Consider the following 56,828-nt stretch of genomic DNA (forward strand, 5'->3'; position numbering starts at 1 on the left):
GATCCACCCATGGCCAGCATCAAGGCAAAGACTGCTCAAGAAATCCTGATGAATGATTTTCAGACTCTGGTCAGCGACACCGAACGGTTGCTGGAACACACGGCAACATTGGCCGGCGATCAGGCTGATGAGCTGCGTGAGCAAATCCACGACAGTCTGCTGCGTGCGCGCGAAACCTTGAAATTGACCGAAGACTCCATGCGCGAACGCGGCAAGGCCGCTGTTACCGCCACTGAAGACTATGTCCAGGCCAACCCATGGCAATCGGTCGGGATCGCGGCCGGGGTTGGTTTCCTGATTGGCTTGCTGGCCACTCGGCGCTGATATGGCTATCGGCGAATCCGGCTCGTCCGCAACGGGCCCAAGCTCCTCACCGCGGCGCCTGGGTGCTGCGTTTCTTGGACTGCTGCACAGTCATGTCGAACTGTTCGGCATTGAATTGCAGGAACAAAAAGCCCGCACGGTAAGCCTGTTGCTGTTCGCAGGCCTGGCGCTGGTTTTTGCCTTGCTGTTGCTGGTGGGCTTGTCGACGCTGGTGTTGATCCTGTTTTGGGACACCTATCGCCTGGCGGCCATCATCGGGCTTTGCGTTTTCTATACCCTCGCGGCGATTTTCTGTGCGATGCGCTTGAGAGCGGCGATTTTCGATGAATCCTCGCCCTTCCACGGCACCCTGGAAGAATTGGCCAACGATCGGGAGCGTCTGCTGCCATGAGCCTGCCTGAACTGCCTCACAACAGCTCGCGCACTGAAATGCGCAAGGCACTGATCCGCCTGCGCATGGAAATGCATCGTCAGGAAATCCGTCACGAATCCGCGCAACTGTTGCAACCCTTGCAGCGTGTGCGCGGAATGACGCAAAACCTGCAGGACGGCTTCGGCATCAAGCACGCGCCACTCTGGGGCGTGGCAGCCGTCACCTTGCTGGGCTTTCTGACGGGCAAGGGCGCCAAGGGCGGTGGCGTCAGCAGCCTCACTCGGCTGGTTCGGCTGGGCGCCACGCTGGGTCCGTTGATCAAGCTGGTCATGCAAGGCTCTTCGCGTCACCACTAAGGCCATATCTGGCCGCGTTCTTGTAACACCGGGACTGAACCTCTTTATCGAGGGGTTCAGTCCTGCGCGCCTCGCCGGCAAGCCGTGCGCCTACAGATGTGTGGGTGTTTTTCGCTTGCAGGTCCGCACGCGAACCCGGAAGCTTAAGCAACCGAACACCTGACGGAGAGAACCCGCCTTGGATTGGCAAACCCTGCTTACTCGCGAACGCCTCGGAAAGCCTCTGCACAGCCCGGAAGAACTCGGCCGCAGCCCGTTCCACAAAGACCACGACCGGATCATTTTCTCGGGCGCGTTTCGCCGCCTCGGCCGCAAGACCCAGGTCCATCCGGTCAGCAGCAACGATCATATCCACACGCGCCTGACCCACTCGCTGGAAGTCAGCTGCGTCGGTCGTTCGCTGGGCATGCGCGTCGGCGAAACCATCCGCAGCGCCCTGCCCGACTGGTGCGAGCCCAGCGACCTGGGCATGGTGGTGCAATCGGCTTGCCTGGCCCATGACATCGGCAATCCACCCTTCGGCCACTCCGGCGAAGACGCAATTCGCCACTGGTTCCAGCAAGCCGCCGGCCGTGGCTGGCTGGATGCGATGAGCGAAGTCGAACGCAATGACTTCCTCAATTTCGAAGGCAATGCCCAAGGCTTCCGGGTACTCACCCAACTGGAATATCACCAGTTCGACGGCGGCACCCGGCTGACCTACGCCACGCTGGGTACTTATCTGAAGTATCCATGGACGGCAAAACACGCAGATTCACTGGGTTACAAGAAACACAAGTTCGGCTGCTATCAGAGCGAACTTCCACTTCTGGAACAAATCGCCCATAAACTCGGCCTGCCGCAACTCGAGGAACAACGTTGGGCGCGCCATCCGCTCGTGTATCTGATGGAAGCTGCCGATGACATCTGTTACGCGCTGATCGATCTGGAAGACGGTCTGGAAATGGAGCTGCTGGAATACGCCGAAGTCGAGTCCCTGTTGCTGGACCTTGTAGGTGACGATCTGCCGGAAACCTATCGCCAGCTGGGCCCACTGGATTCGCGTCGACGCAAACTGGCGATCCTACGAGGCAAAGCCATTGAACACCTGACCAATGCCGCTGCGCGGGCTTTTGTCGAGCAACAGGGCGCGTTACTGGCCGGCACGCTGCCCGGTGATCTGGTGGAGCACATGCACGGGCCTGCCAAGCGTTGCGTGCTGAATGCGAAGGACATGGCGCGGAAAAAAATCTTCCAGGACAAGCGCAAGACCCTGCATGAAATCGGCGCCTACACCACGCTGGAAATCCTGCTCAACGCCTTCTGCGGCGCGGCACTGGAACAGCATAACGGTCGAACCCCGTCCTTCAAGAGTCGCCGGGTCCTCGATCTGTTGGGAAACAATGCGCCCGATCCTCACGGCCCCTTGCACGCCTCGTTTCTACGGATGATTGATTTCATCGCCGGCATGACCGACAGCTATGCCAGCGAAATGGCGCTGGAGATGACCGGTCGTTCAAGCCACTGATAAAACCGGGGGGGGGCGGCCATTACACCGCGTGCAATGGTTGATTTGCCCCCCTCCCCCCCCAAGTGCACTCAACGTTCGCCGAATCCCCCTACAACATGTGCTGAGCTAACTGATCGATTATTCGGTAACTTCGCGAAATAATCTCGCTTCCTTCAGTTCAACAGAAGAAGCGTGAATACTCCTATGTTCAAAGACGATCTGCGCATCTTGCTGGTGGAAGATCATCCCTTCCAACTCCGGGCGACTCAATACCTGCTTGAGAGTTACGGTTTCACCCAACTGACCACCACTGACAGCGCCGATGGCGCCTTGCATCAAATGCTCAAGGCGGTGCAACCGTTTGATATTCTTCTGTGCGATCAATGTCTGCCCGGTCTTTGCGGACTTGATCTGGTCGAATTTGCCAGCCAGCGGGGGATGATCAGACAGGCAATACTATTAAGCAGCCTGACATCCGATGAACTGGATGAACTTGAAAAAAAGGCCAACGAACACGGACTGCCATTATTGGGATACTTGATCAAACCTCTGAAACAATCCGAATTTAGAAACTTGTTGACCTTGGCATCATTCTAAAAAAACACATACCAACCACACTAACCCCCCGCCAAAACACAATTTGAAACTTACCTTAAACAACTCCAACACTTCGACCAACTACCAACAACCTTCACCTTTCCTCATAAGAAACCTAGTTGATACGTAGTCCTATTCTTCTTCAGTCGTAGGACTATTCCTATATTGCGACTACAGGTCCGTCAGTTCATGCGTCACCTCAACTATCTGAGCTAAGGTGCGCGCTTTATTAGAGCTCGTATGGGATTTGATTATGAACTCCGTTTTTATTGTCGACGATCACCCGGTCATCCGCCTTGCCGTCAGAATGTTGCTTGAACATGAAGGTTACAAAGTCGTCGGCGAAACCGATAATGGGGTCGACGCCATGCAGATGGTTCGCGAATGCATGCCTGACCTCGTCATACTCGACATCAGCATTCCCAAACTGGACGGGCTGGAAGTTCTCGCCCGTTTCAACGCAATGAGTACCCGCCTGAAAACATTGGTATTAACAGCACAGAGCCCAACACTTTTCGGTATTCGCTGCATGCAATCCGGCGCATCGGGATATGTGTGCAAACAGGAAGACCTGAGTGAGCTGGTCAGTGCTATAAAAGCCGTATTGTCAGGTTACAACTACTTTCCCAGCCAGGCCTTGAATCCTGTTCGCTGTGATGATGCTCGTTTTTCCGACCTGGAATTGTTCAAGTCAGTCAATGATCGGGAACTGATGGTCTTGCAACTATTTGCCCAAGGACGCACCAACAAGGAAATTGCCAAAGGCATGTTTCTGAGCAACAAGACTGTTAGTACTTATAAAAAACGCCTCATGCAGAAACTCGAAGCCAAATCTCTGGTTGAACTCATCGATATGGCAAAACGTAACGCGTTAGTGTGAGAGACAGGATGCCCAGTCGTATAAAGGATTATCTGAGACTCATGGCCGCAGGTTTATGTCTGCACACCTCAGTGGCCGCTGCGCAGACCGTCAGCGAGAACTACAACCTGATGAGTCGCTCGATGGCTGGACACCAGGAAGTCCAACTGGATAAATCACAACGACAATGGATTGAGCATAAACGGGAACTGATCCTGGGCACGTCAGCCCCGGACTACCCCCCTTTCGACCTGACCATCAGTGGTCACGACTACGAAGGCTTTACCGCCGATTACGCAGGTATCCTTGGCAAAACAACCGGTCTGCCCATCAAGGTGCTGCGCTTTGCGTCCCGGGAGGCCGCGATCGAGGCGCTCGAAAGTGGCAAGATCGACTTGCTGGGGACCGCCAATGGTTTCGAAGCCCGCAACGTTGACATCGTACTTTCCGCACCCTACGCCGCAGACCAGCCGGTTCTGGTGACCCGCGAAGGTGAAACCCGATCCTTGACCGATGGCCTGTCCGGGCTACGGCTGAGCATGGTGTATCACTATTTGCCGCTGGAAGAGGTCAAGGCCATGTATCCGGGGGCGATCATCACGTCCTTTCCGTCCTACCAGAATGCGATTAATGCCGTTGCCTTCGATCAGGCTGACGTGTTTCTGGGTGACACGATTTCCACCCATTACATGATCAACAAGGGTTATCTGAACAACATCCGCATGGCCAACTTCGGCAAACACGAAGCCCACGGTTTCAGCTTTGCCGTGCATAAGGACAACCCGCAACTGCTCGGCATCATCAACGCAATGCTGTTAGCCATCCCCACCAGCGAACGAGACAACATTGCCAAGCGCTGGAGTGCCGGCAGTGACATGCTGCTCACCGATCAGAAACTGCAACTCACCCACAAAGAGGAACGCTGGCTGGCACAAAACCCGGTAGTGCGAGTGGTGGTCAATGAGGCTTTTGCGCCGCTGACGTTTTTCGACAGTGATGGCAACTTTCGTGGGGTTACTGCGGACTTGCTGGAGCTGATCAGATTGCGCACCGGCTTGCGCTTCGATGTCCGTCGCAGCCGCAGCGATGAAGAGATGATCCAACAGATCAGCGACAACCAGGCCGACGTGATCGCCGCACTTCTTCCCAGTGCCCAACGTGAAACGACGTTGAACTTCACCCGCCCCTATTTGCAAAACTCCTTTGTCCTGCTGACTCGCAAAGCCGCCGACAGCCCGGCAAGCCTTGCGCAGTTGGAGGACAAACGCCTGGCAATCGCCCAAGGCAATCCCCTGGTGGATTACCTGCGCAGCGAGTTCCCGCGGATCAAGCTGATTGAAACCCCGGATACCTTCAGCGCCGTGGAGTTGCTGGCCGAGGGCAAGGCAGAAGGTGCGGTGAATTCACTGGTGATTGCCAACTACTTCATCTCTTCGCAGCTCTTCGAGCACACCCTTCAAATCAGTACCACCATCGGCACCCGGCAAGCTGCGTTTTCACTGGCAACAAGCCGGGACGCCAAAGAACTGAACACCATTCTCGACAAGGCGCTGCTGAGCATTGCACCGGAAGAACTGGGCATCATCAACAGCCGCTGGCGCGGCTATTCGGCGTCCTCGCAAAGTACCTGGCGCAACTATCACCGTCTGTTCTACCAAGTCGTCATCGGTGCCGGGGTGCTGCTGCTGATTTCCGTTGCCTGGAACGCTTACATGCGGCGCCAGATAAAGCAGCGCCAGGCAGCCGAGCGTGCGTTGAACGATCAACTCGAATTCATGCGATCACTGGTCAACGGGACGCCTCATCCGATCTACGTCCGCGATCGCCAGGGACTGCTGCAAAGCTGCAACGACAGTTACCTGGAAGCCTTCTGCGCAAGACGTGAAGACGTCATCGGCAAAAGCGTCATGCAAGCCAGCCTGAGCAATGCGTTCGAAGCCCGGGAATTTCAGGCCGATTACCAGCGCGTCGTGGCCGAGGGCAATCCGCTGATTCTCGATCGCGCGCTGCACATCGGCGAGCGCAGGCTGACGATTTACCACTGGATTCTTCCCTACCGTGATTCGAGCGGTGAAGTCCAAGGCATCATTGGCGGCTGGATCGACATCAGCGAACGGCGGCAACTGTTCGATGACCTGCGCGAGGCCAAAGAGCGCGCCGATGAAGCCAACCGTGCCAAAACCACCTTTCTGGCGACCATGAGCCATGAGATCCGCACTCCGATGAATGCGGTCATCGGCATGCTCGAACTCACGCTCAAACGCATCGATCACAAGCACCCGGATCGCCCGGCAATCGACGTGGCGTACAACTCGGCGAAAGACCTGTTGGAGCTGATCGGAGACATTCTCGACATTGCACGGATTGAATCCGGACGCCTGAGCCTGAGTCCTGAACGGGTCAATCCCAGTGAAATCGTGGCCTCGGTGGTGCGGGTCTTCGATGGACTGGCGCGTCAGAAAAATCTGCAGCTGCTGCTGGAATTTCGCCCTGCCAATCCAGGGTTTGATGTCCTGCTGGACCCGATGCGCTTCAAACAGGTGCTGTCCAACCTGGTGAGCAACGCCATCAAGTTTACGGAGCACGGCCAAATCAGGATCATCGTCGACCTGCAGCTGACCGCCGAGCCTGAGCGGGTCCGGATGTTGTTGCAGGTTCATGACAGCGGCATAGGGATCAGCGAACAGGATCAGCAGCGGTTGTTCGAACCCTTTGCTCAGGCCGATCACGCCGTGCAGTCAGCCAGAGGCGGTGCGGGGCTTGGGCTGATGATCAGCCGCAGCCTGTGCGAAATGATGGGCGGCAGCCTGCAATTGAGCAGCCAGCCGGGTGCCGGCACGCACGTCGAGGTGTCGTTGCACCTGGCAACATTGCCATTGGTACAGATGCCAGAAACTGCTGAAGCGAAAATCCGCACCACTGCGACTCCCTTAAACGTTCTGGTGGTCGACGATCACCCCGCCAATCGCTTGCTCATGTGCCAGCAACTGGAGTTTCTGGGCCATCGATTCAGCGTCGCGCCGGATGGACAGGCGGGGCTTCAGGCATGGGAAGCCGAGCCGTTCGATCTGGTGATTGCCGATTGCAACATGCCGGTCATGAACGGATACGAACTGGCCCGCGCCATTCGCCAACATGAACAAAAAACGCACCGCCCGGCCTGTACCGTGCTGGGTTTTACCGCCAACGCACAACCGGAAGAAATACAACGCTGCAAACAAGCCGGGATGGACGATTGCCTGTTCAAGCCACTTACCCTCACAGCCTTGAGTCAGTGGTTTGAAGGTATCAGGCCAACCGTGCGCGATCCTGCCTTCAGTCTGCAAGGATTGCGTCTTTTGACCGGCGGAGATCCGGTATTGGACCAGCGACTGTTGACCGAACTGTTGAACAGCAACCGTCTGGACCGACAAGAACTGCTGGCCCTGTCCCCCTCCAAAGAGCCTCAGTCATTTCTCGACGTCGCCCACAAAATCAAAGGCGCCGCCCGAATCGTCCAGGCGTCCAGGGTGATCGACAGCTGCGAGGCGATGGAAAAGGCCTGCCATGAAGTGTTCCATCAGGATCAAGTGGCCGATTGCAGCAAGGCTATAGAGCGCGCCATGCTCGAATTGGAGCAGGCATTGCAGCAACAGATCGGCCAAAACGACAAAGGCAGAATGACAGAGCCTTAACTATGCTTGGACGCTGAGCAGTGTGTTAACCATCATGGAGAGACCTGCAATGCCCAGCCCACTGCGCCCGGATCAACGTCGGTTTCCCCTGCACGTCCATATCAGTGTGATGTTCACATTCCTGCTGTTGCTGACCGGCGTGGTGCTGGGCCTTTTCAACTACCAGCAAACCACGCAGATCATCCTTTCCAGCAGTGAGAAACTCTTCAACCGCATCGAGCAGGATGTCCGTCTCGACCTGCACGCCACTTATGAACCGATTCGCCATCTGCTGTCCCTGCTGGCGCAATACCCGGCGACCCAGGCACCTGACCTTGCGCAACGCCTGGCGCTGCTCAAACCCTTCAGCCAGTCGCTCAAGGACAACCCCGACCTGGCCTCGTTGTACCTTGGCTATGGCAATGGCGATTTCTTCATGGTTCGGCCCTTGCGAACCCCCGAGTTGAAAACGCTCCTCAAGGCACCGGACACGGCGGCTTATCAGGTGTGGAGCATTGAGCGAACAGGCAACAGCGGCCAGGTCCGCTCCCAATCATTGTTTTTCGATCAGGATCTGGCCCTCATCAGCCGCCAGGACAACCCCGACGAATCCTACGATCCGCGAACCCGTGCCTGGTATGCCAATGCCCGTAGCGACAGCAATCAGATCACCACCGAACCCTATCTCTTTTTCTCCACCCGCAATGTCGGCACTACCCTGGCCCGGCGCAGTGGCGAACAGGCGGTCATGGGTGCCGACCTGACCCTGGCGGCACTCTCCGCAACCCTGGCCAAACATGTCGTGACCCCCAGTACCGAAATCGTGCTGTTCGATGCTGAAGGAAATGCCATCGCGTATCCCGACAACAGCAAACTGATCATCGACGATCAGACTGCCCGCCTGATCAAAGCCGCCGACCTGAGCCCCAGCCTCGGTGCATTGCTCAACAATCCCTCCGCAGGTAATCGCCTGGATGTCGCCGGTCGTCAATGGATCGTTGCCCGCAGCCGCATGCAGGAGGGCGGCCCTCAGGGGCTGCAACTGGCGCTGCTGGTGCCGGAAGATGAATTGCTGGTCGATGCCTACCGCATGCGCTGGCAAGGCGCGCTGATTACCCTGGCCACGCTGTTGCTGTGCCTGCCGCTGGGCTGGCTGACCTCACGAATCCTGGTCAAACCCTTGCGCGCGCTGGTGCAGGAGGCCGATGCGGTGCGCAGTTTCGACTTCAACTTTCCGGCCTCCCGTCGCTCTCCCGTGCTCGAAGTCGACCAACTGAGCGTGTCGATGACGCGCATGAAAGACACCCTGGCGAGTTTTTTCCGGATCACCGACAGCCTGATCGCCGAGACTCGCTTCACCCCCTTGCTGGAACGGGTGTTGTTTGAAACCGTGAAAATCGGCCAGGCCCAGGCCGGCCTGATCTACCTGCGCGAAAGTGATGGCGATCGAATGGAGCCCCATGGCCTGGTCCTCAACGGTTCCTCACGGGCATTGCCGCCATTTCATCTTCGAGCACACGACTCCCAGGCGCCGCAAAGCCCGGCATGGCTACAACAGCTGTCGAAGGCCGACAACATCGTCACCACGCTTGGTTTCGAACAGGCCGGGGATTTGCAAAAGGTGTTGCATGAGCTGGAGTGTCCCCGCGTCCACCTGATCGGCATTCGACTGCACAATCGTCATAACGAAACCGTGGGCCTGCTGGTCCTGCTATTGGCCGATAGCGGCAACCAGAGCGATCTGGAGAAACTTCGTCCGGACCGCATCGCGTTCCTCCAGGCTGTGTCAGGCGCGGCCGCCGTCAGTATTGAAAGTCAGCGTCTGCAAGCCAAACAAAAACAACTACTGGATTCCTTCATTCAACTGCTGGCAGGGGCGATTGACGCCAAAAGCCCCTATACCGGCGGTCACTGCCAGCGAGTACCGGCGCTGACCCTGATGCTCGCCCAAGCCGCCGCTGCCAGCCAGGCCCCCGCCTTCAGTGGCTATCAACCCAACGAAGATGAATGGGAAGCGCTGCACATCGCCGCCTGGCTGCACGACTGCGGCAAGGTCACCACCCCGGAATATGTGGTCGATAAAGCCACGAAGCTGGAAACCCTCAACGACCGTATTCACGAAATCCGCACCCGTTTCGAAGTGCTCAAGCGCGATGCCTGGATCAGCTATTGGCAAGCCATGGCCCTGGGCGGTAACGAGCAGCACCTGGCCGAACTGCGCAACGCCACGCTGGCGGGGCTGGACGATGATTTCGCGTTCGTTGCCCGCTGCAACCTGGGCAGCGAGGCAATGGCCGAGTCCGACCAGCAACGCCTGCGCAGCATTGCCCAACGCAGCTGGACCCGAACCCTGGATGACCGGCTGGGCGTTTCCTGGGAAGAGAATCGACGTCAGGCACGGACCCCGGCACCGGCACTGCCGGTCAGCGAGCCATTGCTGGCGGACAAACCCGAGCACCTGTTCGAACGCCCCGAAGCCGAGTTGATTCCAGAGGACAATCCCTGGGGGTTCAAGCTCGATGTGCCGCGCTACAAGTACAACCGGGGCGAGCTCTACAACCTGAGCGTTGCCCGAGGCACCCTGACCCGCGAGGAGCGTTACATCATCAATCACCACATGGTGCAGACGATTCTGATGCTCAGCCACCTGCCCTTCCCCGGCCACCTCACCAATGTCGCGGAGATCGCCGGCGGCCACCACGAGAAAATGGACGGCACGGGGTATCCCAAACAGTTGAAGCGCGAAGAAATGAGCCTGCCGGCGCGGATGATGGCGATTGCCGATATTTTCGAAGCCCTGACCGCCGCCGATCGCCCCTACAAGAAAGCCAAGTCCCTGAGCGAAGCGCTGGGCATCATGGCCACCATGTGCCGGGATGCTCACATCGATCCCGAGTTGTTCGAGCTGTTCATCAACGCGCAAATCTACTTGGAGTACGCCGATCGTTTCCTCGATCCCCAACAGATCGATGCGGTTGATCCGGCAAGCCTGCTGGTCAAAGCAGGCCTGGCATGATCAGCAGTCGGTCAGGCGCAGGAAAATCGCCGCCAATTGCTCGATACCAGCCTGATCTTCAACGGTAAAACGCGCCAGTTTCGGGCTATCGAGGTCCAGCACGCCAATCAATCGACCGTCCTTGACCAGTGGCACCACCAGCTCGCTGTTCGACGCACTGTCGCAAGCGATGTGCCCGGGAAACGCATGCACATCCTCGACCAATTGGGTCTGCAAGGTAGCCGCTGCCGCTCCGCACACGCCACGGCCGAACGGAATCCGCACGCAGGCGATCTGTCCCTGAAACGGGCCAAGCACCAGCTCTTCGTTGCGATTGAGGTAGAACCCGGCCCAGTTCAGGTCATCGAGCTGGTTGAACAGGAACGCCGAGAACTGCGCGGCGTTGGCGATGAAATCCCGTTCGTCCGCCAGCAATGACTCCAATTGCGCCCACAGCATGCCGTAGCCTTCGAGGCCCTGGCCGCTCTTTTGTAAATCGATCATGCCTTGTGCTCCAACAGCTTCAGCCCGACCCAATAGCGGGCAAATTGATACGCGCAACGTCCGTTGCGATTACCGCGGCCCGTGGCCCAACGTACCGCGAGGATGTCCAGTTCTTCGTCCCGCTGCCACTTGAGGCCCGCCTTGTCGGCCAGTTGACCGATCCAGTGTTCGACGACGTTGAGGAAGTGCTCCTGGGTAAACGGATAGAACGACAGCCACAATCCGAAACGATCCGACAGCGCAATCTTGTCTTCCACCGCCTCACTGGGATGGAGTTCGCCGTCAACGCGTTTCCAGTTTTCGTTATCGCTTTCCTTTTCCGGCACCAGATGGCGACGGTTGGACGTGGCGTACAGCAAAACGTTATCCGGCGCCTGTTCGAGAGAGCCGTCGAGCACGCTTTTGAGCACGCGGTAATCGCCCTCGCCCGACTCGAACGACAGATCATCGCAGAACAGCACGAAACGCTGGGGCAACTTGGCGATCTGTTCGACAATACGCGGCAAGTCCGCCAGGTGATCGCGCTCGATTTCGATCAAGCGCAAACCGGCTTCGGCGTGTTCGGCCAGCAAGGCGCGAACCAGCGACGATTTACCGGTTCCACGCGAACCCCAGAGCAGCGCGTGGTTGGCCGGCATGCCGTCGAGGAACTGTAGGGTATTACGCCCCAGTTGCTCCACTTGACGGTCGACACCGACCAGGTCGGTCAAACGTGTGTCGAGGCTGACTTGCAGCGGCAACAGAAAACCGCTGCGGCCCTCACGTTGCCAGCGCGCGGCCAGGCAGTGAGTCCAGTCGATGGTTTGCCGAGGTGCTGGCAGCAGCGGTTCGATACGGGCCAGAACGGCATCGGCGCGTTCAAGAAAAGCATTTAATCGGGAATCCACGTCTTCTCCTCGGGCACGTTCACAGTAATGATGGTGATACAGCGACGAAACACAACATCCGGTGTCCGGTTCATCCCTCTGCACAAGGGCTCACGAGAACATCGGTATCCATGCATGATCGACTATGCTTGAGCAGCGAAGGGAAACGGAAGTGGTTCAACACCCCATGGATATCAAGTTCACCAACCGGCTGTCCTACAAGCAAGCCAGGCTGACTGTGCTGGTCGGTTTCATTCTGGGCACGCTGCTCAGCCTGCTGCAAATAGGCATCGATTATGCCAGTGAAGACGCCTCCATCAACCGCGAAATCCTGTCGTTGCTGGAAATCAGCCATAACCCCGCGTCCCGCATTGCCTACAACATCGACGCCGAACTCGCTCAGGAACTGACCCTGGGCCTGTTGCGCTCGCCGGCGATCATCGGCGCGCAATTGATCGACAACAACAGTACCGTGCTGGCCAACGTCAAACGCCCGGGGGTGCAAAGCGGCTATCGGGTGATCAGCGACTTCCTGTTCGGCGCCAATCGGCAGTTCGAAGACCGTCTCTACCTGGATCACTTGCCGACCGAATCCCTCGGCATCCTGCGACTGGACGTCGACACCTATTCATTCGGCAACCGCTTTCTGCGTCGGGCCGAGGTGACTCTGCTCAATGGCTTCGCGCGCAGCCTGCTGCTGACTGGCATCCTGCTGGCGCTGTTCTACGTGATGCTGACCAAGCCGTTGGTGCGAGTCATCCGTGAACTCAGCAGTCGCGACCCGCGCAGCGCGGAGTCAACGTCGCTGGAGTGTCCGACGGACCATGAAAACGATGAAATCGGTGTACTGGTCAAGGTGGCCAATCAACAATTCGAAAACATCGCCACCGAAATCCAGCAGCGACGCAACGCGGAAAACCGCCTGACCGACTACCTCGGGCAACTGGAGAACATCGTCTCGGCCCGCACTGCGGAACTCAAGGCGATCAACTCGCGGCTCAGCCAATCCAACGAGGAACTGGAAGTCGCCCGCAGCACCGCCCTGGACATGGCCGAAGCGCGCTCGGTGTTCCTGGCCAACATGAGCCACGAGATCCGCACGCCGCTCAATGGCCTGTTGGGGATGATCGCGCTTTCCCTGGACGGACCGCTCAATGCCGAGCAACAGCAACAGCTGTCCATCGCCCATGACTCAGGCAAAGTGCTGGTGGAACTGCTCAACGATATTCTCGATCTGTCGAAGTTCGATGCCGGCCAACTGGAGCTCGAACATATTCCGTTCGATCTTGGCTCGCTGATCGAAGACACCGCCAACCTGCTATCGCAAAACGCCGCGCCGAGTGTCGAGCTGAGCTGCCTGATCGACCCGCAGTTCCCGGCCCTGGTCCTGGGGGATCCGACGCGAGTCCGACAGATCGTCAGCAACCTGTTGTCCAACGCCCTCAAATTCACCCGTTTCGGTCGGGTCGATGTGCGCCTGTCGACATTCGAGGACGGCGTCAGAATCGAAGTCTGCGACACCGGCATCGGTATCGCCCAGGATGCCCAGGTCAAGATCTTCCAGCCCTTTACGCAAGCGGGTGCCGGCATTACCCGGCAATTCGGCGGGACCGGGCTGGGTCTGGCGCTGACCTACAACCTCTGCGAAGCCATGCAAGGGCGCCTCACCATCAGCTCGGAAGCAGGCTTCGGCAGTCAGTTCTGTGCCGATCTGCCGCTACCCAGCCACACCCGCGCCCTTCCCCCGGCCTCTTTACGGGGCAAGGTCATCGCAATCACCGCCGCCAGCAGCGGTCTGGCCGAACTGTTGAACAGTGTTTTGCCTGGCTGGGGGCTCGACTATGAGCAGCGTTCCATCGATGACTCGTTGCTGGGTGTGAACCCGGATGTGCTGATTACCGATTGCCCCGAATGTCTGTTTGGCCTGCGTCCTTCGTGTACAGCCCCCATTCTGCTGGTCACCGCGTACGGCAGTTTCCTGCCCAGCGAAGAAGCCCTCGCCCTCGCCCCCTTACAGCAACAGGCGCGACCTCTGGCACGCAACGCGCTGTACCAGACGCTAAGGCGAACCCTGCAGCCGGAACTCAGCACGATCAACGGTGCCCGGCTCGACGTCCTCTCCCCACAACGACGCGGGCGCGTGCTGTTGGTGGAGGACAATCCGGTCAACCAACTGGTGGCCAAGGGGATGCTCGGAAAACTCGGTTGCGAGGTGATTGTCGCCGGTCACGGTGGTGAGGCGCTGGATCAGCTGGAGCAGAGCGAATTCGATCTGGTGCTGATGGACTGCAACATGCCGGTGATGGACGGCTACGAGGCCAGTCGGCAAATCCGTCGCAGCGGACGCTGGCCACAGCTGCCCATCGTCGCCCTGACCGCCAACGCCATGTCCGAGGAGCGCGAACGCTGCCGTGCGGCTGGCATGAGCGATTACCTGGCAAAACCCTTCCGCCGGGAAGAGCTGGCTGCCCTGCTGGATTTATGGATTCCGACTACGACAGTACTTTGATTTGCCTCAACAGGTGATCAAGGCCGTCGCGCAGATCATTCAAGCGATCCAGATCGACACCGCTGTCGCATAACAGACGGGCCTTGAGCGGCCCGACCTGATCGCGCAAAGCCTTGCCGGTTGGCGACAGGCTCAAGTGCACTTCCCGCTCGTCCCGCACCGAGCGCTGCCGCTGAACCAGTTGCAGTTGCTCAAGACGCTTGAGCAACGGCGTCAGCGTGCCGGAATCCAGTGCCAGGCGTTCGCCCAACGCCTTGACCGTCGGCTGCTCTGGCGCTGCGTCCTGCCATTCCCACAACACCAGCATCGCCAGGTATTGCGGGTAGGTCAGGCCGAGCTGATCGAGCATCGGCTTGTAGGCGCGGATCACCGCCCGGGAAGCGGCGTACAGCTTGAAGCACAGTTGACTGTCAAGCTTCAGGGAATCGACTGACAAGGTGTTCATTTGAGCAGGGCTTCGATCTCGCGGCTCAGGTCCTGCGGCTTGGTCGCGGGGGCGAAGCGCTTGACCAGTTGACCATCCTTGCCAATCAGAAACTTGGTGAAGTTCCACTTGATGCCTTGGGAACCCAGCACACCCGGCGCGCGCTTTTTCAGTTGAACGAACAGCGGATGGGCACCGGCGCCATTGACTTCAATCTTTTTGAACAGCGGGAAACTGACGCCGAAGTTCAACTCGCAGAACTCGGAAATCGCCCCTTCGTTGCCCGGCTCTTGCTTGCCGAACTGGTTACACGGAAAACCCAGCACCACCAGACCTTGATCCTTGTAGGTCTGCCACAACTCTTCAAGACCTTTGTACTGGGGGGTGAAACCGCATTTGCTCGCGGTGTTGACCACCAGCACGGCCTTGCCGGCGAAATCGGCCAGGGTCTTTTGCTCACCCTTGATGGTGGTGCAAGGGATGCTCAGAAGGTTGTCGCTCATGGTTCGGACTCTGAATGAGGGAAGATGAGACAAACATAGCGAGCAATTGAATTGTGTGCAATTTAATAAATCAATTGCCGATTGACTGTAGGAGCACGGCTTGCCTGCGATGGCGTCCTTTTGATCGCCATCGCGAGCAAGCTCGGCTCCCACAGGGCTCGCATTACGCGCGCGGTGCCAGGTCCAGGCACACTGAGTTGATGCAATAACGCAGGCCGGTCGGCGGCGGGCCGTCCGGGAACACGTGCCCCAGGTGCGCATCGCATTTGGCGCAGACCACTTCGGTGCGGATCATGCCGTGGCTGACGTCACGGATCTCGACCATGGCGCTGTCGCCGATCGGTGCATAAAAGCTCGGCCAGCCGCAGCCGGAATCAAATTTGGTCTTGGAATCGAACAGCGGCTCGTTGCAGCAGATGCAGTGGTAGACACCGTCAGTTTTGGTGTCGTTGTACTTGCCGGAGAACGGCCGCTCGGTGCCCTTGAGGCGGCAAACGTTGTACTGCTCCGGATCGAGCATCGCCCGCCATTCTTCCTGGGTTTTTTCCAACTTTTCCATCATCACACCTCAGCAGCTGAAAAAGCCCGATCTGAACCTTTTCCACGGATCGGGCGGCACGTATGATTGCGCCTCGTCAAACGCCAGTCTGGCAGCCAGACCACGCGCATTCAAACGGATTTATGGATGCTGCCTCTCAAGGCGTCAGGCCTGTGTGAATACGCAGGATTCCCAGCACGGTCGTTCATACACCGCCTGGATCGTTCATTTTCGGGAACACATCGCCATGCAGGTCAGCAAATCGAACAAGCTCGCCAACGTCTGCTACGACATTCGCGGCCCAGTGCTCAAGCACGCCAAACGCCTGGAAGAGGAAGGCCATCGCATCCTCAAGCTGAACATTGGCAACCCGGCGCCTTTTGGTTTCGAAGCGCCGGATGAAATCCTCCAGGACGTCATCCGCAACCTGCCGACTGCTCAAGGCTACAGCGACTCCAAAGGTCTGTTCAGCGCCCGCAAGGCCGTGATGCAGTACTACCAGCAAAAGCAGGTAGAAGGCGTCGGCATTGAAGACATCTATTTGGGCAACGGCGTTTCCGAGCTGATCGTGATGTCGCTGCAGGCCCTGCTCAACAACGGCGATGAAGTGCTGGTGCCGGCCCCGGACTACCCGCTGTGGACTGCCGCGGTGAGCCTGTCGGGCGGCAACCCGGTGCATTACCTGTGCGACGAGCAGGCCAACTGGTGGCCGGACCTGGCCGACATCAAGGCCAAGATCACCCCGAACACCAAGGCACTGGTGATCATCAATCCGAACAACCCGACCGGCGCGGTGTATTCGAAAGAAGTCCTGTTGGGCATGCTGGAACTGGCCCGTCAGCACAACCTGGTAGTTTTTTCCGACGAGATCTACGACAAGATTCTGTACGACGATGCCGTGCACATCTGCACGGCGTCCCTGGCGCCAGACTTGCTGTGCCTGACGTTCAACGGTCTGTCCAAGTCCTATCGCGTCGCGGGTTTCCGTTCCGGCTGGATCGCCATTTCCGGCCCGAAACACCATGCCCAGAGCTACATCGAAGGTATCGACATGCTGGCCAACATGCGCCTGTGTGCCAACGTACCGAGCCAGCACGCGATCCAGACCGCCCTCGGCGGCTACCAGAGCATCAATGATCTGGTATTACCCAACGGACGATTGTTGGAACAGCGCAATCGCACTTGGGAGCTGCTCAACGATATTCCCGGCGTGAGCTGCGTCAAGCCAATGGGCGCGCTGTATGCGTTCCCAAGGATCGACCCGAAAGTCTGCCCGATCCATAACGACGAGAAATTCGTGCTCGACCTGCTGCTGTCGGAGAAGCTGCTGGTGGTACAAGGCACGGCCTTCAACTGGCCTTGGCCGGACCACTTCCGTGTGGTGACCCTGCCGCGCGTGGACGAGCTGGACATGGCCATCGGACGTATCGGCAACTTCCTCAAGTCCTATCGCCAGTAACCTGCCTGTCACCGTGCGACGCTTGCGCATGTCGCACGGTGATTGATTCAGCAACATTTCTTTGCGCCCTGCCGAACATCGCTTCTTCAATCGCTGACCGATGCCTCGTTGCGTGCTCGCGCCTAACAACGGCGGGGCTTACGACGTTAATTGGCTGACAAACACTTCCTGCATCGATGTCGGAAATGCCCTTCAAACAGCTAGACTGTTGCCGTAGGACACAGTTTGAAATAGTCACCCGGTTGAATAGCCCGGGTCAGCACCTTATATACCCCGCAGTACGCTACATCTTTAGCATGAGGAGATTTCTACAACCATGATGCGCATCCTGCTGTTTTTGGCCACTAACCTGGCGGTCGTGCTGATTGCCAGCATCACCCTGAGCCTTTTCGGCTTCAACGGGTTCATGGCGGCCAACGGGGTTGATCTCAACCTCAATCAGCTGCTGATTTTCTGTGCGGTCTTTGGTTTCGCCGGTTCGCTGTTTTCGCTGTTCATCTCCAAGTGGATGGCGAAGATGAGCACCAGCACCCAAATCATCAGCCAGCCGCGCACACGTCACGAGCAATGGCTGCTGCAAACCGTCGAGCAATTGTCCCGGGAAGCCGGGATCAAGATGCCCGAAGTCGGTATTTTCCCGGCCTACGAGGCGAACGCCTTTGCCACCGGCTGGAACAAGAACGATGCGTTGGTCGCGGTCAGCCAAGGGCTGCTCGAACGCTTCTCGCCTGATGAAGTGAAGGCCGTTCTGGCCCACGAAATCGGCCACGTAGCCAATGGCGACATGGTCACCCTGGCATTGGTCCAGGGCGTGGTGAACACCTTCGTGATGTTCTTCGCACGGATCATCGGCAACTTTGTCGACAAGGTGATCTTCAAGAACGAAGAAGGCCAAGGCATCGCCTATTACGTGGCGACCATCTTCGCCGAGCTGGTCCTGGGCATTCTGGCCAGCGCCATCGTCATGTGGTTCTCGCGTAAACGCGAATTCCGTGCAGACGAAGCCGGTGCACGCCTGGCCGGCACCGCCGCAATGATCGGCGCCCTGCAACGCCTGCGGGCCGAACAGGGGCTGCCGGTGCACATGCCGGACACCCTGACGGCTTTCGGCATCAACGGTGGCCTCAAACAAGGCTTCGCCCGCATGTTCATGAGCCACCCGCCGCTGGAAGAGCGTATTGACGCGTTGCGTCGTCGGGGCTGAGAGGCTTCGCACTAACAAAAAAAGGCCCGCATTGAATGCGGGCCTTTTTTTGTCTGCTGATTTTTGCAGTGTTCATTCGGGCCCCATCGCGAGCAGGCTCACTCCCACATTAGACCGCGTCTATCTAGACAGCTCGGTCAACTGTGGGAGCGAGCCTGCTCGCGATGAGGCCGGTACAAACAACACCAATCTATCGGCTGGAAACCCGATAAACCCGCTCTTCAAGCCGCGTAACACCCTTTTCCAGGAACTTCCAGCTTTCGCCCAGAACGTCCTGATCTTCCAGAATCTTTAACTCCCACGACGCACCGAACAACCGCTGCACTTCGTCATCCAGCACGGCAAAGGGCGGTCCCTCCATTTGTGCCTGGTCGTAATCCAGGGTAATCAGCAGCCCCAGCGAATCCTTCGGCATAATCCGCTTCAGATGCTCGGCATATTGCTCGCGCATCTTCGGTGGCAAGGCGATCAACGCAGCGCGGTCGTACAGCGCGCTGCAATCGGCAACGTCGCCGGCCGTCAACGCGAAGAAATCACCACACCAGATCTCGATCGAGCCCGCCCGATAGACCGTGAAGGGGCCTTGATCGCTGACGTCCGGATCAAATTGATGCTCGTGGAAAAAGTCTTCCACCGCTTTTTCCGACAATTCGATGCCCAGCACCTCATGCCCGCATTTCGCCAGCCACAGCAGATCCAGGCTTTTCCCACATAACGGCACCAGTACGCGCGCGCCCTCTTCCAGGCCCAGCTGCGGCCAGTACCGTTGCAGATATGGATTCACTTCCGGCAGGTGAAAGCCGATCTGATTCGACGTCCACCGCTTGTGCCAAAACTCCGGCTGCATAATTAATCCCGAAAATTCGATCAAAAGACTCTAAAACTTATATTAGATTTAGATCAATGATCTGACTGAAGATGATGCCATCTTACCCCTCAGGAGCGCATTCATGTTCCCCAGCCTTTACATATCCCATGGCTCGCCCATGTTGGCACTGGAACCGGGCGCCAGCGGGCCCGCTCTTGCTCGCCTGGCGGCAGAACTGCCGAAACCCGAGGCCATCGTCATTGTTTCTGCGCATTGGGAAAGCAATGAGTTGCTCGTCAGCGGCAATCCCCAGCCTGAAACCTGGCATGACTTCGGCGGTTTTCCGCAGGCGTTGTTCAACGTGCAATACCCGGCACCCGGCAATCCACAATTGGCCGCAGAGGTTGTCGAACTGCTGAAAAGCAATGGCCTGCCCGCACGCATCGACGCCGAACGGCCGTTCGACCATGGTGTCTGGGTGCCCTTGTCATTGATGTATCCACAAGCCGACATCCCCGTGGTGCAAGTTTCGCTACCCACCCGCGGCGGCCCGGCCCTGCAGACCCGTGTCGGTCATGCCCTGGCCAGCCTGCGCGAACATGGCGTGTTGCTGATTGGTTCCGGGAGCATCACCCACAACCTGCGCGAACTGGACTGGCACGCCGGCCCGGAAAGCGTCGAACCCTGGGCCCAGGCATTTCGTGACTGGATGATCGAAAAACTCGCTGCCAACGACGAACCCGCGTTGCACGATTACCGTCAGCAAGCACCGAATGCCGTGCGCAACCACCCCAGTGATGAACATCTGTTGCCGTTGTACTTTGCGCGCGGTGCGGGAGGTACATTCAGCGTGAGCCACAAGGGATTCACCATGGGCGCCCTGGGCATGGACATTTACCGATTCGGGTAATGACAGAACCGAGGCCTGTGGCGGCCAGGCTCAGACCACATCAACCCCGACATGAATCGCATCGTGCCGCCAAAACTCCAGATCACAATCGATCAACCGTTCATGCTGATCGTAATTGACCCGAGCGATGCGCAACCCCGGGCTCCCCACCGACACCCGTAAAGCCGCCGCCGCATCCACCGACAACGCCGTCGGCACAATCTCGAAACGCACCCGCCCATAGTGCAAGTCGTAATGCCGGGCATACAGCTCGGTAATCGACTGATTCAGATCGAAATCCAGAATCCCCGGAAAAAACTGCGGATTCAAATAGTGCTCCACATACAACACCAGCCGCCCATCTATCCGCCGCGCCCGGCAAATCTGAATCACGCTGGACAACGCCGGCAGCTGCAACCAGGCACAGACCGCCGCCGACGCCGGTTGCAACCGCGCGGAAATCACCTCGGTGGACGGCACCCGCCCCTGTGCACTGACCATTGCGTGAAAGTGACTGCGCTGCATCAGGTTATAGGCCAGGCGCGGTGGCGATACGAACCAGCCACGGCGCTCCTCCCGATAAATCTGCCCCTGGGCTTCCAGTTGCAACAACGCTTCACGCACGGTGATCCGCGTGGTTGCGAACAACTCACTGAGCTTGCGCTCGGCCGGCAGTTTGCTCCCGGGCGCCAACAGGCCATGGTCGAGCTGTTCTTGCAGAACCTGCCCGATGGCTGTCACCGCTTTGGTTGTCTCGATGCGCATCAACGTTACCTATCTGGACTAGACCAGCACTGTTCCGGGGCGGAACCGCGATTCAAATCGGTTCCCTCAATTCCCGACAAGCCTAGGCACTGCTCATGACTGACAGATGACAAAGCCGCCGAACGGTTGCTCCAAACGCCTGCAATTTCACGGCCAAGTCCTTTTATATCAGCCTATTAGCCATGGTCTACGCTTACTCCGAAGCCTGAGCTTTGCAACTTGAAAAATATAGGCCGACCGGTCGTCGACATCAAAATGTCATCCGAGGCGCCTAAATTGGCTCAGGTATTGCTGACCTAGACCAACACAACCGCAATCGCAGCGTTGAAAACGCCCAAAGGAGCTTCGGATGAAACAGCTTTTCCTGGCCTCACTGTTAGGCTCGACCATTGCCATGTGTACCGCCGCGATGGCGGCTGATAGCGATTTGAAAACCCTCGAAGCCGCGGCGAAAGCGGAAGGTGAGGTCAACAGCGTCGGCATGCCCGACAACTGGGCCAACTGGAAAGGCACCTGGGATGACCTGGCCAAGAACTACGGCCTGAAACACATCGACACCGATATGAGCTCGGCCCAGGAAATCGCCAAGTTCGCCGCTGAAAAAGACAATGCCACTGCCGATATCGGTGATGTCGGTGCCGCGTTCGGTCCGATCGCGGTGAAGCAAGGCGTTGTGCAACCTTACAAGCCAAGCACCTGGGATCAGATCCCGAGCTGGGCCAAGGATAAGGACGGCAACTGGGCGCTCGCCTACACCGGCACCATCGCGTTCATCGTCAACAAAAAGCTGCTGCACGGTTCCGACGCTCCGACCAAATGGGCTGACCTCAAGGACGGCAAATACAAGGTTTCCATCGGTGATGTGAGCACCGCGGCCCAAGCCGCCAACGGTGTTCTGGCTGCCGCGCTCGCCAATGGTGGCAATGAGAAAAACCTCCAGCCGGCGCTGGATCTGTTTTCCGATATCGCCAAGCAAGGCCGCCTGTCGATGGCCAACCCGACAATTGCCACCATGGAAAAGGGTGAAATCGAAGTCGGCGTGGTCTGGGACTTCAACGGTCTGAGCTACAAGGCCAAAATGGCCAACCCGGATGACTACACCGTGCTGATTCCCTCCGATGGCTCGGTGATCTCTGGTTACACCACCATCATCAACAAGTACGCCAAGCACCCGAATGCCGCCAAGCTGACCCGCGAATACATTTTCAGCGACGCCGGCCAGATCAATCTGGCGCGCGGCAACGCCCGTCCGATCCGCGCCGAGCATCTGACTCTGCCGCCCGAGGTTCAGGCCCAGTTGCTGCCTAACGAGCAGTACAAAAAGGTCACGCCGATCAAAGACGCCGATGCATGGGAAAAGACCTCCAAAGCCCTTCCGCAGAAGTGGCAGGAAGAAGTCATCATCAACATGCCGTAACACGGTAGATCCCCATTCGGGGATCTGATGGAGATCCAATGTGGGAGCGAGCCTGCTCGCGATGAGGGACTGTCAGCCAACATCAATGTTGAATGTCAGACCGCTATCGCGAGCAGGCTCGCTCCCACAAAGGATTGGTTGCGTATTTGAATCATCTGTTTTGCGGAGTTCCAGCCCCTATGAAGCACAACGTCATCCTTGTCGTGCTCGACGGCCTCAATTACGAGGTCGCCCGTCACGCCATGGGGCACCTGCAGGCTTATGTCGGCGCAGGACGCGCGGCACTCTACAAACTGGAGTGCGAATTGCCGGCGCTGTCCCGACCGCTTTACGAGTGCATCCTGACCGGTGTCACCCCGATCGACAGTGGCATCGTTCACAACAACGTCTCGCGCCTGTCGAACCAGCGCAGCATCTATCACTACGCCAGCGATGCCGGCCTTGTCACCGCCGCCGCGGCCTATCACTGGGTCAGTGAGCTGTATAACCGTTCGCCGTTCGTGGCCGCGCGGGATCGTCACACCGACGACCTGGACCTGCCGATCCAGCACGGTCATTTCTACTGGAACGATCACTACCCGGACTCGCACCTGTTCGCCGACGCCGAAAACCTGCGCCTGCGTCATGCGCCGAATTTTTTACTGATCCATCCCATGAACATTGACGACGCCGGGCACAAGCACGGTCTCGACACCCCGCAGTACCGCAACAGCGCCCGTTCGGCCGACATAATTCTGGCCGATTACCTGCAAACCTGGCTCGACGCCGGGTATCAGGTGCTGGTGACCGCCGACCATGGCATGAACAACGATCGTTCCCACAACGGCCTGCTGCAGGAAGAACGCGAAGTACCGCTGTTCGTCCTCGGCGATGCTTTCAGCTTCAATGCCAACGCCGCACCGAAACAGACTGAAATCTGCGGCACTGTCTGTGAACTGCTGGGCGTGCCCCATGACAAACCTGTGTGCCGGGAGCTGCTCAAGTGAACACCATGACCCGCGGAAAATGGCTGGCAGCCTTGTGTCTGGTGCCTTTCGCATTGTTCTTTATCGTATTCCAGATCGCCCCGCTGACCTGGGTGATGATCAACAGCCTGCAATCGGAAGAGTTCGGCTGGGGCATTGCTAACTTCACCAGGATCTTCAATTCGAAGTTCTATCTGCAGGCGATCCAGTTCAGCCTCGAGATCAGTTTCTGGTCCAGCGTGTTCGGGATCATCATCGCGGTGCTCGGCGCCTATTCCCTGCGCCGGGTCGACTCGAAACTGCGCAACTTCGTCAACGCCTTCGCCAACATGACCAGCAACTTTGCCGGCGTGCCTTTGGCCTTCGCGTTCATCATCCTGCTGGGCTTCAACGGCAGCTTCACCATCATGCTCAAGCAGGCCGGGATCATTCAGGACTTCAACCTGTATTCGAAAACCGGGCTGATCATTCTCTACACCTACTTCCAGATTCCGCTCGGCGTGCTGCTGCTCTACCCGGCCTTTGATGCCCTGCGCGAAGACTGGCGCGAATCCGCCGAGTTGCTCGGCGCCAATGGCTGGCAGTTCTGGCGGCACATCGGATTGCCCGTGCTGACCCCGGCGCTGCTCGGTACGTTTGTGATCCTGCTGGCCAACGCCCTGGGCGCCTACGCGACGGTGTACGCACTGACCACCGGCAACTTCAACGTGCTGCCGATCCGCATCGCGGCGATGGTTTCCGGCGACATTTCCCTGGACCCGAACCTGGCCAGTGCTCTGGCCGTGGTACTGGTGGCGTTGATGACCTTGGTGACCATCGTGCATCAGTTGCTGTTGAAGAGGAGCTACCATGTCTCGCGCTGAACAGGGCCCCGTCGGGATCTATCACCGGGTGGTGGTGTATTTGCTATTTGCCATCCTGCTGCTGCCGTTACTCGGGACGCTGATTTACTCGATCTCCAGCAGTTGGTCGGCGACCATTCTGCCCAGTGGCTTTACCGTTAAATGGTACTTGGAGCTGTGGAGCGATCCGCGCTTTCTCCATTCGTTCGGCCAATCGCTGCTGGTCTGCGTCGGCTCGCTGATTCTGTCCGTGGTGCTGATTCTGCCGCTGCTGTTTGTGGTGCATTACCACTTCCCGAAACTCGATGCCCTGATGAACATCCTGATCCTGCTGCCCTTCGCGGTGCCGCCGGTGGTGTCATCGGTGGGTCTACTGCAGCTCTACGGTTCCGGGCCATTCGCGATGGTCGGGACGCCGTGGATTCTGATCGGCTGCTACTTCACCGTGGCGCTGCCGTTCATGTACCGGGCAATCACCAATAACCTGCAGGCGATCAACTTGCGCGACCTGATGGATTCCGCTCAGTTGCTCGGTGCCAGCACCTGGCAAGCGGCGTTCCTGGTGGTGCTGCCAAACTTGCGCAAAGGTTTGATGGTGGCGTTGCTGCTGTCGTTCTCGTTCCTGTTCGGTGAGTTCGTGTTCGCCAACATCCTCGTCGGGACCCGCTTCGAAACCCTGCAGGTCTACCTCAACAACATGCGCAACAGCAGCGGCCACTTCACCAGTGCGCTGGTGATTTCCTATTTCTTCTTTGTGCTGGTTCTGACCTGGGCGGCCAATATTTTGAACAAGGACAAAAGCCAATGAGCTTCGTCAGCGTCCAACACCTACTGAAAAGCTACGCGGGCACCACGGTGTTCAGCGACATCAACTGTGAAATCCAGAAGGGTGAGTTCGTCACCCTCCTCGGCCCGTCCGGTTGCGGCAAGTCCACACTGCTACGCTGCATCGCCGGGCTGACCTCGGTGGATGGCGGCAAAATCCTGCTCGATGGCCAGGACCTCGTGCCGTTGAGCCCGCAAAAACGCGGGATCGGCATGGTGTTCCAGAGCTACGCGCTGTTTCCGAACATGACCGTTGAGCAGAACGTCGCCTTTGGTTTACGCATGCAGAAGGTCAACGCCGACGACAGCCATAGGCGTGTTGCCGAAGTACTGAAACTGGTGGAACTCAATGACTTCGCCGCGCGTTATCCGCATCAACTGTCCGGCGGTCAATGCCAGCGAGTCGCCCTCGCCCGCTCGTTGGTGACCCGGCCTCGCCTGTTGTTGCTGGATGAACCGCTGTCGGCCCTGGATGCACGGATTCGCAAGCACTTGCGCGAACAGATCCGTCAGATCCAGCGCGAACTCGGCTTGACCACGATCTTCGTCACTCACGATCAGGAAGAAGCCCTGACCATGTCCGACCGGATTTTCTTGATGAATCAGGGAAAGATCGTACAAAGCGGCGACGCCCAGACCCTTTACACCGCCCCCATCGATCTCTTTGCCGCAGGTTTCATCGGCAACTACAACCTGCTGGACGCCGACAGCGCCACAAAACTGCTGCAGCGACCGATTACCCACCGCATCGCGATACGCCCGGAAGCCATCGAACTGAGCCTGAACGGCGAACTCGACGCACAAATCCGCAGCCACAGCCTGTTGGGAAACGTGATTCGCTACCGGGTCGAAGCTCGGGGCGTGGAATTGGTGGTGGATGTGCTGAACCGCTCGGCGGCCGATCTGCATCCCGATGGTCAGCGTCTGGCGCTTTCCATCGATCCGACGGCCCTGTGTGAGGTAGCCTGATGACTTTGCTGATGTTGAAGAGAGAACCGCACTGATGGCCCTGGCAATTTTTGATTTGGACGAAACCCTGATCCACGGCGACTGCGCCACCCTCTGGAGCGAACAAATGGGTCGCCTGGGCTGGGTCGATCCCGAGTCGTTCATGCGTCAGAACAATGAACTGATGGACGCCTACAGCCACGGCAAACTACGGATGGAGGAGTACATGACCTTCAGCCTGGAGCCGATGATCGGGCGCACCCCCGAAGAGGTCGACCATTTGGTAGGGCCTTGGGTGGAAGACTTCATCGAGCCGATCATTTTCAGTGACGCCACCAAAGCCATTGCCGCCCATCGCAAGGCCGGCGACCGGATTTTGGTGATTTCGGCGTCGGGCACGCACCTGGTCAGGCCGATTGCCGATCGTTTGGGCATTGACGAGATTCTCGGCATTGAACTGGAAGTGGCACATGGGGTGTATAGCGGCAACACCGTTGGCACGCTGACCTACCGCGAAGGCAAAATCACGCGATTGCTGGAGTGGCTGGATGCGCAAGAGGAAAACCTCAAGGGCGCGAGCTTCTACTCCGACTCACGCAATGATTTGCCGTTGCTGCTGAAGGTGGATTTCCCACACGTGGTAAATCCCGATCCGGTGCTGCTTGAGCACGCAGAAAAAGCCGGCTGGCCAATTCATACCTGGAAGTAACCTCCTCGCCTGATCGTTCCCACGCTCTGCGTGGGAACGATCAATCAAACCAGGCTTTCGTCGATCACCAACACCAACTTTCCCGACACCTTGTTAGTCGCCAACTCCGCAAACGCCGCTTCGGCGTCCTTGATCGGGAAGGTCTTGGCCAATTGCGGGCTCAAACGCCCTTCGGCAAACAGCGGCCAGACATGTTGGCCGAGATCGCTGAACAGATCCGCCTTGAACTGTTCGTCACGACTGCGCAAGGTCGAACCCAGCAGTTGCACGCGCTTGGCCAGTACCTGTGCCAGATCCAGCTGCGCCTCACGACCGCCCATCAGGCCGATCAGCACCCAACGACCATCGAGCGCCACCAGTTTCAGATTCAACGCGGCGTAGCTGCCGCCCACCGGGTCGAGAATCACATCGAACGGCCCCAGGTCGCTCAAGCTATCCAGATCGCCGTTGCGCACGACCCCACCTTGGGCACCCAGCGCTTCGCAGTAAGCCAAACGCTCGGCGGAACCGACGCTGACCCAGCACGGGTTACCAAACGCCTTGCACAGCTGAATGGCAGCTGAACCGATTCCACTTGCGCCGGCGTGCAGGAGAACTTTCTCACCTGGCTTGAGCGCAGCCAGTTGAAACAAATTCAGCCAAACGGTCGCATACACTTCGGGCAGCGCTGCCGCCTCAGCCAGGGACAAACCTTCGGGAACCGGCAACACATGCCGTCCGTCGACAACTACCTCCTCGGCCATCCCGCCCCCGGCCAGCAAGGCGCAAACCCGATCCCCGACCTGCCAGGACGAGCCCGGCCCCACCTCGCTGATCACCCCCGAACACTCAAGACCCAGTACCTGACTGGCTCCCGGCGGTGGCGGATAAAGGCCCGCTTTCTGTAACAAATCGGCGCGATTGAGACCCGCTGCCGCCACTCGAATCCGAACTTGTCCTACATCGCATGTAGGACTGGGCTCTTCAAGCCACTCCACTCGACCTTCAACGCCTTGCAATGCTTTCACAGTGCCTCCATAGTGAGTCTGGACTGAGCCCGTAGCTGTAGCGCCGGGCTTTCTTGCATTATGCGACCGGCCCTGGGGTCTGTACGAAAGCTAACAGGCAGTTTCCATACAGAGACTAGTGGTACCGGCGACTTCAAAGACGGCCTAATATGCGTGATCAATTGTCCCCGCGTCGAATCAGCATGAAGCATTTTTTCCCCAGCACCGCCCTAGCCCTGTTCATTGGTATCGGTCTGCTGCCGATGTCGACCCATTCGTTTGCAGCCAACAGCTGGGACAAGCTTCAGCCTGATCGTGACGAAGTGATCGCCAGCCTGAACGTCGTCGAGTTGCTAAAGCGCCATCACTACAGCAAGCCGCCGCTCGATGACGCGCGTTCCGTGATCATCTATGACAGCTATATCAAACTGCTGGATCCGTCGCGCAGCTACTTCATGGCCAGCGATATTGCCGAATTCGACAGGTGGAAAACCCAGTTTGACGATTTCCTCAAAAGCGGCGACCTGAACGCCGGGTTCACCATCTACAAGCGCTACCTGGACCGCGTCAAGGCGCGTCTGGACTTCGCCCTTGCCGAGTTGAACAAAGGCGTCGACAAGATCGACTTCAACGCCAAGGAAACCTTGCAGGTCGATCGCAAGGACGCCCCATGGCTCAAGAACACCGCAGAACTCGACGACCTGTGGCGCAAACGCGTCAAGGACGAAGTCTTGCGGCAGAAGATCGCGGGCAAGGATTCCAAGCAGATTCAGGAAACCCTGACCAAGCGCTACAAGAATCAATTGGCGCGCCTGGACCAGACCCGTGCGGAAGATATCTTCCAGGCGTACATCAATACCTTCGCCATGTCCTACGACCCGCACACCAACTATCTGTCACCGGATAACGCGGAAAACTTCGACATCAACATGAGCCTGTCCCTCGAGGGCATTGGCGCCGTGTTGCAGAGTGACAACGACCAGGTGAAAGTCGTGCGTCTGGTGCCTGCCGGCCCGGCCGACAAGACCAAACAGGTCGCACCGGCCGACAAGATCATCGGCGTTGCCCAGGGCAACAAGGAAATGGTCGACGTGGTCGGCTGGCGCCTGGACGAAGTGGTCAAGTTGATCCGTGGGCCAAAAGGCACCGTGGTGCGCCTGGAAGTGATCCCCGCCAGCAATGCGCCGAACGACCAGACCAGCAAGATCGTCCCGATTACCCGCGAAGCGGTGAAGCTTGAAGACCAGGCCGTGAAGAAGTCGGTTCTCAACCTGAAACAGGACGGCAAGGACTACAAGCTCGGCGTCATTGAGATCCCGGCCTTCTACCTGGACTTCAAGGCCTTCCGTGCTGGCGATCCGGATTACAAGAGCACCACTCGCGACGTCAAGAAACTGCTGACCGAGTTGCAGAAAGACAAGGTCGACGGCGTGGTCATCGATCTGCGCAACAACGGCGGCGGTTCCTTGCAGGAAGCCACCGAGCTTACCAGTCTGTTCATCGACAAAGGCCCGACCGTTCTCGTGCGTAATGCCGATGGCCGGGTCGATGTGCTGGAAGATGAAAACCCGGGAGCCTTCTACAAAGGGCCGATGGCGTTGCTGGTCAACCGCTTGTCTGCGTCGGCTTCGGAAATTTTTGCCGGCGCCATGCAGGACTACCACCGCGCCTTGATCATCGGCGGCCAGACCTTCGGTAAAGGCACCGTGCAAACCATTCAGCCGCTGAACCATGGCGAACTGAAACTGACGCTGGCCAAGTTCTACCGGGTTTCCGGCCAGAGCACCCAGCATCAGGGCGTACTGCCGGACATCGATTACCCGTCGATCATCGACACCAAGGAAATCGGTGAAAGCGCACTGCCTGAAGCCATGCCGTGGGACACCATCCGCGCGGCCATCAAGCCTGCGGTCGACCCGTTCAAGCCGTACATTTCGCAGCTCAAGTCCGAGCATGACGTACGCTCGGCCAAGGACGCGGAGTTCGTATTCATCCGCGACAAACTGGCCCTGGCGCAAAAACTGATGACGGAAAAAACCGTCAGCCTCAATGAAGCTGATCGTCGCGCACAGCACGCCGATATCGAAGCCAAGCAACTTGCCATGGAAAATATCCGTCGCAAGGCCAAGGGTGAAGAGCCGCTCAAAGAGCTGAAGAAAGAAGACGAAGACGCGATTGCGGCCGAGACAGACAAGACCAAACCAGAAGACGATGCCTACCTGAGCGAGACCGGGCGGATTCTGTTGGACTATTTGAAACTCAATACCGCAGTAGCCAAGCACTAAATGGTTACACGCAAGATGATGGCAATTTAATGCTGACGCTCCCCGGAGCGTCATCAAACAGTCATCATTCTGTCGTGAAATAAAGGACTGGGAGCCCCTCTTCATCGAAGAGAGTGCTCCCGGTCCTTTTTTTATCGCCAGAGAAAGCCATGACCACCACAGAACAGCTGAGTGCCTTGAGTTTCATACTGACTCAAAGCGGTTTGCACAGCTTGTTCCAGCCGATCATTTCCCTCTCCGAGCGACGTATTGTCGGTTACGAAGCCCTCAGTCGCGGCCCCTCCAACAGTCCGCTGCACTCTCCCCTCGCGCTGTTCGCCGTTGCCCGTCAGGCAGGCCGGTTGAGCGAGCTGGAAATCGCTTGCCGTCAAAGCGCCTGCCGACATTTCAATGAGCAGCAACTACCCGGCAAACTGTTCCTCAACGTTTCCCCTGAATCCCTGCTCGAAGCCGCCCACCAACCCGGGCGCACCCTGCAACTGCTGCAGGATTTCGGTATACCGCCAAGTCAGGTGGTAATCGAACTGACCGAACAGACCCCGACCGATGATTTCGAGCTGTTGCAAACCGCTCTGCATCACTATCGAGCGATGGGTTTTTCCATAGCACTGGATGATCTGGGCGCAGGCTATTCGAGTTTGCGACTGTGGTCTGAATTGCGTCCGGACTACGTGAAGATTGATCGACATTTCATCGACGGCATTCACCAGGATGCCTTAAAGCGCGAATTTGTCGGCTCAATCCTGCAAATTGCCAAGGCCTCGCGGGCACAAGTGATCGCTGAAGGTATCGAGCTGCCGGAAGAACTCGCGGTGTTGACCGAGATGGGCGTGGATCTGGTTCAGGGTTATCTGCTCTGCCGCCCCCAGGAACATCCGCCTCGTGATGCCCGAGCCCTGATGCCCAAGCGGGAAAGCACTGCGGTGGCGTTGAATGATGAAGTCAGTGACCTTAGCGCTTTGCTTAACGACCAACCCGCAGTGGGTCGCGATACCCCGACCGCGACAGTGCTGGAAGCCTTTCGCCGCCAGGCCAACCTGAACTCCCTGGCGGTGCTCGACGAGCAAGGCCAGCCCTGTGGCATCGTCCACCGGCATTCGCTCTCCGATGCACTGCTCAAGCCTTTTGCCACCGACCTGTTCGCCCGCAAGCCGATCAGCCGCTTAATGAGTGATGACTTCCTCGCCGTTGAGATGAGTCAGTCGTTGCAACAAGTGAGTCGCCTGATCACCAGCCGCGCGCGACAGCGCATCGAAGAAGACTTCATCATCACCCTCAACGGTGGTTACCTGGGACTGGGCCGGGTGATCGACGTACTCAAGCTGATTACCGAACTGAAGATCCAGCAAGCCCGTTACGCCAACCCGCTGACCCTGCTGCCGGGCAACGTGCCGATCCAGCAATGCCTGTCGCGACTGCTGCAACAGCAACGGGAGTCGGTGATTTGCTACGTCGACATCGACAGTTTCAAACCCTTCAACGACATCTACGGCTACGGCCGTGGGGATGAAGTCCTGCTGTGCCTGGCGCAATGCCTGAATGATCGCGTCGACCCTTCCCGCGACTTTGTCGGCCATATCGGCGGCGATGACTTCCTGCTGGTACTCGGCCCGGAAGACTGGCGCAAACGCTTGAACCAGTTACTGGACGACTTCCAGAGCCAATGCCGACGCTTTTATCGCAGTGAACACCTGGAAGCCGGCTGCTTCATCGCGCCAAACCGTCAGGGTGTGCGCCAGGAGTTTGCGTTGTTGTCACTGTCGATTGGCGTGGTGCATTTACATCCACAGGCCTGTGGACAACTCGATGCAAGCCAGTTGGCGGAGATGGCATCGCAGGCCAAGCATCACGCGAAGAATATGCCGGGGTATAGCGTGCATGTGATCGATAGTCTGGGGGTGCCAGCAGCCGAAGAAGAATTGCTCGTCGGGCAGCGGTGATTGATCTGCCAACTCAGATCGAGGGCGGTGCCTCGGAACCGCGAGCCGCCAACTCTTTCAGTTTAAGTTCGGCCAACGGATGCCCTGCTTTGGCGGCGATCTCCCAAAACCGCGCAGCTTCAACCGCATCCGGTGCCTTGCTCGGCGTTCCCGCCAGGCTGATCACACCCACCTGATACGCTGCTTTGCCATCCCCCGCCAACGCCGCCAGGCGCAGCAATCGAACACCTTCCTCACGAGCCCCAAGGCCCACGCCGCGAAAGGTCAGAATGTGGCCATAGAAGCTCTGGGCGCCAACATCACCCAGGTTCGCCATGCGTGCGAACTGGCCTTCGAGCCAGCTCCAGCCACGCGGCTGACGCACAAACCATGACCAGTGAAACAAGCGGCAAGCCAGCCAGTAGCTGGCCCGCGCCTTGAGTTTTAAAAACACTCAGGCCTCCGCCGATTCCGGGTACTCGTATTCGAACACCCGCACCACTTCCGAGGCATGCCAGGACGCTGCGGCCACCCCGTCGGACGGCCCGGAGAAACGCCCCAGACGCTCGACACATTCAAAGAATCCGGTGCGCGGCAGGCGGCTGGCGCCCTGGCTGATCACCAGCGAACTGCGCAATGGCTGCTCGGCCTTGGCGTCCAGCGCGGCCAGATGCTCAAGGGCGGCGGTCAAGGTTTGCATGGCCGGTGTGGGTAATTGCAAACGTTCAAGCAACGCCCGGTATGTCAGAAGATGACGCTGGCGCCGTGCCTGATCCAGTTCGCCTAGCAACCCGTCCCAATGTTGACGACTGATGCGTACGCTCACGATTCATCCCTCCACCCTGGCACCGTCAATTCCCAGGCCAGGCTGCGGCGAATCGCAGCGTCGGGTAGACGCTCGCCACTTTCGATCAAGGCCAGATAAGACGGGCTGATGCCTACCGTGCGGGCCAACGCCTCGATGGCGATGCCCTTCCCTTCGCGCAAACTGCGTAATTGATCCAGCCCCGGAAGAATCTGGTCTGGTGTTGCCGCCGGACGCTCGGGGGCGACCCGAGGCGGTTGTTCATTGATGCCTGCTGCTTTCAGTAGAGCCTGATACTGAGCCCATGGAAGAACCGCATACTCGGGCTCTCCTTCGCGTGTAATTATCTGAATATCCATGACTACCCCGTAGGACAACAACACTTAGCGAGTCGGCACTTTTCCCTAGAAGTGTAATCCTAACAGCGGCCAAGGTCGCGGGGGTATCAATGGATGAGTCTGAATCAGTTCAGTTTTTTTTCGGACCCTGAAGTTGAAGTTGTTCGGGTGTATCGGGCAGGCGTTCGACCACCGCAAGCTTTTCCGGCAACTGACGCTTGCGCCAGGCGCGGAAGGCGTTGAGTTCATCGTCGAGAACCTTCATCAGCCAAGCCAGCACGGCAATGTCATCGAGCATGCCGAACACTGGAATGAAGTCCGGCAAGGCATCCAGCGGACTGAGGAAATACATCAGGCCTGCCACCACCGATATCAGCGCTTTCGGGCTGATGGACCGATACTCGCCGCGCCAGTAAGCCAGGCAGAGTGCCTGCAACAGGCGTAGATCATCCTTGATCTTGCCCAGCCGATTACCTTGGCTGGCACCTTTGCTGGCTACGGCGAAGAGCAAGGTCGGCAAACGTCCGCGCGCGAGCAGGCGTCCAGCCAAAGGCAGGAAACGAGCGAAATTCCAGGGCGTTTTCATCATTTCTCCCGCTGAAATGTTATCCACACAAATTGTGGATAACCTTGTGAACAGAGCTGCATTTCATGGCTGAAAGCCCCGATTCATAAGGGCCTGACTCAGATCGGGCGTTTTTTACTCACATAAAAAAACCCAAGATTTCATTGACTTGGCGCTTTGGCGCGGCTAGCGCGGGCGCCCTCAATGGCTAAGACTCCAGCCTATAGCATCCGTTCGCTTTGTTTACCTTCGCCGAACGCCAGATGCAACAACGCCCCGCATAAGCGAGGCGTTGTTTTTAAAGCAGACGCTGTTACTTGGCAGGAGCGTCTTGTTTTGCCGGATCCTTGATTGCCAGCAGTTCCAGGTCGAATACCAGCACCGAATTGGCTGGAATCGCCGGGCTTGGGCTTTGGGCGCCGTAAGCCAGTTCGCTAGGGATGTACAGTTTGTACTTCTCGCCAACGTGCATCAGTTGCAGGCCTTCGACCCAACCCGGAATCACACCGCTGACCGGCAGATCGATCGGGCTGCCACGCTCGACGGAACTGTCGAAAACGGTGCCATTGGTCAGGGTGCCGGTGTAGTGAACGGTCACTACGTCAGTCGGCTTAGGCTGTGCGCCATCGGCTTTCTTGACCACTTCATACTGCAGGCCCGAAGCGGTGGTGGTTACACCGGCTTTCTTGGCGTTGTCTTCGAGGAATTTCTTGCCGGCAGCTGCCGACTCTTCGCTCATTTTGGCCATACGCTCTTCAGCACGCTTTTGCAGCGCAGCGAAGGCTTCGACCAGTTCGTCATCCTTCAGCTTCTGTTCTTTCTTGCCGACGGCATCTTCAATGCCCTGGGCTACGGCTTTGGAGTCCAGATCATCCATGCCTTCCTGAGCCAGGCTCTTGCCCATGTTCAGGCCAATCCCGTAGGAAGCTTTTTGCGCCGGGGTTTTCAGCTCTACGCTGGTCTGCGAATCACAACCCGCAAGTACCAGGCCAACCAGGGCCACCGCCGCCGCCAACCGATGCTGTTTCATGCTATTTCCTTGTTCATGCGCCTAAAGGGCAATCGAGTAAAGCCGCGAGCTTATCAGGCCGCCACGACCAATGGCTACCGGCATGAGAGCAGGAAACTTCTGATAAGTTCAGGTGTTTTAACGCATTTGGGGAATGGGCGGATGAAGGTTCTGTCATCTTGCGCTCGCAAGAACCGATAGCAGAACCCCCGCATCTGGCGTAATGGCCTCTTGCCGCACTTCAGTTGCTGAGGCATAAGGGAGCTTCAAATCAACAAGGATGTTCATCTTGCGCCTCTTCTTTCGCTTGCTGGTTCTGTTCGCAGTCCTGCTGGGGCTGGGCCTCGCTGTGGTTCTGTACTACGTCGCCAACCCGAAACTGCCGGCCTGGTCCCCCGCGCAGCAAGTGCATTATCTGGAGCAATGGAGCGCCAGCGATCGCGAGACTTATTACTTCACGCCCCAGGGCACTCAGGTCAAAGGCTTGCGCTATGACTGGTTCAAGGCCCTCGAATTACCGTTCTCGCAACAGCGATTCGCCGCCCCCGAATACCTCGCCCGCTTTGGCTTCCTGATCGACCCCAGCCAGAAACCCACATTGAACAACCCTGGCAATCTGCCCGTGGGTTTTGCCCGGCATCAGAACCCTGGAAGCCAGGACGAGTTTCTGGACATTACCTGCGCTGCCTGCCACACCGGGGAACTGCGCTTTAACGGCCAGGCCGTGCGCATCGATGGCGGTTCGGCACAGCACGTTCTGCCCTCCAGCGTTCCTACATTGCGCGGCGGTAGTTTCGGACAAGCGCTGGTAGCGAGCCTGACGTCGACTTATTACAACCCATGGAAATTCGAGCGTTTCGCTCGCAACGTATTGGGCCAGGACTACGATGCCCGGCATCAACAACTGCGCAAAGACTTCAAAGTCTCTCTCGACACCTTCTTGAAAGTGGCCTGGAACGACACCCATCGCGGGCTCTATCCCACCGAAGAAGGCCCCGGTCGCACCGACGCTTTCGGGCGCATTGCCAACGCCAGTTTCGGCGATGCGATTTCCCCCGCCAACTACCGTGTGGCCAACGCTCCGGTCGACTATCCGCAACTGTGGGACATGTGGACCTTCGACTGGGTGCAGTGGAACGGTTCGGCGCAGCAACCGATGGCCCGTAACATCGGCGAGGCCCTGGGAGTGGGCGCCACGCTGAGTTTCTTCGACGCTGACGGCCAGCCGCTTAAAGGAGACGACCGTTATCCGTCCAGTGTCCGCTTGCGCGATCTGCACCTGATCGAACAAACCCTGCAACGGCTCAAACCACCGGCCTGGCCGGAAGCACTGCTGGGCGCCATCGACAAAACCCAGGCCGCAAAGGGTCGTGAGTTATTCACCGAGAACTGCGCCGGCTGCCATGTACCTCGAACGGTCCAAAGTGACGGGCGCTGGGTGCAACATTTGAAAATGCTGCCCGTGGAGTTCATCGGCACCGACCCGGGCGCGGCCAACAACATTGCCGACCATCGCTTCGACCTCAGCGCCTTGCAATGGGACCCGGCAGAGTTGGCGCAACTGGATGTGCAATTGCAGCCGACGCCCACTGAATCGCTGGATTTGAGCAAGCTCTCATCGGCTAAGGGGTTGGCCTACGTCACCGCTTTCGTCGGAAACCGGGCCTACCGTGACGCAAACATTCCTGCGGCCGAACGACCGGACATGGATGGTTTCGGCCTGCCGATTGGCGTGCGCGAATTGCGCGCCTACAAGGCGCGACCATTGGCGGGAGTCTGGGCAACCGCACCGTTTCTGCATAACGGTTCGGTGCCGAGCCTTTATCAGTTGCTCTCACCCCAGGATGAACGCGCAACCACCTTCTACAAAGGCACTTTCGAGTACGACCCCCGGCACCTCGGCTATCGCACCGAGGCCTTCACCAATGGCTTCATGTTCGACACACGCATCACCGGCAATCACAACAGTGGCCACGAATTCCGCGCAGGCAAGCGTGGTAACGGCGTCATCGGTCGCCTGCTGCAACCAGAAGAGCGCTGGGCGCTGCTGGAGTATCTGAAAGTGTTGGGCGGCCCATTAGAGGCACAATTGCCATGAGCAGACTCTGGATGCGTTTTGGCACCTTTCTCGGCAAAACCCTGCTGTGGTTGCTGGGCTTGGGATTGCTCGCCTGGGCACTTGCCGCCGCGTGGTTCGCCTGGCAGCACCGCGGCCCGGTTTCGGCTGAAGAACTGATTCCCGATGGTGAATCAGCGATGACCCGAGACATCATCCAGACGGCCGTACGCATCGTCGATCAGCATCGTGAAAACACCCGCTACCTGCGCGACGCCCATGCCAAGGCCCATGGCTGCGTGAAGGCCGAGGTTCAGGTGCTGCCGGATCTGGCGGGCGAACTGCGTCAGGGGGTATTCAACGAACCCGGCAAAACCTGGCAAGCGACGATACGGCTGTCCAACGGCAATGCGTATCCGCAATTCGACAGCATCCGCGATGCCCGGGGCATGGCAATCAAATTGCTCGATGTGCCTGGCAAACAGTTGCTGAGCGATCGCCAAGGGCACAGTGAACAGGACTTCGTGATGTTCAACCATCCGAACTTCTTTGTCAGCGATGTCGCTGAGTATCGTCAGAATGTGGCGGCTCAGGCTGATGGCAAAAAGGCGATGGCGTTCTTCCCGGGTTGGGACCCGCGCACGTGGCAAGTCCGCCATCTGTTTATTGCGTTGGCGACGCTCTCCCCTGCCCCGGCAAGCCCGACGCAGACCACTTACTTTTCGGTTTCGCCGTACAAGTTCGGTGAAGCCAACGCTAAATTCCGCGTGGCGCCGGATCCTGATAGCTGCCCGGTCTACACGCTACCCACGCAAAATCAAAACCTGCCGAACTTCCTGCGCACTGCGCTGAACCAGCAGCTGTCGACCGACCGGGTGCCAGCCTGTTTCGTACTGCAGATACAGCGCCAGGATCCGACCAAATACATGCCGATCGAAGACACCAGTATTGAGTGGCAGCAACGCGATGCTCCGTTCGAGACCGTGGCGCGGATCAAAGTACCCGCCCAGGACTTCGATACACCTGCGCTGAACATGCAATGCGATAACCAGTCGTTCAACCCGTGGTTTGGCCTTGAGGCTCATCGCCCCATTGGCGGCATCAACCGGTTACGCAAAGCCGTGTATGAAGCAGTCAGCGACTACCGCCACAGCCGTAATAGTGAGTAATCATTGCGGCGCCTCCGGGTCGACGGAGACGACGGTCGTGGAGACAGTAACCTTACCGGCTTGCGGCCAGACTTTACTCGTATAAAGGACACCCAAGGCCCCGGCAGCCGCCACCAAATCAACGTACGCCCTCGGACGCAGCGCTCCCGTCGTTATGCTCTGCTCAATGTCTTGTTGTCCATTGGTATACAGGTCCAGCTTCGCCATCAGTTCTATCACTTTCTCGGACTCAGGCTTGGCAAAACGCAGTACCGCCCCATCGGGCGTGCACAAAAACAAGCGATGATGAGGTGCCATGACAACCCGGTTCAGGCCGACCCGCAGGTCCGCGGGAGAGAAGAAGTTTTTATAAAGCTCGACGTCTGTGGGGGGCAGTCGATTTGTCGGGAGAGGGTTCACCGAGTGGTAGAAACCGTGAACCCGAAATGTTTCCGGGAGGATTGGATTACCGTGGCGATCCTTTGGGAAGAGAGCTTCCCGATTGAACGAGGCGTAATCACATGCAATAGGGAGGGTGACGACAAAAACTTCCTGCGTTTTATGCTTGAGTACGATGCCCACCTGCTGCTGCGTGGACGATAACGTTTGCATTTTCGTATGAAGATACCGGGCAACTTCCCTGGCATCCTTAAGGATTGGCCCACAAACCGGCATCCGCCTGATCGGCGGATTTTGCTGCAGCATGTCTTTCCGCCAACTGGCTTTCAGCTCGCCCCTTTTCCTCCAAAGACTGCCTGGTACCACTGTGACCACCTCCCCGGCGGCTACAGCCAACAAAACCAGAATGCTGCCTGGCACTTCACCTCGTTCATACAAGCTCTCGAAGGATTGAAGCCTGCCATCGGGCTTTCTTCCAAGCTGGCGTGACAACTCCTGCTCGAACTCTGTGTCTTTTGAGGTGTAAGAAAGCAGACCGCCACTTCCAGATACGTAACATCTGGAAAATTTTCGACGCCGGGTCATTACTTCGAAAAGATCGGAAACTGAAAAGAACAGCTTTCGCTGGATCCACTCTACGTTGCTTTCCTCCAGACCTCTGACCATGTCGACATGGGAAAGCAAGCGCGCCTGGAGGGTGTATCCGGCCGGAACCTCCAGCGCACCATTTGCACTTACGGATACGACTAACGGAAATTTGGGTTCTTTTTGTGTATCAGCACTTTCTTCGCCGTGCATCACCTCGGTGGCGCAAAGAAAGTGACCTTCCTCGTTTTTGAGCATGAATCCTGAGAACTCGACGCCTTGTTGACCTTTCAACGACTCGTGCAAAAAAGCAGCGGCGTCATCGCAGGTTACGAAAACCGGATTCGGAAGGAACGAGTCGGGAGTGGAGGACGAAACAACAACTTCAGGAGGGGTGGACTTCATGATTACAGCCTCTCGGTAGGCAATGAACTTGCTCCATGACAGGTATTGGTCATGGAGAACGCTGTCCATTGTCCGAAAGCTGCGTGCCTTGCAGGCACTACATAGTTATATCCACGGCACGCTGTGAAGGACTTCACCAAACCCCAGACAGCAAAAAGCCCGCATTAAGCGGGCTTTCTGTGGTGACCTGGCGTTCAGCGTTCCAGGTGACTGAATATGGCGCAGCGGACGGGACTCGAACCCGCGACCCCCGGCGTGACAGGCCGGTATTCTAACCGACTGAACTACCGCTGCGCGTAGCGTTGAAAGTAAGTGGTGGGTGATGACGGGATCGAACCGCCGACATTCTGCTTGTAAGGCAGACGCTCTCCCAGCTGAGCTAATCACCCTTTACCTTCGTTGCGGGGCGCATTGTGCCACAGATTTTCATAAAGTGTTGATTTAATTGAATATTTTTCAAAAAAATCTGAAAACCCATAAAACGACGCGACCAGCAGGAACAACTTGCAAACTTTTGACAGAAAAAAACCCGCGTTAAGCGGGCTTTTCCGTGGTGACCTGGCGTTCAGCGTTCCAGATAACCGAATATGGCGCAGCGGACGGGACTCGAACCCGCGACCCCCGGCGTGACAGGCCGGTATTCTAACCGACTGAACTACCGCTGCGCGTAACACTGGAAGCGAATGGTGGGTGATGACGGGATCGAACCGCCGACATTCTGCTTGTAAGGCAGACGCTCTCCCAGCTGAGCTAATCACCCTTCACTTTCGGTGTGGCGCGCATTCTACGGAGCGACCACATCTCTGGCAAGCACTTTTTAAATTAATTTTTTCAGGCCTTCCAAAGGCTTAGAGAAGGGTTGGCCTATGGCGCTGCGAAGAGAATAATGCCCCCCTTTGTATAAAGGAGAGACTCGCCCCATGTGGTTCAAAAACCTGCTTATCTATCGCCTGACCCAAGATCTGCCTTTTGATGCCGAGGCGTTGGAAACTGCACTGGCCACCAAACTGGCGCGTCCATGTGCAAGCCAGGAGTTGACCACCTACGGTTTCGTCGCGCCCTTCGGCAAGGGCGAAGATGCTCCGCTGGTGCACATCAGCGGCGACTTCCTGCTGATCGCTGCCCGTAAAGAAGAACGCATTCTGCCGGGCAGCGTCGTGCGCGACGCGGTAAAGGAAAAGGTCGAAGAGATCGAAGCCGAACAAATGCGCAAGGTCTACAAAAAAGAACGCGATCAGATCAAGGATGAAATCATCCAGGCCTTCCTGCCGCGGGCTTTTATTCGTCGTTCGTCGACTTTCGCTGCCATCGCGCCGAAGCAGGGCCTGATCCTGGTCAACTCGGCCAGCCCGAAACGTGCCGAAGACCTGTTGTCCACCCTGCGTGAAGTCATCGGCACACTGCCGGTACGTCCGCTGACCGTGAAGATGTCTCCTACCGCGACCATGACTGAATGGGTCACCACCCAGAAAGCCGCGAACGATTTCTTCGTGCTGGACGAGTGCGAGCTGCGTGATACCCATGAAGATGGCGGCATCGTGCGTTGCAAGCGCCAGGACCTGACCAGCGAAGAAATCCAACTGCATCTGAGCACCGGCAAAGTGGTCACTCAGCTGTCGCTGGCCTGGCAGGACAAGCTGTCTTTCGTTCTTGACGACAAGATGGTGGTCAAGCGCCTGAAGTTCGAAGACCTGCTGCAAGACCAGGCGGAACAGGACGGTGGCGAAGAAGCCCTCGGCCAACTGGACGCCAGCTTCACCCTGATGATGCTGACCTTCGGCGACTTCCTGCCATCGATGGTTGAAGCGCTGGGTGGTGAAGAGACTCCGCAGGGAATCTAAAAGGTAAAAGGTCATCCCTGTGGGAGCGAGCCTGCTCGCGATGGCGTCATCACGATCAACATGTATGTTGACTGTGAAACCGCTATCGCGAGCAGGCTCGCTCCCACATTTTTATGGGTTACTCAAAGAACAAGGATCAGGCCATGCGCGCACTGGCTGCATTGAGTCGTTTTGTCGGCAACACCTTCGCTTACTGGGTATTGATTTTCGCCGTCGTGGCGTTCCTGCAACCGTCCTGGTTCATCGGCCTGAAGGGCGCAATCGTGCCGCTGTTGGGCCTGGTGATGTTCGGCATGGGCCTGACCCTCAAGCTCGAAGACTTCGCCGAAGTCGCTCGCCATCCATGGCGCGTGGCCTTGGGCGTGGTTGCGCATTTTGTGATCATGCCCGGTGTGGCGTGGTTGCTTTGCCAGGCTTTCCACTTGCCGCCGGAGATCGCTGTCGGCGTCATCCTGGTTGGCTGCTGCCCTAGCGGCACTTCGTCGAACGTGATGACCTGGCTGGCCCGCGGCGATCTGGCGCTGTCGGTGGCCATTGCCGCTGTCACCACCCTCCTCGCCCCGCTTTTGACCCCGGCTCTGATCTGGCTGCTGGCCTCAGCCTGGTTGCCGGTGTCGTTCATGGAGCTGTTCTGGTCGATCCTGCAAGTGGTGCTGCTGCCGATCGTGCTTGGCGTGGTTGCCCAGCGCCTGCTGGGTGATTGGGTTCGCCACGCGGTAGACGTGTTGCCACTGGTGTCGGTGGTGAGCATCGTAATCATCGTCACAGCCGTGGTGGCCGCCAGCCAGACGAAGATTGCCGAATCCGGCCTGCTGATCATGGCCGTGGTGATGCTGCACAACAGCTTTGGCTATCTGCTGGGTTACTTCACCGCAAGGTTGTTCAAATTGCCACTGGCCCAGCGTAAATCCCTGGCACTGGAAGTCGGCATGCAGAACTCCGGGTTGGGTGCAGCGCTGGCCAGTGCACACTTTTCACCGCTGGCGGCGGTGCCGAGTGCGTTGTTCAGCGTCTGGCACAATATCTCCGGGGCGCTGCTCTCGACATATTTCCGCCGGATGAGCGAGAAAGAAGATCGGGAAACAGCGGCGCAGCAGGCTATCGACTGATCCGAAAACTTGATCCCCGGGTTAATGATGGGCACTCTATTGCAAAACGCGAGGACGACCTCGCGGCTCGATCGAGTCATTAATCTGGGGACGACCCCGTCAATCGATGGAGGTCTCTCATGTCCTGGATCATTCTGTTTTTCGCCGGTCTGTTCGAAGTTGGCTGGGCCGTCGGCCTGAAATACACCGATGGCTTCAGCCGCCCTCTCCCCACCGCATTGACCGTTGCCGCCATGGCGATCAGCCTTGGCTTGCTGGGCCTTGCCATGAAGGAATTGCCGCTGGGCACGGCCTATGCGATCTGGACGGGTGTCGGTGCGGTCGGGACGGTCATTGCCGGGATCATCCTGTTCGGTGAATCCATGGCGTTGTTCAGGCTCGCCAGTGTCGCGTTGATCATTTCCGGGCTGGTTGGACTGAAGATCAGCGCCTGACTGTTGTTGACTGCCAATACAAAAAAGCCCGCCTCCCCCTAGACAGGGGGAGCGGGCTTTTTCAAGGGTGTGAATCGGCCGATCAGCTCTCGGCCAGTTCCATGCGCTCACGCGCGACAGGTGCCTTTTGCGCATGCTCAAGCTGCATGCAGCGCTCCAGGAACAGGAACATGTAGTCGTAGCTCTTGCACACGGCCTGACGCAATTCCACTTGCAGGGATTTACTAGGGTTCATACCTGCCAAGGTGCAGATGATTTCCAGGGCTTCCCACGGATGGGCATCGTCGTACTGGGCATGCATCTTCAACCACTTCATGGCCCGCTTGCGATCTTCCTCCGGGAAAGAGGCCGCGTAGATACCATTGGAACAGACCAGCGCCGACCATTCCCCGGTCGCGCCTTCAATGGCGTAGTTGGTGGCGGCAATGGCAACAATCAGTGAATCCGCTGAACTGGTGTGCCAGCACCAATGGCTCAAGGCGTGAAGTTCAGGGGCAACTTTTTGCGCTTGCAGATCTTCCAGGCTGACACCGTGAGCACGGCTCCAGTGCACCCAGTAATCGGCATGGTTCAATTCGACGCGTATGTTACGCATCAACCAGCGACGAGCCATGTCTTCACCTGGATGGCGGGCGAAGCGTGTCTTGGTCAGGTTTTGTGCCATATATAACGCGAACTGTTCAACTACCGGCCAGCCACCAATCAGGTACTGGCGCATGGTCTTTGCACTGAGTTTGTTATCACGCAGTCGCTGATACAGTTCGTGTTCGACAACCCGGCGTTTGCTCTCGCTGCAATCCTGGATCAGGCGTTGAGCCCAGACGGGATAACTTGCAGCGTCCATGAGTGGTCCGGTTCGGTTGAATGTGTCGATCACTGTCGAGCTCCTTTTGATTGTGATTATAAGGATCAGCAAGAGATTTCAACGGAACGTGCCAGGCGCCTTGAACAACAAAGGCTGTGGCCTGGCGGGACGACTTTGTAAACTGTCGCAGGTAAACAAATGCGGGCGTTCAATAACATACCCTTGAGCGTAATCCACCCCGATCTCCAACAGTGCCTGCTCGATCTGGGGTGTTTCAACAAACTCGGCAATCGTACGCTTACCCATAACATGACCGATGTGATTGATCACTTCGACCATGGCGCGGTTAATCGGGTCGTCCAACATATCCTTTACGAAACTCCCGTCGATCTTCAAGAAGTCTACAGGTAAATGTTTCAAGTATGCGAATGAGGACATTCCGGCGCAAAAGTCATCCAGTGAAAAGTGGCAACCTAAGCCTTTGAGTTCATTAATAAATCTGATTGCACTTCCAAGATTTGAAATAGCACTGGTTTCAGTGATTTCAAAACAAATCATTTCAGGCGGTATGGAGTAAGTAACAAACTGTTCACGCAGGAAGTGCAGAAACGCCTCATCTCCGATAGTTGTGCCTGACAGATTAATCGCACACATGGCCAATGGGCCTTTGTGCTGTTCGGCTATGCATTGGGCAATAATTTTGAATACGTTCTGTACCACCCAGCGATCAAGGGATGTCATCAGACCATATCGCTCAGCAGCCGGAATAAAACTGTCGGGCAATATCATGCGTCCGGCTTCGTCATGCAGGCGCAACAGAATTTCGATATGTCCACCGCCCTTCTCGACATGACCAAGTGGCGCGATTTCCTGGGCATACAAACAGAAACGGTCTTCTTCCAGTGCGATGTGCAAGCGCTGTACCCAAGCCATCTCGCCGAAGCGCAGGGACAGTTCCGAATCATCGGCGTGATAGACCTGAACCCGATTGCGCCCCTTTTCCTTGGCCATGTAGCAGGCCATGTCGGCAGCGCGCAGCGAGGCCTCGAGGGTGGTCGGATTCTGAGCGACGTGAACCAGCCCGATGCTCACAGTGGTTACAAAGGGTCGGCCTTTCCAGACGAAGTGCAGGTTCTGCACAGTCTGACGCAGGCCCTCGGCGATTTTCTCGGCGGCTTCCGGGGCGCAGTTCTCCAGCAGGATGCCAAACTCGTCGCCACCCAGGCGGGCCAGGGTATCGCCTTCGCGCAAACCAGACTGCAACAGTGCGCAGATATGCCGGAGCAATTCATCACCCGCTGCATGGCCACAGGTATCGTTGACCAGTTTGAACTGATCCAGATCGAGGAACATCAGCGCATGGCGCCCCGTCTGACGTGTCAGGTTGTGCAGCGCCTGCTCCAGGCGATATTCGAACTCGCGGCGGTTGGCGAGCCCGGTCAAGGCGTCGTGGGTCGCCTGCCAGGACAGATTGGCAATGTATTGCCGTTCCTGGGTCATGTCGTGCAGCACCAACACCGTGCCGCTGACCTTGCCGGCGTTGCGGATCGGCGCACCGACCAAGGTCACCGAAACGGTGCTGCCATCCAGGCGCTGGATCAGTTTTGAGTGTTCGCTGCCACCGCTCAGCTGTCCGCTCAAAATGTGCTCGATCAACGTGAAACCATCGGCCTGAGCGTTCTCGTCCAACAGATTGAACAGCGCCGCCAGCGGCAAACCCGTCGCCTGTTCGGCTTTCCAGTGCGTCAACGCCTCGGCGGCCGGGTTCATGTAGGCAATCGCTCCGTCGACATTCGTGGTGATCACGCCATCGCCGATCGATTGCAAAGTGATTTGTGCCCGGTCTTTCTCCAACTGCAAAGCGTCGGCGAAGGCATGGCGCTGCTTGAGCAATTTGTGCGTGCGCATCAAGGCCAGGAGGATCAATCCCAGAGCCGTGGCGAGGTTGGTCACCAGCAACACCCGCAGGATCCTCCGCGAGCCTTCACCCAAGGCATCGCTGAAGGCCTTCGCCGCCGGTGTCACACTTTCGTTGATGAGGAATATCTGTTCCTTCCAGCGCTTGATATCGGCAGCGCTGGCCTTGCGGGTGGTGACGCGCTGATGCATTTCCCGCGCAATGGCATCGAGTTGCACTAGATACGCATCCCCCACCCTCCAGAGGTCAATGGCTTTCTCGTGGTAACTGAAGTGCCGGAAATTCAGGTACAGCCAGATCACACTATCGATGTCATCCGGGTGGTTGCCGCCTTTGAGGATCGCCGCGCGCGCGGCTTCGATATTCGGCGGCTGATGATCCAGCGCCACACGCAACTCGTGGCCCCCTTGGGGCACGGCAATGGCGTTCTGGTATTTGAGGAAAATCGCCTCGTCGCGACTGTCGGCGTAGAGATTGAGGTAATAAATGGCGTCTTTCTGGCCTTTGGACCACAGGCTTTCACCGGCAACGTAGCCGCGAACCGCCGACAGAACGTACAGGCTCACGCCGCCCAACAGGGCCTGAAATAGCACAACGGCGATAAATGGCCAGACAATGCCCAACAACCGTGGCGTTCCGAGAGTCCGCGTTTGTTTCATGAGATCCCTTGCATTAGCACTGCTTGATCGTCTTCCGGACGAAATCGCTACAGCTAGACTAGGGTGCGTTCCCGGTTCCGGCAAGCGGAGGATCCGTCTCGGCACCCTCTGAACATCGCCCTATATAGGTACGCGGCACTGACCTAATGCTGCTGCAAATGCCCATAAAGCTTGGCGTACAAACCACCCTCGGCAATCAGTTGCTGATGGTCGCCATCCTCGGCAATTTGTCCGCCATCGAATACCAGCACCCGGTCGGCCTGTTTCACCGCCGATAATCGGTGCGCAATGATCAGCGTGGTGCGGTTGCTCAGGAACCGCGCCAGCGCCTGGTGAAGGTTGTATTCGGTGGCGGCATCCAGTGCCGAAGTGGCCTCGTCGAGGATCACTACCTTGGGTTCGGCCAACACCATCCGCGCAATGGCCAGGCGTTGGCGCTGGCCGCCGGACAAACGCACGCCGGAACGCCCGACGATACTGTCCAGGCCATTGGGCAACTCTCGAATCGTGGCGTGCAATTGCGCGATTTCCAGCGCTTGCCAACAGGCTTCGTCACTGCGCTCACGGCCCATGGTCAGGTTGGCGCGCACGGTATCGTTGAACAGCGCCGGGTGTTGCAAGACCACGGCGACGTTCTCCCGCACGGTTTCCAGGCCGATCTCTTGCTGGGTGGAACCGCCGAAGCGGATCGTCCCGGAGAGCGGCGTGTACAGGCCCAGCAGCAACTGCACCAGCGTGCTTTTGCCACCACCGCTGGCGCCGACGATCGCGACTTTTTCGCCGGGGGCGATCGACAGGTCCATCTGGTTCAACACCAACTCGTCGCCGTAACCGAAACTCAATCCCTGGACTTCAATACCCACGGTTTCGCGACCGTGGAACGGGTCCACTCCGCCCGGGTATTCAGGTTCATCGGCCCGGGCCAGCAGCTCGTTGATCCGCGACAGCGCGCCGCCGGCGGCGTAGTAGGCGTACTGCAGATTCAGCAGCTGTTCCACCGGACCGATCATGAACCACAGGTAGCTGAACACCGCGAGCATCTGGCCGATGGACAGGTCGGAGAACAGCACCGTGAGCATCGCCGCCGCCCGGAAAATATCGATGCCGAACTGGAACAGCAAGCCGCTGGCACGGTTCGAGGCATCGGTTTTCCACTGCGAGTTCACCGCGTAATCGCGTACGTCCCGGGCGCGCTGACCCAGGCGCCCGAGGAAAAAACCCTGACGGTTGCCGGCACGCACTTCCTGAATGGCATCGAGGGTTTCGGTGAGTGCCTGGGTAAAGCGCGAGGTGCTGTCGTTCTCGAGTTTCTTCAGGTGCTTGACCCGCTTGCCCAGCAATACCGTGGCGTAGATCACCAGCGGGTTGAACAGCATGATCAGCAGCGCCAGCTTCCAGTGCATCCAGATCAGAATGCTCGCGGTGCCGACCAGGGTCAGCATGGCGACCAGGAATCGGCTGAGGGTTTCGCCGACGAATTTGTCCACAGTGTCGAGGTCGGTGACCAGGTGCGTGGTCACCGTGCCGCTGCCCAGGCTTTCGTATTCGCCCAGGGAAATGCGCTTGAGCCGATCGATCAGCCGTGTGCGAATGCGGTACACGATGTCCTTGGCCAGTGCCGCAAACAACTTTGCCTGAACCACGTTGAAGAACAAGGCGCCACAACGCAGCAACAAGGTCACCAGCAGCATCAGGCCGATGTAGCCCGACGCTTTCTGCCAGTCGTCGGGCAGCGCGTGGTTCATGATCTTCAGCGCGGAGTCGCCATGGCCCAGCAGCACTTCGTCCACCAGCAACGGCAAGAGCAAGGGAATCGGCACGCTGCACAACGTTGCCAGCACGGCCACGCCGTTGGCGATCCACAGGGATTTTTTGTGATGCAGCGCCAGGCGACGGATTTCCGCCCAGCTCAGACGGTCGACACGTGTAGCGGTTGCGGCTTCGTCAGGCTGGTCATGCACAGGCAGCGCGCTCCAGCCAGCGGCCGAGCAACGGTGACAATACGCTGAGCGGCTGATAGCCATTGGTCAACAGCGCCAATTGACCATTACGCTCAGCCAGCAAGGTAGGGAAACCGGCAATGCCCAGGTCCTGGACCCAGGTGAAATCGGCCGCTGTCGCGGCGTGCTGATCGGCACGGTCGAACGCGGCGGCGAACTCGATACGTGGCAGACCGGCCTGCTCCGCCAGCTCCACCAGGACACTGGCGTGAGTGACGTCGCGACCTTCGGCGTAAAACGCATGCTGAATCAGCCCCAGCAGTTTCCATGCGCAATCCGGCGCCAGGCTGCGCGCGGTCACCAGTGCCCGACAGGCAGGTTCGGTGTCGTAGACAAACCCGGCGGGCAATGCGCCTTCCAGCTTGAACGGTTGCCCCGTGGCTTCGGTGACCGCTTGCCAATGCTCAAGGATGTAGCGCCGGGTGGTCGGCTCCAGCGCGGAACCGCTGCCGGTACGCAAACCGCCCACCACCAGGTGCACGTCCACCCCCGCTGCTTGCGCCTGCTCGACCAGCGCGTTGGCCACCGGCGCGAAGCCCCAGCACCAGGAGCACATCGGGTCCATCACATAGAGCAGGCGTTGCGCAGACATGGTTCAAGCCTCGGAAGGAGTTTGCTTGTAGTTGTAGCCGATCGGGTGCGGCAGGTTGCGCGCCTTGGCCAGTTCGATCTGCTTTTGCCGGTCGATGGCACTGCGACGGGTCTTCTCGCTCAGCTTATCCCAGCAATGCGGGCAACTGATGCCGGCCACGTAGTGCTCGGACGCGCGGTCGGAGGCGCTGACAGGCGTACGGCAGGCATGGCATTGATCGTAGTCGCCTTCGCTGAGGTCATGACGCACGGTCACACGGTTGTCGAACACGAAGCAGTCGCCCTGCCATTTGGTTTCTTCCTGCGGCACCTCTTCGAGGTATTTCAGAATGCCGCCCTTGAGGTGATAGACCTCGTCGAAACCCTGGCTGAGCATGTAGCTCGAAGCCTTTTCGCAACGAATGCCGCCGGTGCAGAACATCGCGACTTTCTTGTGCACGGCCGGGTCAAAATGGGCTTTGATGTAGTCGGGGAATTCGCGAAAACTGGTGGTCTTCGGGTCGATGGCGCCTTCAAAGGTGCCGATCGAGACTTCGTAGTCGTTGCGGGTGTCGATCAACAGCACTTCAGGATCGCTGATCAGCGCGTTCCAGTTCTGCGGATCCACATAGGTGCCAACCTTTTTGTTCGGGTCTACGCCTTCGACGCCGAGGGTGACGATTTCTTTCTTGAGTTTGACTTTGGTGCGATAGAACGGCTGGTCGTCGCAGTACGACTCTTTGTGGTCGATGTCGTCCATGCGCGGGTCGTTCTTCAGCCAGGCCATCAGCCCGTCAATGCCTTCGCGGCTGCCGGACACGGTGCCGTTGATGCCTTCTTCGGCGATCAGCAGGGTGCCTTTGATGCCGTTGTCGACCATCGCTTGCAGCAGTGGCTCGCGCAGGGCGACGTAATCTTCCAGGGTGACGAACTTATACAGTGCCGCCACGACAATCTGTTGTGTCATGGGTGATTCTCCAGGTGGCTACCCTCGTAAGGGGTGAACCGGATGCGAAAAAAAACGCGCCGGGTGAGCGGCGCGTTGCGGATTCTAGCAAAAACGGTGTGGTTTAGGACTGCGATCTGCAGGCTTGGCACAGCCCATCAACCCTTCACATCAATGCTTGCTGCCGCCAGCACAGGTCGGCGAGGCCGGAGCCGCGTCGATCTGTGCCCATTCCTCTGGCGTGTAGGTATGCAGCGCCAACGCATGGAACTCGCCCATCAGCTCGCCGAGCGTGCCGTAGACTTTCTGGTGACGCTTGACGCGGTTGAGCCCTTCGAACTGCTGGCTGACCACCACGGCCTTGAAGTGGGTCTGCAACCCACGGCTGTGCATGTGGCTTTCATCCAGCACTTGCAGATGCAGCGGCTGCAACAGGCCCAGCGTTGATTCGATGCGTTGTTGCATGGTCATACCGAACTCCGCTTAAGGCTTTTTCTTGGCAGGAGCGGCGCCTTTAGGCTCCAGCTCGGCCGTCATGTCAGCCAGCAGCTTGTTGACCACAGGCACCGCGCTTTCCAGCTTGGCTTGAGTCATCTGGGCCGATTGCTGAGTCAGCTGCGGCATTTTTTCCAGGACTTTCTTGCCCAGTGGCGACTTGTAGAACGCGACCAGGTCTTTCAGCTCGGATTCGCTGAAGTTGGTGGTGTAGAGCTTGATCATGTCCGGCTTCAGCTTGTTCCAGCCAATGGCTTGGTCCAGCGCGGCGTTGGCTTTGGCCTGGTAAGTTTCCAGCAAGGCTTTTTTCGACTCGGGGGCTTTGGTTTGCTCAAAGCGCTGAGCGAACATTTGCTGCACTTGCATGTACACCGGAGTGCCCAATTTGTCAGCGTGCGCCAGGGTCAGGAAAGCTTCGGCACTGGCGTTGTGGCTGGCGGTATCGGCAAGAACCTGGCCGCTGGCGCAAACCAGTGCAACCGCGGTACAGATGGCACGAAGACGAGTCATCGAGTTTCCTTTTCTAGCAGGCGAGGCAAAACCTCAAGGGCGACCATTCTGCACCTAAAAAACTGTGTCACTCAACCCCAAGCCTTGTCGCACCTGATTTAGAGGGGCTGAACGGTCAAAAAACAGACTGATGGAACCACGGCCGGCGATCACGGCCTAAACTGCGCTATCGACCTACAGGAGTGTGCATGATGAGCCGTATCGAAACCGACAGCCTTGGCCAGGTTGAAGTCCCGGATGAAGCCTACTGGGGCGCTCAGACGCAACGCTCGCTGATTAACTTCGCCATCGGCAACGAAAAAATGCCGCTGGCGGTGCTGCATGCCCTGGCGCTGATCAAGAAAGCCGCGGCGCGGGTCAATGACCGCAATGGTGACCTGCCCGCCGACATCGCCCGGCTGATCGAACAGGCCGCCGACGAAGTGCTCGACGGCAGCCATGACGACCAGTTCCCGCTGGTGGTCTGGCAGACCGGCAGCGGCACCCAGAGCAATATGAACGTCAACGAAGTGATCGCCGGTCGCGCCAACGAACTGGCCGGTAATGCTCGCGGCGGCAAGTCGCCGGTTCACCCTAACGATCACGTCAACCGCTCCCAGAGTTCCAACGACTGCTTCCCGACCGCCATGCACATCGCGGCCGCCCAGGCGGTGCAACAGCATTTGTTGCCGGCGATCAACGAACTGTCGGGCGGATTGGCCGAGCTGTCTGCGCGACACATGAAACTGGTCAAGACCGGCCGCACCCACATGATGGACGCGACGCCGATCACCTTCGGCCAGGAACTGTCAGCCTTCATCGCGCAACTGGATTACGCCGAGCGGGCGATTCGCAGTGCGCTGCCCGCCGTCTGTGAACTGGCCCAGGGCGGCACCGCAGTCGGCACCGGGCTGAATTCGCCCCACGGTTTTGGCGAAGCCATCGCTGCCGAACTGGCCGCCCTCTCCGGCCTGCCGTTCGTCACCGCACCCAACAAGTTTGCGGCCCTGGCTGGCCATGAGCCGTTGACCACGCTGTCCGGCGCGCTGAAAACCCTCGCCGTGACCCTGATGAAAATCGCCAACGACCTGCGCCTGCTGGGCTCCGGACCGCGAGCAGGCTTTGCCGAAGTGAAATTGCCGGCCAACGAACCGGGCAGCTCGATCATGCCGGGCAAGGTCAATCCGACTCAGTGCGAAGCCCTGTCGATGCTGGCGTGCCAGGTATTGGGCAACGACGTCGCCATCGGGTTTGCCGCGAGCCAGGGGCACCTGCAACTGAACGTGTTCAAACCGGTGATCATCCACAACCTGCTGCAATCGATCCGCCTGCTTGGCGATGGATGCAGCAACTTCCAGCAGCATTGCATCGCCGGCCTGGAACCGGATGCAGAGAAAATGGCTGAGCATTTGGAGCGTGGATTGATGTTGGTGACGGCGCTGAATCCGCACATTGGCTATGACAAATCGGCGGAAATCGCCAAGAAGGCTTACGCAGAAGGGCTGACCTTACGTGAGGCGGCGTTGCAGTTGGGGTATCTGACGGATGAAGAGTTTGATGCGTGGGTAAGGCCGGAGAATATGCTCGAGGCGGGTGCCAAAGGCTGACCTGACTGATCGTTCCCACGCTCCGCGTGGGAATGCAGCCCGGGACGCTCCGCGTCCCTGCCGAAGCGGACGCGGAGCGTCCATTGAGGCATTCCCACGCAGAGCGTGGGAACGATCATCCGACCGCTATTCGGGCCTTTCGAGCCCTGAGCCCCGCAATCAGCGACGGCCCCAACGCCACCAGCGCCGACCCCAGCACCACCAGCACCGCCCCGCCATACCCCAGACCATTGATCGTCTCGGCATGCACATACTCCGGCCACATCCACGCCGCCACGGCCACCGCAGCGAATGTCACCAACGGCGTGATCGCCAGCGTCGCACTGACCCGCGATGCCTCCCAATGCGCCAGGGCTTCGGCAAAGGCGCCATAGGCGATCAGGGTGTTCATGCAGCACGCCAGCAGCAGCCAGCCTTGCAGCGGGCTCAGTTGCAGCGCTTCCAGCGGGTGCACCCACGGCGTCAGCAACAACGCGCAGAACAGATAGATTACCATCATCACCTGCAGCGAATTCCATACCGTGAGCAGTTGCTTCTGGCCCAAGGCGTAAAACGTCCAGACCGTGGACGCCAATAACACCAGCAGCACGCCGGCGGTGTAATCGGTCAGCGAGGTCAGCAATTCGGCCAGCCGCTGATTGAAAAACAGGGCAAAGCCGATTAGCAGCACCAGCAGGCCAATCCCCTGCCCCACGCTGAACCGTTCCTTGAACACAAACAGACTGGCGATCAGCAACATAATCGGCCCCATCTGCACCACCAGTTGCGCGGTGCCGGGGCTGAGCAGGTTCAGGCCCATCAGGTACAGCACGTAGTTGCCCACCAGGCCGAGCACCGCCATCAACACCAACCAGCCACCACGCGGCCCGAGCACCTTGCGGCTCGGCAGGCGCTTGGTCGCCGCCAGATAAATGAACAGGCAGCCGCCGGATACGATCAGGCGAAACCAGGTCACCGTCACCGGGTCCATCACCAGCAGCACTTGCTTGAGTTTGATCGGCAGGATTCCCCACAACAGCGCGGTCACCAAGGCCAGGAACAGACCGTAAACCCAGCGACCCGATGAAATGTGCATTGCGAACCCCGAAGCCAAGTGGCGAGAACCGTCATTCTAGGCTCAGACCTGTTCGGTACACAGGGACAGTTGGGGGCGGGCCGCGAATGAAACTGTGCAGGTCGCACCATTAAATTGGCGCTATGCCGTCGATCGGCTGGCCAGGCGTCGCAAGTGGTTCATGCATAAGCTCATGGAATTCGCCAACAGGAACATTCCCCAGGAGATCGCCATGTACGGCAAACGCGCCCAGGACAATGCCCCCGCCACTCACTTTCGCTGTGACCGGGTGTGTCGTGTGAATGGGGATTTGTATTTCAGCACCCGGGAAAACACCCTGGAGGGGCCGTTTGAAAATCCGGAGAAGTTGGCGCGCGAGGTACAGGCTTACATTGAGCGGATGCTGCTTTTGCGGATGAGCCTGTAGACCGCGGCGCGGCCATCGCGAGCAGGCTCACTCCCACATTGGATCTATGTCACACCAGATCCCTGTGGGAGTGAGCCTGCTCGCGATGGCGGCTAACCAGGCAACACAAATCTTGCAGTCTTAACGCACTGCTTCAAACAACCCGGTCGCCCCCATCCCGCCCCCCACACACATGGTGACGATACCGTAACGCACATTGCGGCGCTGCAATTCACGCACCAGATGCCCGACCTGACGCGAGCCGGTCATGCCGAACGGATGGCCGATGGAAATCGAGCCGCCATTGACGTTGTACTTGTCGTTATCGATCTCCAACCGAATGCGGCTGTACAGGCACTGGGACGCAAACGCTTCGTTGAGTTCCCACAGATCTATGTCGCCAATTCGCAAACCCTTGGCCTTGAGCAACTTCGGCACTGAAAAAACCGGGCCGATGCCCATTTCATCCGGCTCGCAACCGGCCACGGTGAAACCACGGAAGAACGCCTTCGGTTTCAACCCCAGTTCCAGTGCTTTTTCCAGGCTCATCACCAGCGTCATCGACGCGCCATCGGACAGCTGCGAAGAGTTGCCCGCCGTCACCGAACCGTCTTCGGCAAACACCGGTTTCAATCCCGCCAGGCTTTCCAGGGTGGTACCCGGGCGGTTGCAGTCATCGTGGTCGACGATGCCGTCAAGGATCTGCACCTGACCGGTGGCCTTGTCTTCAACCCGATACTTCACCGCCATCGGCACGATTTCATCGTCAAACAATCGATCGGCCTGAGCCTGAGCGGTACGTCGCTGACTTTGCAGCGCGTACAGATCCTGTTCTTCGCGGCTGACGTTGTAACGACGAGCGACGATTTCGGCGGTCTGGCCCATCGGGAAATAAATGCCCGGCACCTGCTCTTTCAGCAGCGGGTTGATCAGGTTGTCGGTGTTGATGCTTTTCATGGTCAGGCTGATGGACTCGACGCCACCGGCGACGATGATGTCGCTGCAACCCGAGGCGATCTGGTTGGCGGCGATGGCGATCGCCTGCAAGCCCGACGAGCAAAAACGGTTGAGGGTCATGCCGGCAGTGCCGGTGCCCAGGCGCGACAGCACCGCGATGTTGCGTCCGATGTTGAAGCCCTGGCCACCTTCATTGGAACCGGCACCGACGATGCAATCCTCGACACTGGCCGGGTCGATGCCCGAACGCGCCAGCAGCGCATTGACGCAATGGGCCGCCATGTCGTCCGGGCGGGTCATGTTGAACTTGCCGCGAAAGGATTTGGCCAGGCCGGTCCGCACACTGTCGACGATCACCACTTCACGCATGGCATACCTCATTGTTGTTGTCGGTTGGGAGTGGACCGAGCATAAGTCCACTGCATTACCGACCGCGACAATCATTCACCCTGTGTATGCGTAACCATCGTTCACTTCTTGTGCTGTTGCGCTTTCCTGTTGTGTTTGTCGGACTTTTCGAACGCTTCTTCCAGCGCCAGATTGATGGTGCGCAGGACTTTGACCCGCGCCCAGCGCTTGTCATTGGCTTCTATCAGTGTCCAGGGCGAGATCTCGGTGCTGGTGCGATCGACCATGTCACCGACCGCCGCGCGGTAGGCGTCCCATTTGTCACGATTGCGCCAGTCATCTTCGGTGATCTTGAAACGCTTGAAGGGAATCTCTTCCCGCGCCTGGAAGCGCTCCAGTTGCGTCTGCTTGTCGATGGCCAGCCAGAACTTGACCACGATCACCCCGGCCTCGGCGATCAGTTCTTCAAAATCATTGATTTCACTGTAGGCCCGCAACCAGTCAGCCGGTGGGCAGTAGCCCTCGACGCGTTCCACCAGCACGCGCCCGTACCACGAACGATCGAACACCGTGAACTTGCCCTTGGCCGGGATGTGCCGCCAGAACCGCCACAGATAAGGCTGCGCCCGTTCCTCTTCAGTGGGCGCGGCAATCGGCACGATGTTGTACTGACGCGGATCGAGGGCCGCGGCAACCCGGCGGATCGCCCCACCCTTGCCGGCCGCGTCATTGCCCTCGAACACCGCCACCAAGGCATGCCGACGCATGCGTTTGTCGCGCATCAGGCCGGAGAATCGTGCCTGTTCGGTAATCAATTGTTCTTCGTAATCGTCCTTGTCCAGGCGCAGGGTCAAATCCAGGCTGTCGAGCAGGCTCAGTTGATCGACATGGATCGGCAACGGCGCGGCATTGACCTTGGAAGGATGGACCTTGTGTCGCTTCAGGGCGCTTTGCAGGCCTTCGAGCAGGATCTTGCCCACCGCCAGGCTGCGGTAATGCGGGTCCACCCCTTCGATCACATGCCAGGGCGCATAGTCGCGGCTGGTACGGCGCAACACGCGTTCGCCGTATTTCACGAACTTGTCGTAGGTTTGCGATTGCTGCCAGTCCAGCGGACTGATGCGCCAACTGTGCAGCGGGTCATCCGCCAGGGCCTTGAGCCGCGCCTTCATTTGCTTCTTGGAGAGGTGGAACCAGAACTTGAAGATCAGCGCGCCTTCGTCGCAGAGCATTTTTTCAAAGCGCTCGGACTGATTGATGACCTGATCCAGCACCGGGTCCTTGAACAAGCCATGCACCCGGCCTTGCAGCATCTGGCTGTACCAGTTGCCGAAGAAAATCCCCATGCGGCCCTTGGCCGGAAGCATCCGCCAGTAGCGCCAGGCCGGTGGCCGCGCCAGCTCTTCGTCGGTCTGCTGATCGAACGTGCGGACCTCGATCAAGCGTGGGTCCATCCATTCGTTGAGCAACTTGACCGTCTCGCCCTTGCCGGCGCCTTCGATGCCATTGATCAGAATGATTACCGGGAAGCGGCGTTGCTGGTGCAGTTCGAACTGCGCTTCGAGCAGGGCTTCACGCAGGGCTGGTTCTTCGGCTTCGTAGGTTTCTTTGTCGATGGCGTGACCGATTTCGGCGGATTCGAACATGGATGGCTCCCTTTCCAGATTGAGCAAGACTAGCGGATTGAGTGGTTTCCGCAGGAGAAATCCCTGACTTCCCAGCAACGACGTTTCCTGTAGCAGCTGCCGAAGGCTGCGTTCGATCGCGCAGCGGTCGTAAATCCTGAATTCACGTTTTACCTGAAAAATGCATCGGCTGTTTTTGCGACCGCTGCGCGATCGAACGCAGCCTTCGGCAGCTGCTACAGAT

Annotated in this window: 51 protein-coding genes and 4 tRNA genes; 27 read left to right on the forward strand and 28 right to left on the reverse strand. The window is 58.3% G+C overall.

Going from position 1 to position 56,828, the window contains the following annotated elements:
- Positions 1-9 precede the first annotated feature (9 nt).
- The 8 genes from ACQ4OB_RS19370 (at position 10) to ACQ4OB_RS19405 (ending at position 10,667) form a co-directional block, all read left to right on the forward strand.
- On the forward strand, positions 10-324 hold the full coding sequence (locus ACQ4OB_RS19370) for a DUF883 family protein (RefSeq protein ID WP_074878802.1): 315 nt from the start codon (positions 10-12) through the stop codon (positions 322-324).
- Position 325: 1 nt separating this feature from the next.
- Entirely contained in the window at positions 326-715 is a 390-nt protein-coding gene (locus ACQ4OB_RS19375) for a phage holin family protein (protein WP_008145878.1), read from the forward strand.
- A complete protein-coding gene (locus tag ACQ4OB_RS19380) occupies positions 712-1,053 on the forward strand; it encodes a hypothetical protein (RefSeq protein WP_074878804.1) in 342 nt (113 codons plus the stop codon). Before ACQ4OB_RS19375 ends, ACQ4OB_RS19380 begins: the two co-directional genes overlap by 4 nt.
- Before the next feature lie 178 nt (positions 1,054-1,231).
- The gene (locus ACQ4OB_RS19385) at positions 1,232-2,560 is read left to right on the forward strand and encodes a deoxyguanosinetriphosphate triphosphohydrolase (RefSeq protein WP_430956273.1); all 1,329 of its coding nucleotides are present in this window, start codon (positions 1,232-1,234) and stop codon (positions 2,558-2,560) included.
- Positions 2,561-2,746: 186 nt separating this feature from the next.
- Complete coding sequence (locus tag ACQ4OB_RS19390; RefSeq protein ID WP_076028159.1) at positions 2,747-3,139, forward strand: response regulator; 393 nt, start codon at positions 2,747-2,749, stop codon at positions 3,137-3,139.
- Between the two features lie 253 nt (positions 3,140-3,392).
- On the forward strand, positions 3,393-4,019 hold the full coding sequence (locus ACQ4OB_RS19395; RefSeq protein WP_074878811.1) for a response regulator transcription factor: 627 nt from the start codon (positions 3,393-3,395) through the stop codon (positions 4,017-4,019).
- Between the two features lie 8 nt (positions 4,020-4,027).
- Positions 4,028-7,672, forward strand: coding sequence for a transporter substrate-binding domain-containing protein (locus ACQ4OB_RS19400; RefSeq protein ID WP_430956274.1), 3,645 nt, complete (start codon positions 4,028-4,030; stop codon positions 7,670-7,672).
- 49 nt (positions 7,673-7,721) lie between these two features.
- Positions 7,722-10,667: an HD domain-containing phosphohydrolase gene (locus tag ACQ4OB_RS19405; protein WP_430956275.1), complete on the forward strand. Its 2,946-nt coding sequence runs from the start codon at positions 7,722-7,724 to the stop codon at positions 10,665-10,667.
- On the opposite strand, the gene ACQ4OB_RS19410 is transcribed toward ACQ4OB_RS19405, so the two are convergent.
- Complete coding sequence (locus ACQ4OB_RS19410) at positions 10,668-11,150, reverse strand: GAF domain-containing protein (protein WP_074878818.1); 483 nt, start codon at positions 11,148-11,150, stop codon at positions 10,668-10,670.
- On the reverse strand, positions 11,147-12,037 hold the full coding sequence (locus ACQ4OB_RS19415) for an ATP-binding protein (RefSeq protein ID WP_074878819.1): 891 nt from the start codon (positions 12,035-12,037) through the stop codon (positions 11,147-11,149). Before ACQ4OB_RS19415 ends, ACQ4OB_RS19410 begins: the two co-directional genes overlap by 4 nt.
- A 166-nt stretch (positions 12,038-12,203) precedes the next feature.
- Between ACQ4OB_RS19415 and ACQ4OB_RS19420 the strand changes: the two genes are divergently transcribed.
- Complete coding sequence (locus tag ACQ4OB_RS19420) at positions 12,204-14,525, forward strand: response regulator (protein WP_430956276.1); 2,322 nt, start codon at positions 12,204-12,206, stop codon at positions 14,523-14,525.
- Here the strand turns inward: ACQ4OB_RS19420 and ACQ4OB_RS19425 are convergent.
- The 3 genes from ACQ4OB_RS19425 to msrB all read right to left on the reverse strand — a co-directional run bounded on the left by ACQ4OB_RS19425 (position 14,509) and on the right by msrB (position 16,011).
- The gene (locus ACQ4OB_RS19425; RefSeq protein ID WP_074878823.1) at positions 14,509-14,970 is read right to left on the reverse strand and encodes a MarR family winged helix-turn-helix transcriptional regulator; all 462 of its coding nucleotides are present in this window, start codon (positions 14,968-14,970) and stop codon (positions 14,509-14,511) included. The two genes, ACQ4OB_RS19420 and ACQ4OB_RS19425, sit on opposite strands and share 17 nt — an antisense overlap.
- Entirely contained in the window at positions 14,967-15,452 is a 486-nt protein-coding gene (locus ACQ4OB_RS19430) for a glutathione peroxidase (RefSeq protein ID WP_074878825.1), read from the reverse strand. The genes ACQ4OB_RS19425 and ACQ4OB_RS19430 overlap by 4 nt, the downstream gene beginning before the upstream one ends.
- A gap of 163 nt (positions 15,453-15,615) precedes the next feature.
- Positions 15,616-16,011: a peptide-methionine (R)-S-oxide reductase MsrB gene (gene msrB, locus ACQ4OB_RS19435; protein WP_074878827.1), complete on the reverse strand. Its 396-nt coding sequence runs from the start codon at positions 16,009-16,011 to the stop codon at positions 15,616-15,618.
- A 226-nt stretch (positions 16,012-16,237) separates the two neighbouring features.
- Between msrB and ACQ4OB_RS19440 the strand changes: the two genes are divergently transcribed.
- Together ACQ4OB_RS19440 and htpX are read left to right on the forward strand one after the other, a co-directional pair.
- Positions 16,238-17,449, forward strand: a complete 1,212-nt coding sequence (locus tag ACQ4OB_RS19440) for a pyridoxal phosphate-dependent aminotransferase (RefSeq protein WP_008145866.1) — start codon at positions 16,238-16,240, stop codon at positions 17,447-17,449.
- 316 nt (positions 17,450-17,765) lie between these two features.
- Positions 17,766-18,653, forward strand: coding sequence for a protease HtpX (gene htpX / locus ACQ4OB_RS19445; RefSeq protein WP_074878828.1), 888 nt, complete (start codon positions 17,766-17,768; stop codon positions 18,651-18,653).
- A gap of 190 nt (positions 18,654-18,843) precedes the next feature.
- Here the strand turns inward: htpX and ACQ4OB_RS19450 are convergent, their stop codons facing one another.
- Positions 18,844-19,500 carry a thiopurine S-methyltransferase gene (locus tag ACQ4OB_RS19450; protein WP_074878830.1) on the reverse strand — a complete coding sequence of 219 codons (657 nt, stop codon included), beginning with the start codon at positions 19,498-19,500 and terminating at the stop codon, positions 18,844-18,846.
- Positions 19,501-19,603: 103 nt separating this feature from the next.
- Here ACQ4OB_RS19450 and ACQ4OB_RS19455 point away from each other — a divergent pair, with 103 nt between their 5' ends.
- Positions 19,604-20,371, forward strand: coding sequence for a DODA-type extradiol aromatic ring-opening family dioxygenase (locus tag ACQ4OB_RS19455; protein WP_430956277.1), 768 nt, complete (start codon positions 19,604-19,606; stop codon positions 20,369-20,371).
- Between the two features lie 30 nt (positions 20,372-20,401).
- Here the strand turns inward: ACQ4OB_RS19455 and ACQ4OB_RS19460 are convergent, their stop codons facing one another.
- Positions 20,402-21,115: a UTRA domain-containing protein gene (locus ACQ4OB_RS19460; protein WP_074878833.1), complete on the reverse strand. Its 714-nt coding sequence runs from the start codon at positions 21,113-21,115 to the stop codon at positions 20,402-20,404.
- A 349-nt stretch (positions 21,116-21,464) separates the two neighbouring features.
- On the opposite strand from ACQ4OB_RS19460, the gene ACQ4OB_RS19465 reads away from it, so the two are divergent.
- The 6 genes from ACQ4OB_RS19465 (at position 21,465) to ACQ4OB_RS19490 (ending at position 26,821) form a co-directional block, all read left to right on the forward strand.
- Positions 21,465-22,532 (forward strand): ABC transporter substrate-binding protein, encoded by a 1,068-nt coding sequence (locus ACQ4OB_RS19465; RefSeq protein WP_074878835.1) that lies wholly within the window; start codon positions 21,465-21,467, stop codon positions 22,530-22,532.
- A 179-nt stretch (positions 22,533-22,711) separates the two neighbouring features.
- On the forward strand, positions 22,712-23,518 hold the full coding sequence (locus ACQ4OB_RS19470; protein ID WP_074878838.1) for an alkaline phosphatase family protein: 807 nt from the start codon (positions 22,712-22,714) through the stop codon (positions 23,516-23,518).
- Positions 23,519-23,523: 5 nt separating this feature from the next.
- Positions 23,524-24,360, forward strand: a complete 837-nt coding sequence (locus tag ACQ4OB_RS19475) for an ABC transporter permease (RefSeq protein ID WP_173860451.1) — start codon at positions 23,524-23,526, stop codon at positions 24,358-24,360.
- A complete protein-coding gene (locus tag ACQ4OB_RS19480; RefSeq protein ID WP_430956278.1) occupies positions 24,347-25,147 on the forward strand; it encodes an ABC transporter permease in 801 nt (266 codons plus the stop codon). The genes ACQ4OB_RS19475 and ACQ4OB_RS19480 overlap by 14 nt, the downstream gene beginning before the upstream one ends.
- Complete coding sequence (locus ACQ4OB_RS19485; protein ID WP_074878845.1) at positions 25,144-26,133, forward strand: ABC transporter ATP-binding protein; 990 nt, start codon at positions 25,144-25,146, stop codon at positions 26,131-26,133. The genes ACQ4OB_RS19480 and ACQ4OB_RS19485 overlap by 4 nt, the downstream gene beginning before the upstream one ends.
- 34 nt (positions 26,134-26,167) lie before the next feature.
- Positions 26,168-26,821 carry an HAD family hydrolase gene (locus ACQ4OB_RS19490; protein ID WP_430956279.1) on the forward strand — a complete coding sequence of 218 codons (654 nt, stop codon included), beginning with the start codon at positions 26,168-26,170 and terminating at the stop codon, positions 26,819-26,821.
- A 44-nt stretch (positions 26,822-26,865) separates the two neighbouring features.
- Here the strand turns inward: ACQ4OB_RS19490 and ACQ4OB_RS19495 are convergent, their stop codons facing one another.
- A complete protein-coding gene (locus ACQ4OB_RS19495) occupies positions 26,866-27,828 on the reverse strand; it encodes a zinc-binding dehydrogenase (RefSeq protein ID WP_074878849.1) in 963 nt (320 codons plus the stop codon).
- Positions 27,829-28,010: 182 nt separating this feature from the next.
- On the opposite strand from ACQ4OB_RS19495, the gene ACQ4OB_RS19500 reads away from it, so the two are divergent.
- Together ACQ4OB_RS19500 and ACQ4OB_RS19505 are read left to right on the forward strand one after the other, a co-directional pair.
- The gene (locus tag ACQ4OB_RS19500; protein ID WP_162493960.1) at positions 28,011-30,092 is read left to right on the forward strand and encodes a carboxy terminal-processing peptidase; all 2,082 of its coding nucleotides are present in this window, start codon (positions 28,011-28,013) and stop codon (positions 30,090-30,092) included.
- Between the two features lie 149 nt (positions 30,093-30,241).
- Positions 30,242-32,032, forward strand: a complete 1,791-nt coding sequence (locus ACQ4OB_RS19505; protein ID WP_430956280.1) for a bifunctional diguanylate cyclase/phosphodiesterase — start codon at positions 30,242-30,244, stop codon at positions 32,030-32,032.
- A 13-nt stretch (positions 32,033-32,045) separates the two neighbouring features.
- On the opposite strand, the gene ACQ4OB_RS19510 is transcribed toward ACQ4OB_RS19505, so the two are convergent.
- The 5 genes from ACQ4OB_RS19510 to ACQ4OB_RS19530 all read right to left on the reverse strand — a co-directional run bounded on the left by ACQ4OB_RS19510 (position 32,046) and on the right by ACQ4OB_RS19530 (position 34,749).
- On the reverse strand, positions 32,046-32,465 hold the full coding sequence (locus ACQ4OB_RS19510) for a sel1 repeat family protein (protein WP_430956281.1): 420 nt from the start codon (positions 32,463-32,465) through the stop codon (positions 32,046-32,048).
- Positions 32,466-32,837 (reverse strand): hypothetical protein, encoded by a 372-nt coding sequence (locus tag ACQ4OB_RS19515; protein ID WP_003223109.1) that lies wholly within the window; start codon positions 32,835-32,837, stop codon positions 32,466-32,468. It abuts the gene before it with no gap.
- Entirely contained in the window at positions 32,834-33,175 is a 342-nt protein-coding gene (locus tag ACQ4OB_RS19520; protein ID WP_074880824.1) for a helix-turn-helix domain-containing protein, read from the reverse strand. The genes ACQ4OB_RS19515 and ACQ4OB_RS19520 overlap by 4 nt, the downstream gene beginning before the upstream one ends.
- A gap of 109 nt (positions 33,176-33,284) precedes the next feature.
- Positions 33,285-33,740, reverse strand: coding sequence for a YkvA family protein (locus ACQ4OB_RS19525; protein ID WP_074878857.1), 456 nt, complete (start codon positions 33,738-33,740; stop codon positions 33,285-33,287).
- Positions 33,741-34,032: 292 nt separating this feature from the next.
- Positions 34,033-34,749, reverse strand: coding sequence for an FKBP-type peptidyl-prolyl cis-trans isomerase (locus tag ACQ4OB_RS19530; protein ID WP_074878858.1), 717 nt, complete (start codon positions 34,747-34,749; stop codon positions 34,033-34,035).
- A gap of 268 nt (positions 34,750-35,017) precedes the next feature.
- Here ACQ4OB_RS19530 and ACQ4OB_RS19535 point away from each other — a divergent pair, with 268 nt between their 5' ends.
- Both ACQ4OB_RS19535 and ACQ4OB_RS19540 read left to right on the forward strand, forming a co-directional pair.
- On the forward strand, positions 35,018-36,826 hold the full coding sequence (locus tag ACQ4OB_RS19535; RefSeq protein WP_430956282.1) for a di-heme-cytochrome C peroxidase: 1,809 nt from the start codon (positions 35,018-35,020) through the stop codon (positions 36,824-36,826).
- Positions 36,823-37,953 (forward strand): catalase family protein, encoded by a 1,131-nt coding sequence (locus tag ACQ4OB_RS19540; protein WP_074878860.1) that lies wholly within the window; start codon positions 36,823-36,825, stop codon positions 37,951-37,953. The genes ACQ4OB_RS19535 and ACQ4OB_RS19540 overlap by 4 nt, the downstream gene beginning before the upstream one ends.
- On the opposite strand, the gene ACQ4OB_RS19545 is transcribed toward ACQ4OB_RS19540, so the two are convergent.
- The 5 genes from ACQ4OB_RS19545 to ACQ4OB_RS19565 form a co-directional block, all read right to left on the reverse strand.
- On the reverse strand, positions 37,954-39,321 hold the full coding sequence (locus ACQ4OB_RS19545; protein WP_430956283.1) for a hypothetical protein: 1,368 nt from the start codon (positions 39,319-39,321) through the stop codon (positions 37,954-37,956).
- Positions 39,322-39,538: 217 nt separating this feature from the next.
- A tRNA-Asp gene (locus ACQ4OB_RS19550) sits at positions 39,539-39,615 on the reverse strand.
- Positions 39,616-39,634: 19 nt separating this feature from the next.
- A tRNA-Val gene (locus ACQ4OB_RS19555) sits at positions 39,635-39,710 on the reverse strand.
- Positions 39,711-39,909: 199 nt separating this feature from the next.
- Positions 39,910-39,986, reverse strand: a tRNA-Asp gene (locus ACQ4OB_RS19560).
- Positions 39,987-40,005: 19 nt separating this feature from the next.
- Positions 40,006-40,081, reverse strand: a tRNA-Val gene (locus ACQ4OB_RS19565).
- 160 nt (positions 40,082-40,241) lie between these two features.
- Here ACQ4OB_RS19565 and rdgC point away from each other — a divergent pair.
- From rdgC to sugE, 3 genes are all read left to right on the forward strand, one after another.
- Positions 40,242-41,162, forward strand: coding sequence for a recombination-associated protein RdgC (gene rdgC, locus ACQ4OB_RS19570; protein ID WP_074878865.1), 921 nt, complete (start codon positions 40,242-40,244; stop codon positions 41,160-41,162).
- 143 nt (positions 41,163-41,305) lie between these two features.
- Positions 41,306-42,271 carry a bile acid:sodium symporter family protein gene (locus tag ACQ4OB_RS19575; protein WP_102614805.1) on the forward strand — a complete coding sequence of 322 codons (966 nt, stop codon included), beginning with the start codon at positions 41,306-41,308 and terminating at the stop codon, positions 42,269-42,271.
- Between the two features lie 119 nt (positions 42,272-42,390).
- Entirely contained in the window at positions 42,391-42,705 is a 315-nt protein-coding gene (gene sugE, locus ACQ4OB_RS19580) for a quaternary ammonium compound efflux SMR transporter SugE (RefSeq protein WP_008151200.1), read from the forward strand.
- A gap of 82 nt (positions 42,706-42,787) precedes the next feature.
- On the opposite strand, the gene ACQ4OB_RS19585 is transcribed toward sugE, so the two are convergent.
- The 7 genes from ACQ4OB_RS19585 to ACQ4OB_RS19615 all read right to left on the reverse strand — a co-directional run bounded on the left by ACQ4OB_RS19585 (position 42,788) and on the right by ACQ4OB_RS19615 (position 50,608).
- Positions 42,788-43,549: a TenA family transcriptional regulator gene (locus tag ACQ4OB_RS19585; RefSeq protein ID WP_413037955.1), complete on the reverse strand. Its 762-nt coding sequence runs from the start codon at positions 43,547-43,549 to the stop codon at positions 42,788-42,790.
- 78 nt (positions 43,550-43,627) lie between these two features.
- Complete coding sequence (locus ACQ4OB_RS19590; RefSeq protein WP_430956284.1) at positions 43,628-46,087, reverse strand: EAL domain-containing protein; 2,460 nt, start codon at positions 46,085-46,087, stop codon at positions 43,628-43,630.
- 143 nt (positions 46,088-46,230) lie between these two features.
- Entirely contained in the window at positions 46,231-48,048 is a 1,818-nt protein-coding gene (locus ACQ4OB_RS19595) for an ABC transporter ATP-binding protein (protein WP_430956285.1), read from the reverse strand.
- Positions 48,041-48,643, reverse strand: a complete 603-nt coding sequence (locus ACQ4OB_RS19600) for a DsbA family protein (protein ID WP_173860450.1) — start codon at positions 48,641-48,643, stop codon at positions 48,041-48,043. The genes ACQ4OB_RS19595 and ACQ4OB_RS19600 overlap by 8 nt, the downstream gene beginning before the upstream one ends.
- Positions 48,644-48,682: 39 nt before the next feature.
- Entirely contained in the window at positions 48,683-49,624 is a 942-nt protein-coding gene (locus ACQ4OB_RS19605; protein ID WP_074878880.1) for a rhodanese-related sulfurtransferase, read from the reverse strand.
- A gap of 150 nt (positions 49,625-49,774) precedes the next feature.
- On the reverse strand, positions 49,775-50,074 hold the full coding sequence (locus tag ACQ4OB_RS19610) for a BolA family protein (RefSeq protein WP_076028183.1): 300 nt from the start codon (positions 50,072-50,074) through the stop codon (positions 49,775-49,777).
- A gap of 12 nt (positions 50,075-50,086) precedes the next feature.
- Positions 50,087-50,608 carry a DUF2059 domain-containing protein gene (locus tag ACQ4OB_RS19615; protein ID WP_430956286.1) on the reverse strand — a complete coding sequence of 174 codons (522 nt, stop codon included), beginning with the start codon at positions 50,606-50,608 and terminating at the stop codon, positions 50,087-50,089.
- Between the two features lie 191 nt (positions 50,609-50,799).
- Here ACQ4OB_RS19615 and ACQ4OB_RS19620 point away from each other — a divergent pair, with 191 nt between their 5' ends.
- Positions 50,800-52,194, forward strand: coding sequence for a class II fumarate hydratase (locus ACQ4OB_RS19620; RefSeq protein WP_430956287.1), 1,395 nt, complete (start codon positions 50,800-50,802; stop codon positions 52,192-52,194).
- A gap of 115 nt (positions 52,195-52,309) precedes the next feature.
- On the opposite strand, the gene ACQ4OB_RS19625 is transcribed toward ACQ4OB_RS19620, so the two are convergent.
- Positions 52,310-53,269: a DMT family transporter gene (locus ACQ4OB_RS19625; RefSeq protein WP_074878888.1), complete on the reverse strand. Its 960-nt coding sequence runs from the start codon at positions 53,267-53,269 to the stop codon at positions 52,310-52,312.
- A gap of 211 nt (positions 53,270-53,480) precedes the next feature.
- Between ACQ4OB_RS19625 and ACQ4OB_RS19630 the strand changes: the two genes are divergently transcribed.
- Positions 53,481-53,675 (forward strand): DUF6316 family protein, encoded by a 195-nt coding sequence (locus ACQ4OB_RS19630; protein WP_033055288.1) that lies wholly within the window; start codon positions 53,481-53,483, stop codon positions 53,673-53,675.
- Positions 53,676-53,795: 120 nt separating this feature from the next.
- Here ACQ4OB_RS19630 and ACQ4OB_RS19635 read toward each other — a convergent pair whose 3' ends face one another.
- Positions 53,796-54,980, reverse strand: a complete 1,185-nt coding sequence (locus ACQ4OB_RS19635; RefSeq protein WP_074878890.1) for a thiolase family protein — start codon at positions 54,978-54,980, stop codon at positions 53,796-53,798.
- A gap of 101 nt (positions 54,981-55,081) precedes the next feature.
- Complete coding sequence (gene pap / locus ACQ4OB_RS19640; protein WP_074878892.1) at positions 55,082-56,605, reverse strand: polyphosphate:AMP phosphotransferase; 1,524 nt, start codon at positions 56,603-56,605, stop codon at positions 55,082-55,084.
- Positions 56,606-56,828: the final 223 nt, after the last annotated feature.

Source organism: Pseudomonas sp. ES4, from assembly GCF_050586665.1.
GTDB classification, from domain to species: Bacteria; Pseudomonadota; Gammaproteobacteria; order Pseudomonadales; family Pseudomonadaceae; genus Aquipseudomonas; species Aquipseudomonas frederiksbergensis.

Coding starts and splice junctions, on each gene's coding strand:
- ACQ4OB_RS19635 (WP_074878890.1), bottom strand. CDS start 54,980: ATGCGTGAAGTGGTGATCGTCGACAGTGTGCGGACCGGCCTGGCCAAA.
- ACQ4OB_RS19440 (WP_008145866.1), top strand. CDS start 16,238: ATGCAGGTCAGCAAATCGAACAAGCTCGCCAACGTCTGCTACGACATT.
- ACQ4OB_RS19575 (WP_102614805.1), top strand. CDS start 41,306: ATGCGCGCACTGGCTGCATTGAGTCGTTTTGTCGGCAACACCTTCGCT.
- ACQ4OB_RS19630 (WP_033055288.1), top strand. CDS start 53,481: ATGTACGGCAAACGCGCCCAGGACAATGCCCCCGCCACTCACTTTCGC.
- ACQ4OB_RS19505 (WP_430956280.1), top strand. CDS start 30,242: ATGACCACCACAGAACAGCTGAGTGCCTTGAGTTTCATACTGACTCAA.
- ACQ4OB_RS19480 (WP_430956278.1), top strand. CDS start 24,347: ATGTCTCGCGCTGAACAGGGCCCCGTCGGGATCTATCACCGGGTGGTG.
- ACQ4OB_RS19450 (WP_074878830.1), bottom strand. CDS start 19,500: ATGCAGCCGGAGTTTTGGCACAAGCGGTGGACGTCGAATCAGATCGGC.
- ACQ4OB_RS19455 (WP_430956277.1), top strand. CDS start 19,604: ATGTTCCCCAGCCTTTACATATCCCATGGCTCGCCCATGTTGGCACTG.
- ACQ4OB_RS19425 (WP_074878823.1), bottom strand. CDS start 14,970: ATGAACACCTTGTCAGTCGATTCCCTGAAGCTTGACAGTCAACTGTGC.
- ACQ4OB_RS19590 (WP_430956284.1), bottom strand. CDS start 46,087: ATGAAACAAACGCGGACTCTCGGAACGCCACGGTTGTTGGGCATTGTC.
- rdgC (WP_074878865.1), top strand. CDS start 40,242: ATGTGGTTCAAAAACCTGCTTATCTATCGCCTGACCCAAGATCTGCCT.
- ACQ4OB_RS19400 (WP_430956274.1), top strand. CDS start 4,028: ATGCCCAGTCGTATAAAGGATTATCTGAGACTCATGGCCGCAGGTTTA.
- ACQ4OB_RS19500 (WP_162493960.1), top strand. CDS start 28,011: ATGAAGCATTTTTTCCCCAGCACCGCCCTAGCCCTGTTCATTGGTATC.
- ACQ4OB_RS19600 (WP_173860450.1), bottom strand. CDS start 48,643: ATGTGCTCCTGGTGCTGGGGCTTCGCGCCGGTGGCCAACGCGCTGGTC.
- ACQ4OB_RS19395 (WP_074878811.1), top strand. CDS start 3,393: ATGAACTCCGTTTTTATTGTCGACGATCACCCGGTCATCCGCCTTGCC.
- ACQ4OB_RS19625 (WP_074878888.1), bottom strand. CDS start 53,269: ATGCACATTTCATCGGGTCGCTGGGTTTACGGTCTGTTCCTGGCCTTG.
- ACQ4OB_RS19370 (WP_074878802.1), top strand. CDS start 10: ATGGCCAGCATCAAGGCAAAGACTGCTCAAGAAATCCTGATGAATGAT.
- ACQ4OB_RS19545 (WP_430956283.1), bottom strand. CDS start 39,321: ATGAAGTCCACCCCTCCTGAAGTTGTTGTTTCGTCCTCCACTCCCGAC.
- ACQ4OB_RS19470 (WP_074878838.1), top strand. CDS start 22,712: ATGAAGCACAACGTCATCCTTGTCGTGCTCGACGGCCTCAATTACGAG.
- ACQ4OB_RS19390 (WP_076028159.1), top strand. CDS start 2,747: ATGTTCAAAGACGATCTGCGCATCTTGCTGGTGGAAGATCATCCCTTC.
- ACQ4OB_RS19605 (WP_074878880.1), bottom strand. CDS start 49,624: ATGACACAACAGATTGTCGTGGCGGCACTGTATAAGTTCGTCACCCTG.
- ACQ4OB_RS19520 (WP_074880824.1), bottom strand. CDS start 33,175: ATGGATATTCAGATAATTACACGCGAAGGAGAGCCCGAGTATGCGGTT.
- pap (WP_074878892.1), bottom strand. CDS start 56,605: ATGTTCGAATCCGCCGAAATCGGTCACGCCATCGACAAAGAAACCTAC.
- ACQ4OB_RS19465 (WP_074878835.1), top strand. CDS start 21,465: ATGAAACAGCTTTTCCTGGCCTCACTGTTAGGCTCGACCATTGCCATG.
- ACQ4OB_RS19615 (WP_430956286.1), bottom strand. CDS start 50,608: ATGACTCGTCTTCGTGCCATCTGTACCGCGGTTGCACTGGTTTGCGCC.
- ACQ4OB_RS19585 (WP_413037955.1), bottom strand. CDS start 43,549: ATGGACGCTGCAAGTTATCCCGTCTGGGCTCAACGCCTGATCCAGGAT.
- ACQ4OB_RS19380 (WP_074878804.1), top strand. CDS start 712: ATGAGCCTGCCTGAACTGCCTCACAACAGCTCGCGCACTGAAATGCGC.
- ACQ4OB_RS19485 (WP_074878845.1), top strand. CDS start 25,144: ATGAGCTTCGTCAGCGTCCAACACCTACTGAAAAGCTACGCGGGCACC.
- ACQ4OB_RS19410 (WP_074878818.1), bottom strand. CDS start 11,150: ATGATCGATTTACAAAAGAGCGGCCAGGGCCTCGAAGGCTACGGCATG.
- ACQ4OB_RS19540 (WP_074878860.1), top strand. CDS start 36,823: ATGAGCAGACTCTGGATGCGTTTTGGCACCTTTCTCGGCAAAACCCTG.
- ACQ4OB_RS19525 (WP_074878857.1), bottom strand. CDS start 33,740: ATGAAAACGCCCTGGAATTTCGCTCGTTTCCTGCCTTTGGCTGGACGC.
- ACQ4OB_RS19610 (WP_076028183.1), bottom strand. CDS start 50,074: ATGACCATGCAACAACGCATCGAATCAACGCTGGGCCTGTTGCAGCCG.
- ACQ4OB_RS19375 (WP_008145878.1), top strand. CDS start 326: ATGGCTATCGGCGAATCCGGCTCGTCCGCAACGGGCCCAAGCTCCTCA.
- ACQ4OB_RS19430 (WP_074878825.1), bottom strand. CDS start 15,452: ATGAGCGACAACCTTCTGAGCATCCCTTGCACCACCATCAAGGGTGAG.
- ACQ4OB_RS19405 (WP_430956275.1), top strand. CDS start 7,722: ATGCCCAGCCCACTGCGCCCGGATCAACGTCGGTTTCCCCTGCACGTC.
- sugE (WP_008151200.1), top strand. CDS start 42,391: ATGTCCTGGATCATTCTGTTTTTCGCCGGTCTGTTCGAAGTTGGCTGG.
- ACQ4OB_RS19420 (WP_430956276.1), top strand. CDS start 12,204: ATGGATATCAAGTTCACCAACCGGCTGTCCTACAAGCAAGCCAGGCTG.
- ACQ4OB_RS19475 (WP_173860451.1), top strand. CDS start 23,524: ATGACCCGCGGAAAATGGCTGGCAGCCTTGTGTCTGGTGCCTTTCGCA.
- ACQ4OB_RS19530 (WP_074878858.1), bottom strand. CDS start 34,749: ATGAAACAGCATCGGTTGGCGGCGGCGGTGGCCCTGGTTGGCCTGGTA.
- ACQ4OB_RS19490 (WP_430956279.1), top strand. CDS start 26,168: ATGGCCCTGGCAATTTTTGATTTGGACGAAACCCTGATCCACGGCGAC.
- msrB (WP_074878827.1), bottom strand. CDS start 16,011: ATGGAAAAGTTGGAAAAAACCCAGGAAGAATGGCGGGCGATGCTCGAT.
- ACQ4OB_RS19620 (WP_430956287.1), top strand. CDS start 50,800: ATGAGCCGTATCGAAACCGACAGCCTTGGCCAGGTTGAAGTCCCGGAT.
- ACQ4OB_RS19460 (WP_074878833.1), bottom strand. CDS start 21,115: ATGCGCATCGAGACAACCAAAGCGGTGACAGCCATCGGGCAGGTTCTG.
- htpX (WP_074878828.1), top strand. CDS start 17,766: ATGATGCGCATCCTGCTGTTTTTGGCCACTAACCTGGCGGTCGTGCTG.